At 38.9% G+C, this 55939-nt stretch carries 62 protein-coding genes and 5 pseudogenes (1 of these 67 running past the window's edge); 18 read left to right on the plus strand and 49 right to left on the minus strand.

All coding sequences use genetic code 11. The features are described 5' to 3' along the window. The 5 genes from CYAN7822_RS30760 to CYAN7822_RS30780 all read left to right on the plus strand — a co-directional run. Nucleotides 1-18, plus strand: the 3' portion of a protein-coding gene (locus tag CYAN7822_RS30760; protein WP_013334841.1) for a hypothetical protein. The gene continues 324 nt to the left of window position 1, outside the view; 18 of the gene's 342 nt are visible here — the last part of the coding sequence; the start codon falls outside the window, past its left edge; its stop codon occupies nt 16-18. Beyond that, nucleotides 15-476, plus strand: a complete 462-nt coding sequence (locus CYAN7822_RS30765) for a hypothetical protein (RefSeq protein ID WP_013334842.1) — start codon at nt 15-17, stop codon at nt 474-476. The genes CYAN7822_RS30760 and CYAN7822_RS30765 overlap by 4 nt, the downstream gene beginning before the upstream one ends. Further along, nucleotides 473-1294, plus strand: a complete 822-nt coding sequence (locus CYAN7822_RS30770; protein ID WP_013334843.1) for a hypothetical protein — start codon at nt 473-475, stop codon at nt 1292-1294. The genes CYAN7822_RS30765 and CYAN7822_RS30770 overlap by 4 nt, the downstream gene beginning before the upstream one ends. A 91-nt stretch (nt 1295-1385) precedes the next feature. Then, nucleotides 1386-1955, plus strand: coding sequence for a hypothetical protein (locus tag CYAN7822_RS30775; protein WP_013334844.1), 570 nt, complete (start codon nt 1386-1388; stop codon nt 1953-1955). Beyond that, nucleotides 1945-3468 carry a DEAD/DEAH box helicase gene (locus CYAN7822_RS30780; RefSeq protein WP_013334845.1) on the plus strand — a complete coding sequence of 508 codons (1524 nt, stop codon included), beginning with the start codon at nt 1945-1947 and terminating at the stop codon, nt 3466-3468. The genes CYAN7822_RS30775 and CYAN7822_RS30780 overlap by 11 nt, the downstream gene beginning before the upstream one ends. A gap of 225 nt (nt 3469-3693) precedes the next feature. On the opposite strand, the gene CYAN7822_RS30785 is transcribed toward CYAN7822_RS30780, so the two are convergent. Beyond that, nucleotides 3694-9657, minus strand: a complete 5964-nt coding sequence (locus tag CYAN7822_RS30785; RefSeq protein WP_013334846.1) for a ribonuclease H — start codon at nt 9655-9657, stop codon at nt 3694-3696. A 39-nt stretch (nt 9658-9696) separates the two neighbouring features. Between CYAN7822_RS30785 and CYAN7822_RS30790 the strand changes: the two genes are divergently transcribed. Then, nucleotides 9697-10047 (plus strand): hypothetical protein, encoded by a 351-nt coding sequence (locus CYAN7822_RS30790; RefSeq protein ID WP_013334847.1) that lies wholly within the window; start codon nt 9697-9699, stop codon nt 10045-10047. Nucleotides 10048-10518: 471 nt separating this feature from the next. Here the strand turns inward: CYAN7822_RS30790 and CYAN7822_RS35045 are convergent, their stop codons facing one another. Beyond that, entirely contained in the window at nt 10519-10734 is a 216-nt protein-coding gene (locus CYAN7822_RS35045; protein WP_049802790.1) for a helix-turn-helix domain-containing protein, read from the minus strand. A gap of 332 nt (nt 10735-11066) precedes the next feature. On the opposite strand from CYAN7822_RS35045, the gene CYAN7822_RS30800 reads away from it, so the two are divergent. Continuing rightward, nucleotides 11067-11270 carry a hypothetical protein gene (locus CYAN7822_RS30800; RefSeq protein ID WP_041934246.1) on the plus strand — a complete coding sequence of 68 codons (204 nt, stop codon included), beginning with the start codon at nt 11067-11069 and terminating at the stop codon, nt 11268-11270. A gap of 6 nt (nt 11271-11276) precedes the next feature. On the opposite strand, the gene CYAN7822_RS30805 is transcribed toward CYAN7822_RS30800, so the two are convergent. The 7 genes from CYAN7822_RS30805 to CYAN7822_RS30830 all read right to left on the minus strand — a co-directional run bounded on the left by CYAN7822_RS30805 (nt 11277) and on the right by CYAN7822_RS30830 (nt 15853). Next, on the minus strand, nt 11277-12002 hold the full coding sequence (locus CYAN7822_RS30805; RefSeq protein ID WP_049802791.1) for a DDE-type integrase/transposase/recombinase: 726 nt from the start codon (nt 12000-12002) through the stop codon (nt 11277-11279). Next, nucleotides 11953-12294, minus strand: a complete 342-nt coding sequence (locus tag CYAN7822_RS39250) for a helix-turn-helix domain-containing protein (RefSeq protein ID WP_049802792.1) — start codon at nt 12292-12294, stop codon at nt 11953-11955. Before CYAN7822_RS39250 ends, CYAN7822_RS30805 begins: the two co-directional genes overlap by 50 nt. A gap of 337 nt (nt 12295-12631) precedes the next feature. Next, on the minus strand, nt 12632-13270 hold the full coding sequence (locus CYAN7822_RS30810; RefSeq protein ID WP_013334848.1) for a Uma2 family endonuclease: 639 nt from the start codon (nt 13268-13270) through the stop codon (nt 12632-12634). Nucleotides 13271-13460: 190 nt separating this feature from the next. Beyond that, nucleotides 13461-13922, minus strand: coding sequence for a hypothetical protein (locus CYAN7822_RS30815; RefSeq protein ID WP_013334849.1), 462 nt, complete (start codon nt 13920-13922; stop codon nt 13461-13463). 73 nt (nt 13923-13995) lie between these two features. Next, nucleotides 13996-14373 (minus strand): single-stranded DNA-binding protein, encoded by a 378-nt coding sequence (gene ssb / locus CYAN7822_RS30820; RefSeq protein WP_013334850.1) that lies wholly within the window; start codon nt 14371-14373, stop codon nt 13996-13998. Nucleotides 14374-14443: 70 nt separating this feature from the next. Next, nucleotides 14444-14935 (minus strand): hypothetical protein, encoded by a 492-nt coding sequence (locus tag CYAN7822_RS30825; RefSeq protein ID WP_013334851.1) that lies wholly within the window; start codon nt 14933-14935, stop codon nt 14444-14446. 408 nt (nt 14936-15343) lie between these two features. Then, nucleotides 15344-15853, minus strand: a complete 510-nt coding sequence (locus CYAN7822_RS30830; RefSeq protein ID WP_049802793.1) for an IS200/IS605 family accessory protein TnpB-related protein — start codon at nt 15851-15853, stop codon at nt 15344-15346. Between the two features lie 274 nt (nt 15854-16127). On the opposite strand from CYAN7822_RS30830, the gene CYAN7822_RS30835 reads away from it, so the two are divergent. After that, entirely contained in the window at nt 16128-16967 is an 840-nt protein-coding gene (locus tag CYAN7822_RS30835) for a reverse transcriptase domain-containing protein (protein ID WP_013334852.1), read from the plus strand. Nucleotides 16968-17032: 65 nt separating this feature from the next. Here CYAN7822_RS30835 and CYAN7822_RS30840 read toward each other — a convergent pair whose 3' ends face one another. From CYAN7822_RS30840 to tnpA (CYAN7822_RS40610), 18 genes and pseudogenes are all read right to left on the minus strand, one after another. Continuing rightward, complete coding sequence (locus tag CYAN7822_RS30840) at nt 17033-17398, minus strand: hypothetical protein (RefSeq protein WP_013334853.1); 366 nt, start codon at nt 17396-17398, stop codon at nt 17033-17035. Then, nucleotides 17395-17712 (minus strand): hypothetical protein, encoded by a 318-nt coding sequence (locus tag CYAN7822_RS30845; RefSeq protein ID WP_013334854.1) that lies wholly within the window; start codon nt 17710-17712, stop codon nt 17395-17397. The genes CYAN7822_RS30840 and CYAN7822_RS30845 overlap by 4 nt, the downstream gene beginning before the upstream one ends. Nucleotides 17713-17835: 123 nt before the next feature. Further along, a complete protein-coding gene (gene tnpA / locus CYAN7822_RS39845; RefSeq protein WP_083786954.1) occupies nt 17836-18090 on the minus strand; it encodes an IS200/IS605 family transposase in 255 nt (84 codons plus the stop codon). A gap of 173 nt (nt 18091-18263) precedes the next feature. Then, nucleotides 18264-19148 carry a DNA polymerase III subunit delta' gene (locus CYAN7822_RS30855; RefSeq protein WP_013334855.1) on the minus strand — a complete coding sequence of 295 codons (885 nt, stop codon included), beginning with the start codon at nt 19146-19148 and terminating at the stop codon, nt 18264-18266. Continuing rightward, nucleotides 19124-20083 (minus strand): DNA polymerase III subunit delta, encoded by a 960-nt coding sequence (gene holA / locus CYAN7822_RS30860; RefSeq protein ID WP_157872027.1) that lies wholly within the window; start codon nt 20081-20083, stop codon nt 19124-19126. The genes CYAN7822_RS30855 and holA overlap by 25 nt, the downstream gene beginning before the upstream one ends. A gap of 143 nt (nt 20084-20226) precedes the next feature. Continuing rightward, the gene (gene dnaX / locus CYAN7822_RS30865; RefSeq protein ID WP_013334857.1) at nt 20227-21660 is read right to left on the minus strand and encodes a DNA polymerase III subunit gamma/tau; all 1434 of its coding nucleotides are present in this window, start codon (nt 21658-21660) and stop codon (nt 20227-20229) included. A gap of 59 nt (nt 21661-21719) precedes the next feature. Further along, nucleotides 21720-23087 carry a DNA polymerase III subunit beta gene (gene dnaN, locus CYAN7822_RS30870; RefSeq protein ID WP_013334858.1) on the minus strand — a complete coding sequence of 456 codons (1368 nt, stop codon included), beginning with the start codon at nt 23085-23087 and terminating at the stop codon, nt 21720-21722. Nucleotides 23088-23156: 69 nt separating this feature from the next. Next, on the minus strand, nt 23157-24053 hold the full coding sequence (locus CYAN7822_RS30875) for a DUF5895 domain-containing protein (protein WP_013334859.1): 897 nt from the start codon (nt 24051-24053) through the stop codon (nt 23157-23159). 8 nt (nt 24054-24061) lie between these two features. Then, on the minus strand, nt 24062-24187 hold the full coding sequence (locus CYAN7822_RS40275; RefSeq protein WP_280990464.1) for a hypothetical protein: 126 nt from the start codon (nt 24185-24187) through the stop codon (nt 24062-24064). A gap of 69 nt (nt 24188-24256) precedes the next feature. Then, nucleotides 24257-24448 carry a hypothetical protein gene (locus CYAN7822_RS38470; protein WP_041934307.1) on the minus strand — a complete coding sequence of 64 codons (192 nt, stop codon included), beginning with the start codon at nt 24446-24448 and terminating at the stop codon, nt 24257-24259. 26 nt (nt 24449-24474) lie between these two features. After that, nucleotides 24475-25359 (minus strand): tRNA guanosine transglycosylase family protein, encoded by an 885-nt coding sequence (locus tag CYAN7822_RS30885; protein WP_013334862.1) that lies wholly within the window; start codon nt 25357-25359, stop codon nt 24475-24477. Between the two features lie 157 nt (nt 25360-25516). Beyond that, the gene (locus CYAN7822_RS30890; RefSeq protein WP_013334863.1) at nt 25517-25705 is read right to left on the minus strand and encodes a GIY-YIG nuclease family protein; all 189 of its coding nucleotides are present in this window, start codon (nt 25703-25705) and stop codon (nt 25517-25519) included. After that, nucleotides 25692-26588, minus strand: a complete 897-nt coding sequence (locus tag CYAN7822_RS30895; protein ID WP_013334864.1) for an ArdC family protein — start codon at nt 26586-26588, stop codon at nt 25692-25694. Before CYAN7822_RS30895 ends, CYAN7822_RS30890 begins: the two co-directional genes overlap by 14 nt. 24 nt (nt 26589-26612) lie before the next feature. Further along, entirely contained in the window at nt 26613-27164 is a 552-nt protein-coding gene (locus tag CYAN7822_RS30900) for a siphovirus Gp157 family protein (RefSeq protein WP_013334865.1), read from the minus strand. A gap of 117 nt (nt 27165-27281) precedes the next feature. After that, nucleotides 27282-27755: a hypothetical protein gene (locus CYAN7822_RS30905; RefSeq protein ID WP_013334866.1), complete on the minus strand. Its 474-nt coding sequence runs from the start codon at nt 27753-27755 to the stop codon at nt 27282-27284. Between the two features lie 120 nt (nt 27756-27875). Beyond that, nucleotides 27876-29150, minus strand: coding sequence for an RNA-guided endonuclease IscB (gene iscB / locus CYAN7822_RS30910; protein WP_013334867.1), 1275 nt, complete (start codon nt 29148-29150; stop codon nt 27876-27878). A gap of 288 nt (nt 29151-29438) precedes the next feature. Further along, on the minus strand, nt 29439-29741 hold the full coding sequence (locus CYAN7822_RS30915) for a hypothetical protein (RefSeq protein ID WP_013334868.1): 303 nt from the start codon (nt 29739-29741) through the stop codon (nt 29439-29441). 37 nt (nt 29742-29778) lie between these two features. After that, nucleotides 29779-30044, minus strand: a pseudogene (tnpA, locus tag CYAN7822_RS40610) (IS200/IS605 family transposase); the annotation flags it as partial. A gap of 12 nt (nt 30045-30056) precedes the next feature. On the opposite strand from tnpA (CYAN7822_RS40610), the gene CYAN7822_RS30920 reads away from it, so the two are divergent. Continuing rightward, complete coding sequence (locus CYAN7822_RS30920; RefSeq protein WP_013334869.1) at nt 30057-31565, plus strand: RNA-guided endonuclease InsQ/TnpB family protein; 1509 nt, start codon at nt 30057-30059, stop codon at nt 31563-31565. A gap of 40 nt (nt 31566-31605) precedes the next feature. Here the strand turns inward: CYAN7822_RS30920 and CYAN7822_RS35055 are convergent, their stop codons facing one another. Next, on the minus strand, nt 31606-31923 hold the full coding sequence (locus CYAN7822_RS35055) for a hypothetical protein (RefSeq protein ID WP_049802796.1): 318 nt from the start codon (nt 31921-31923) through the stop codon (nt 31606-31608). Here CYAN7822_RS35055 and CYAN7822_RS30930 point away from each other — a divergent pair. Continuing rightward, a complete protein-coding gene (locus tag CYAN7822_RS30930) occupies nt 31908-33128 on the plus strand; it encodes an ISL3 family transposase (RefSeq protein ID WP_013334870.1) in 1221 nt (406 codons plus the stop codon). The genes CYAN7822_RS35055 and CYAN7822_RS30930 overlap by 16 nt on opposite strands. Here CYAN7822_RS30930 and CYAN7822_RS30935 read toward each other — a convergent pair. The 4 genes from CYAN7822_RS30935 to CYAN7822_RS30950 form a co-directional block, all read right to left on the minus strand. Further along, nucleotides 33125-33331, minus strand: coding sequence for a hypothetical protein (locus CYAN7822_RS30935; protein ID WP_013334871.1), 207 nt, complete (start codon nt 33329-33331; stop codon nt 33125-33127). The genes CYAN7822_RS30930 and CYAN7822_RS30935 overlap by 4 nt on opposite strands. A 249-nt stretch (nt 33332-33580) precedes the next feature. Then, nucleotides 33581-34099 (minus strand): hypothetical protein, encoded by a 519-nt coding sequence (locus CYAN7822_RS30940; RefSeq protein WP_013334872.1) that lies wholly within the window; start codon nt 34097-34099, stop codon nt 33581-33583. A gap of 107 nt (nt 34100-34206) precedes the next feature. Then, complete coding sequence (locus CYAN7822_RS30945) at nt 34207-34401, minus strand: hypothetical protein (protein WP_013334873.1); 195 nt, start codon at nt 34399-34401, stop codon at nt 34207-34209. A 51-nt stretch (nt 34402-34452) separates the two neighbouring features. Continuing rightward, nucleotides 34453-35151 carry a hypothetical protein gene (locus CYAN7822_RS30950; protein WP_013334874.1) on the minus strand — a complete coding sequence of 233 codons (699 nt, stop codon included), beginning with the start codon at nt 35149-35151 and terminating at the stop codon, nt 34453-34455. Nucleotides 35152-35992: 841 nt separating this feature from the next. Between CYAN7822_RS30950 and ltrA the strand changes: the two genes are divergently transcribed. The 4 genes and pseudogenes from ltrA to CYAN7822_RS38215 form a co-directional block, all read left to right on the plus strand. Beyond that, nucleotides 35993-37699, plus strand: coding sequence for a group II intron reverse transcriptase/maturase (gene ltrA / locus CYAN7822_RS30960; RefSeq protein WP_049802798.1), 1707 nt, complete (start codon nt 35993-35995; stop codon nt 37697-37699). Nucleotides 37700-37821: 122 nt separating this feature from the next. Next, a pseudogene (locus tag CYAN7822_RS30965) lies at nt 37822-38514 on the plus strand (ParA family protein); the annotation flags it as partial. Next, complete coding sequence (locus CYAN7822_RS30970) at nt 38511-39416, plus strand: ParB/RepB/Spo0J family partition protein (RefSeq protein WP_013334875.1); 906 nt, start codon at nt 38511-38513, stop codon at nt 39414-39416. The pseudogene CYAN7822_RS30965 and the gene CYAN7822_RS30970, both read left to right, overlap by 4 nt. A gap of 220 nt (nt 39417-39636) precedes the next feature. Continuing rightward, nucleotides 39637-39825: pseudogene (locus CYAN7822_RS38215) on the plus strand (helix-turn-helix domain-containing protein); the annotation flags it as partial. Nucleotides 39826-39996: 171 nt separating this feature from the next. On the opposite strand, the gene CYAN7822_RS30980 reads toward CYAN7822_RS38215, so the two are convergent. The 8 genes from CYAN7822_RS30980 to CYAN7822_RS31015 are packed head-to-tail and all read right to left on the minus strand — an operon-like array spanning nt 39997 to nt 44865. Continuing rightward, nucleotides 39997-41073: an RRXRR domain-containing protein gene (locus CYAN7822_RS30980; RefSeq protein ID WP_049802799.1), complete on the minus strand. Its 1077-nt coding sequence runs from the start codon at nt 41071-41073 to the stop codon at nt 39997-39999. After that, nucleotides 41061-41279, minus strand: coding sequence for a hypothetical protein (locus CYAN7822_RS30985; RefSeq protein WP_013334877.1), 219 nt, complete (start codon nt 41277-41279; stop codon nt 41061-41063). Before CYAN7822_RS30985 ends, CYAN7822_RS30980 begins: the two co-directional genes overlap by 13 nt. A 16-nt stretch (nt 41280-41295) precedes the next feature. Further along, nucleotides 41296-42174, minus strand: coding sequence for a ThiF family adenylyltransferase (locus CYAN7822_RS30990; protein ID WP_013334878.1), 879 nt, complete (start codon nt 42172-42174; stop codon nt 41296-41298). Then, nucleotides 42107-42766, minus strand: a complete 660-nt coding sequence (locus CYAN7822_RS30995; protein ID WP_013334879.1) for a hypothetical protein — start codon at nt 42764-42766, stop codon at nt 42107-42109. The genes CYAN7822_RS30990 and CYAN7822_RS30995 overlap by 68 nt, the downstream gene beginning before the upstream one ends. A gap of 3 nt (nt 42767-42769) precedes the next feature. Then, complete coding sequence (locus CYAN7822_RS31000) at nt 42770-43465, minus strand: hypothetical protein (protein WP_013334880.1); 696 nt, start codon at nt 43463-43465, stop codon at nt 42770-42772. Between the two features lie 2 nt (nt 43466-43467). Continuing rightward, nucleotides 43468-44145, minus strand: coding sequence for a hypothetical protein (locus CYAN7822_RS31005; RefSeq protein WP_013334881.1), 678 nt, complete (start codon nt 44143-44145; stop codon nt 43468-43470). 7 nt (nt 44146-44152) lie between these two features. Then, the gene (locus CYAN7822_RS31010) at nt 44153-44563 is read right to left on the minus strand and encodes a hypothetical protein (protein WP_013334882.1); all 411 of its coding nucleotides are present in this window, start codon (nt 44561-44563) and stop codon (nt 44153-44155) included. An 11-nt stretch (nt 44564-44574) separates the two neighbouring features. Then, entirely contained in the window at nt 44575-44865 is a 291-nt protein-coding gene (locus CYAN7822_RS31015; RefSeq protein ID WP_013334883.1) for a hypothetical protein, read from the minus strand. Nucleotides 44866-45612: 747 nt separating this feature from the next. Between CYAN7822_RS31015 and CYAN7822_RS31025 the strand changes: the two genes are divergently transcribed. Beyond that, nucleotides 45613-47220, plus strand: coding sequence for a tetratricopeptide repeat protein (locus CYAN7822_RS31025; RefSeq protein WP_013334885.1), 1608 nt, complete (start codon nt 45613-45615; stop codon nt 47218-47220). A gap of 252 nt (nt 47221-47472) precedes the next feature. Here the strand turns inward: CYAN7822_RS31025 and CYAN7822_RS38220 are convergent, their stop codons facing one another. From CYAN7822_RS38220 to CYAN7822_RS31040, 5 genes are all read right to left on the minus strand, one after another. Continuing rightward, entirely contained in the window at nt 47473-47631 is a 159-nt protein-coding gene (locus tag CYAN7822_RS38220) for a hypothetical protein (RefSeq protein ID WP_157872028.1), read from the minus strand. 160 nt (nt 47632-47791) lie between these two features. After that, complete coding sequence (locus CYAN7822_RS37080; RefSeq protein ID WP_157872029.1) at nt 47792-48976, minus strand: hypothetical protein; 1185 nt, start codon at nt 48974-48976, stop codon at nt 47792-47794. 282 nt (nt 48977-49258) lie between these two features. Beyond that, a complete protein-coding gene (locus CYAN7822_RS36370) occupies nt 49259-49459 on the minus strand; it encodes a hypothetical protein (protein WP_013334887.1) in 201 nt (66 codons plus the stop codon). 37 nt (nt 49460-49496) lie between these two features. Beyond that, nucleotides 49497-50159 (minus strand): J domain-containing protein, encoded by a 663-nt coding sequence (locus CYAN7822_RS31035; protein ID WP_013334888.1) that lies wholly within the window; start codon nt 50157-50159, stop codon nt 49497-49499. Between the two features lie 70 nt (nt 50160-50229). Continuing rightward, complete coding sequence (locus CYAN7822_RS31040) at nt 50230-50646, minus strand: hypothetical protein (RefSeq protein WP_013334889.1); 417 nt, start codon at nt 50644-50646, stop codon at nt 50230-50232. 413 nt (nt 50647-51059) lie between these two features. On the opposite strand from CYAN7822_RS31040, the gene CYAN7822_RS31045 reads away from it, so the two are divergent. From CYAN7822_RS31045 to CYAN7822_RS31050, 3 genes are all read left to right on the plus strand, one after another. Further along, the gene (locus tag CYAN7822_RS31045) at nt 51060-51590 is read left to right on the plus strand and encodes a hypothetical protein (protein WP_425365351.1); all 531 of its coding nucleotides are present in this window, start codon (nt 51060-51062) and stop codon (nt 51588-51590) included. Next, the gene (locus CYAN7822_RS40615; RefSeq protein ID WP_425365352.1) at nt 51580-51864 is read left to right on the plus strand and encodes a hypothetical protein; all 285 of its coding nucleotides are present in this window, start codon (nt 51580-51582) and stop codon (nt 51862-51864) included. The genes CYAN7822_RS31045 and CYAN7822_RS40615 overlap by 11 nt, the downstream gene beginning before the upstream one ends. A gap of 185 nt (nt 51865-52049) precedes the next feature. Further along, nucleotides 52050-53231 carry an ISAs1 family transposase gene (locus tag CYAN7822_RS31050; RefSeq protein WP_013334890.1) on the plus strand — a complete coding sequence of 394 codons (1182 nt, stop codon included), beginning with the start codon at nt 52050-52052 and terminating at the stop codon, nt 53229-53231. A gap of 431 nt (nt 53232-53662) precedes the next feature. Here CYAN7822_RS31050 and CYAN7822_RS31055 read toward each other — a convergent pair whose 3' ends face one another. From CYAN7822_RS31055 to CYAN7822_RS31070, 4 genes and pseudogenes are all read right to left on the minus strand, one after another. Further along, a complete protein-coding gene (locus tag CYAN7822_RS31055) occupies nt 53663-54019 on the minus strand; it encodes a hypothetical protein (RefSeq protein ID WP_013334891.1) in 357 nt (118 codons plus the stop codon). Beyond that, a pseudogene (locus CYAN7822_RS39850) lies at nt 54019-54285 on the minus strand (DUF5674 family protein). Before CYAN7822_RS39850 ends, CYAN7822_RS31055 begins: the two are co-directional and overlap by 1 nt. 72 nt (nt 54286-54357) lie before the next feature. Next, nucleotides 54358-54900 (minus strand): annotated as a pseudogene (locus tag CYAN7822_RS40405) (hypothetical protein); the annotation flags it as partial. Between the two features lie 367 nt (nt 54901-55267). Continuing rightward, entirely contained in the window at nt 55268-55930 is a 663-nt protein-coding gene (locus tag CYAN7822_RS31070) for a hypothetical protein (protein ID WP_013334893.1), read from the minus strand. Nucleotides 55931-55939 lie beyond the last annotated feature (9 nt).

A 55939-nucleotide genomic window follows, 5' to 3' on the forward strand; every position in this document is an offset into this window, starting at 1 on the left:
TTTCGCCAACCCTTATGAAAAAATTGTTGATTTGCTTATTCTTGCTCACCGGATGTAGCTCGTCTTTGACTCTAAGAGAGTTGAATGAAAAATCGGTTGCTCAAATTGCCCAAGAAAATACAAATTTATCAGCAGATGCTTTATCAAATCTGAAAATAACTTACTTATGGAACGACAACCGAGAAGCCCTCCACTGGGTAGATTTTAATAACGAACAGTTATGCGGCATAAAGTATTGCCTATATGCTCTATATGCCATTAATGAAGGCCAACTCCAATTATTATGGAGAGCCTACTTAGATCCGTTGCTGCCTCCAAAAGTTAATTTGATAGAACCGGACAAACCCTGCCTAAAAATCAATCAATTCAATAAAAAGAATCCTGATGTTTTAGACCAATATTCCCTATGCCCAGATCTGGGCAAATATCAAATCACCGATAAACAAGCTATTCCCTTAAATAGGAGCCAATCATGAGTACAATGTGTTTAGATTTATCCATGCTCAAAGATCTTTCTCTGAACGACCAAGCTGAAGTGATGAGAACGCAAGGAGAGATTTACTACTCAGTTAAAGAATTAAGTGAGAAAATTGACGATAAAATCTTAACTGACTATTTAAAGAATTTGGGAGAAGATACAAGAATTTTTCGTCTATTTTATTTAGATGGATCGGTTCAATCGACGATTCCCAAGTTCTATCTAGATGAGAAGGACGTTTTGCATTTATATGATGCAGGGCCGGCCCCAAAAGCGATCAAACTTCCCCTAAAATTTGTTAACCATCAAACCGATTACCTCAGTGCCGAGACGCAAAATACCGAAACCATTATAGGAAGGCAAACGTTCTATCTGGAGGTAGAAGGCTCAAAAGCCGCCTTCACCGCACCCGTGGGAATAAAGACTGAATACATTAAAGCCGCCAATGAGAAATATAAAAGTGGAGAATTGATCGATTCACTCCTTCCCAAAGGCAATGGAGTAATACCCCTAAAGATCGTTAAGTATTACCCGCGTCCCCTTAAACCTAAGAGTCAATTTGAAAAAGGGGAAGAATATCAAATCCTGGAATTAATCGGACCCGATCCGAGGTACAACGGAACCAAACGCTTTTTGATCCAACAACTGAACAACGGGGAAGCGATCGGGGAACCCGTCGAAACCTTGGGCAACTGGAGCTTGGAAAAACATTGGAACACCTTTAAAGACACGCCCTGCCGCGTCGTCGAAAAGACTATCAAAGACGGCAATACCATCGTTAAATTTGCTCTGAGTAGCATTGCTAGAGCAAGTTAACAGACAGATTTCCGTACCTTTGGAACCATCCGAAATAAGCCTCAAAGTGTAAGAATAGGAAAAATTTTTTCCTATTCTATCCCCAAAAAATATGATTAAAAAAATTTTATTAACTACAACAGTTCTTCTTCTTTCGAGTTGCGTAGATACAAAAGAATTGGCATCATCTCCGGCAAAAAACAATAATCAAGCCAACTTTTATTCCATTCGTTGGAAATACTGCGTTTCAAATGAAGAGATCCAAAAATTAGGATTTTATCCTTTCTTGCGAGAACAACCCGATAATTGTTGGACCGCTCGAGTGGCCTTGATTGTCTGGGGAAATGATTTGCCGGAAGTGGAATTGTGGAAACTGCCAAGCACCGGTGACAGTATGCTCAACCCAGTCAAGTACGATAATTACGTTTTAGTTTTTAGAGGGCGAGGATGTCCGGGTTACTATCCACAGCCAAGCAGGGTGGGATGGTATCAGGGGGATACTATCGTCACATTCAACCGGCAATATACAAACCAGATCCCGCAGATAAAAGTTACCGCTCTTGACGTTCAACAAGTAAATCTTTCAAAAAAAGATTATGAAGATCGAGTTTGGAAGGATATAACCCCCGGAATCGCCAAGTGTGAATTTATCCGAGAGAACCGTAACCCCAATGCAACTTAGACCCTACCAAACAAAAGTCATTGAAGAAACCCATTTTAAAAGAAAAATTTCTCAAAGAATATTAATAATAGCTGGAACCGGGGCGGGTAAAACCGTCATCGGTTCCCGGTTAATCAGTGATTTTGTCAGCCTAGGGCAAAAAGTTATTTTTCTGGTCCATAGGGATATCTTGATCAAACAAACTCTTAAAAAATTAGAAGGAATAAATCTCCCCTATGGCATTATTGCCGGTTCTTACCCCGAAAATTTAAGCCAACAGGTACAGATAGCCTCAATTCAAACCTTATCCAGGCGGGGAAAACAATGGTTGCAAGCTGAATTTCCCTTCACCGTAGCCATATTTGATGAGTCCCATCTGACTAACTGGTTTAACTTTTCCCTCGAACTGTGCCCCAAGCTTCCCAAAAAAAATAATCAAACCATCATCGGGCTAACGGCAACACCGTGGAGACGCTTAAAAAGCCAGAGTATGGGGGACATTTATGAAACCTCAGTTTTAGCTCCCCTACCCATTGAGCTAATCGAACAAGGTTTTTTGGTTCCTTTCTCCTACTACAGCATTGGCAAGATTAACAAAAAAGGGCTAGTTCTCCATAGCTCTGGGGAATATACTGAAGCTTCTTTAAAATTAAAATGCAACACGCACGAAATGCGATCGCATATTGTCTCTGAGTGGATAGCCAAAGCTAAGGGACGCAAGACGATCGCTTTTACCATCGATATCGAACACGCACAAGCATTGGCTGCTGATTTTAATGCTGTTGGGATGAGGGCTGCAAAAGTTGATGGCACGATGGGCATCGATGACCGGGAAAAACTTTATGCTCAACTTGACACCGGTGATTTACAAGTTTTGTGTTCTTGTGAAGCACTCAGTGAGGGGTTTGATGTGCCCATCGTGTCTTGTGTGATCTTGGCGCGATTAACCACCAGTCGCGCGAAATATTTTCAGCAGATAGGCAGAGGAGCGAGGATCGTCACCGATGGTCGCATTAAGCGAGATTGCCTGGTCTTAGACCCTGTAGGGATGGTTGAAGGGTTCGGTTTCCTTGAGTCCTTAACGAAGGATGATTTCAACATTGAGCCATCCGCCAGAAGAAAAGAAGGTGGAGAAGCCCCCGTTAAACAATGTCCGGGGTGCGATCGCTTAATTCTAGCCGCCTTTCCTAACTGTCCTGAATGTAAATTTAATTTTCCCCCGAAACATTTGGCGGCTCCTCCCCAACCTTTACATCTCTGTATTCCCCCTAACCGCCAAGAGCATTATCAATATTACCAATCGCTCTTAAGGCAAGCCTTTAATGAAAGAGCCTCGCCTTCAATAGCTGATGGAAAATTTAAACAGAAATACGGGTATCCTCCTCCTCTTAGTTGGCGCACTGGGGCAATTTTTGGCAATAATCCCACCCTTGAAAATCAGAAAGATTATCAAAAATATCTCCAAGAAATTGCCACTAAAAATAATTTCAATCAAACTTGGATCGAAGAAAATCTGTGGGAACTAAAACATTAAACTTAATCGAAACTCAAAAATGAGAAAATTTATAAATTATCTAAATCGCCGTCCAAATTTATTAACTTGTATTTAGCGAGAACTAGCAAATTATTGTCAGTTTTTCGTGACACATAAACCAACTGAAGCTGATTTAATTATTAATAATCAAGTTCCTTGGTTTAATAGTTATATCCTAAATAAAGACAGGAGCGTGAAAACTCCTGTTTTTGGGTTTCTGATAGATCAATGATGACCGTTTTGATGATATTTCTGAGTAGAATTATTAGCCGCTCTAAGCAAAATTTCTTTGACCAACTGGCGAAACTGGGGATCGGTTAATTTAGCCTCATCCGATTCAGTTAAGCCTTCTCCCCCGTGAGGTAAAGGATAAGAAGACCAATCAACCTTGCCTGTATCCTGATTGCGAACACCGGAGGCAATCATTTTAAGAGAACCGGATTTATCCAAAAGATTAAGAATCTTACCGTCAAAAGTTACGTCGTAATCTTTTCCTTCTAAAGATGTGAGATTCGTTTCGGGATTATAGCTCAACTGAGGAGAACGAGTTAATTTTTTGGCTTCGAGCAAAGCCATTAGAACTGGTGCAACTTTTTGAGTACGTTGTTGTTGTATTTGTAGCCGCTCAGGACTAAACTCTGGATCGATTAAAGTCGAAGAAGGTTCAATTTCAGATTCAACGGTAGTAATTTCTTCAACTGTAGTCTGCTCAGATTTGATTGTTTTACTATTTTTCTCTTTGATTTCTTCTTCTCTAGTGACGATATAAAGGGTAACTTCAGATATTGAAGGTTCTTGCCCCGATATTTCTTGATTAATCAAATGGCTCTTTAAATATCCTTGCTCTGTCTGTTCTAATTGATATCCTTTTTTGTTTAAATATTCTTGAACCAATTTATCGGTTCCCGCCGCATTCCCGACGACAAACTGTGCCCCGGCTGAGATCGCCCTATCTAATAGCGGCTTGTAGTTCTCGTCAAAGGTTTGCTGTACTTGCTCAGGGGTAATCGTGCCCTTGGTGGTAGAACGTGGAAGATTGCCAGATACCATAACAATATCGTCGGCTGTATATTTGCCAGTATTGCCCCTATCAAATAAATTCCAAGCTGCCAGATAATCTTTTGTGGATGTTGGAAGATCAGGGTTAGCAGGTATCCCTATAAATTGAGTAGCGAGGTTGGCCATCGCACGGTCTTTAATTCGGTTTCTCTCAACCGCATCCGAAGAACCGGGGGGAACTAATAGCCCTGGTAACCCAGGTTTTTTCAATTGTCCCTGTTCATCAAAAAAGGTAGCTTTTTGTAAGATCGCCTCTTCATATCCTTTGATTAATGCTCGAATAAAGGCACTATCGCGTCCAATACCTTCCCATTTACTATTATTGGCACTCGTTGTATGGGAACATTGCTCTAAATAGCTCACTCCCCCTCGCTTCTCAATCTCCAAAGTTAACTTGGGATATTGGGTAAGTTTAGCCGCTATAATTTCAGCCATTAAGGCCTCTTTCTGTTCATGGGTATCGAGAGAACGGGCATAATATTTATAGCCGTCTTCAGCACTAACGAACGGAACACCTGCGGCTTTAGCACTGAAATATTTTTCTGCTTTGTAATACCCGTAATCGGGATGATCTTTACCAATGGCTTCACGGGTTGGATTATCTCGAAAAGAGACCGGATAATGAGCTTTAATATTGCCTTTGTAATGAGCGGCTTCAGTGGGGTTAGTCAGTGCAGCCAAAAGAGGGTCTTTTGAATCAGAAGAAATTAGAGGCAACGATGTTCGATTTTCTGCATTGGGAGAATTGGTAATATCCTTTTGAACCGGTAAGGTAGAAGGGGATAAAATTTCCACCGGTGCGTTTTCCGTCAGTGACAATAAAATGGGCAATTGCCGTAAGGGAACTTCGGGCGGATTGAGATTTAGGTAAGCTTGAAGCTCTTGGCGCTCTAAAAATTGTTGTTGCACTGAGCGGCTGAAAGGAGAAATTTCCCCTATCCGTTGTTGGTGTGCTGCTTCCTCTAGAGGAGTACCGAATTTATCCTCTAAATTACTGCGAATAGAACGGGGTAAATCTCCTTCAACTATGGCAAAACTAATCAGCGATCGCTGCTTTTCGGAGGCGGAAGTCTTAAAGGCGAAGGGAATTTTATTATCAGCCAAATATTTCTCTACAGCAGCCGCCTTACGGACATCGGTTGTAATTTTAAATGTTGGTAAAGTAGTCTCTTTCCCATTGGGCAATTGCCATTGCTCGCTTGATACTGACACTAAAGTGGGGTGAGTCGAAACCTGATTGAGGAAGTAAGCCACCTCCGGATTGAGCTTAGGTTTTTGCTCATCAGGAACTAAATGTGCCGCTTTCGTCCATTCTCCAATAGGGGGGTACTGTATCGTATCTGGATTGATTTGTAGTTTTCCTAGAGTGAGTCTTGAAGTAATAGTCGCTTCAAAAGTCACTCCATCTTTTAAGAGTCCAGCCTGGGTAAGAGCTTGCTTACCGGGATTCTGATCCCGATGCGAACCAAATACTCCAATAATTTGAGGAAACCCGTCGATAATCGTTTCTACACCCACCTCTTCAGCCGCTTTTGTCGCCTTGATATTTAATTGTACCGGCTCCGAAATCAGAGATTCTCCCTTAAAGTCGTCGTGTCCTCGGAAAGCTATCTTGTTAATCCTCAGTTTTTCACCATTATTGAGGGTAGCGATCGCATAGCGCCCTCTATCTACCCCGTAAGTCGTTAATGTGGCCTTGAAAGAATTGGCTTGAGCAATTTGAGCGATCAAATTGCGATCGACAACCCCAAGGGTTTTATCACCTACAGAAACTACGTATTCAGTTTCTGGGGTAAACCGACGTAGCGTAAATGTCTCAGTCTGGCCATTAAAAAATTCCCCGGCGGCTGCATATTTATTGATCTGCCCGAAGATAATTTCTCCCCCCCCTTCAAAAAAAGGCTGAAGTTTTTGCTGAATTTCTGGGGTGATGATATCGAGCCGAGCCGTAGCGGGATTCTCCCCAGAAAGTTGGCCCGTAACAGTGGTGTTAAGGGGAAGCTGTGCCCCTTTAACAGAAGATAATCCAAATGAATACCATTGATCGTCTTCGGGATTATGAACTTCCCACAGCCTCCCGATCCGTTCCCCTTCTTTACTCTCTATAGTAATGGGGGACACCCTTAATTGAACCTCTTCATTAAAGAGTTGAGAGGGAACCTCATTGTAGTCTTTTAGTTTATCGACGAGGAATTCCTTGAATTGAAAAGTTTGACTGCGATCGATGAGTTCATCGGCAAAGGCGGCAAACAGAAAATGTTGGGTCGTATTGGCTTGATTTTTTAATTCCCGGCAAGCTAAATGACCCGTAGCCCCGAAATATTGCTGTATCTGTTCGGGAGGTAGCAATTCCTTCCATTCCCTTGCCCCATCAAACGCTTGTTTAAATAGCAGGTCTATCTCAGCGTCCGAGAGGGCTTGGCCCAGTTTAGCCGTCCCCGGAACAGTCATCCCGGCTTGAATATTAAATTTTTCTCGGTCTGATTCTTTAACTGTACCGAGAGTAATAGTTTTCCCCTCTAGAGTGGCTTGAGCCGCTAATTGATGGCTTGCCCTGGTCGATTTATCGTCATTTTCGACAAAGCTTAAGGTAATATCTTGAGATTGGAGAGGAGTAAAGTGACTAATGCTGTTAAAGGCTATTAAGTTGGTTATACGAACTTTATTCCCTTTAGGGGTAGTGAAGTTCAACACGGGACCCGGTTCGTTTTCTTGTTCCTTTCGTAAGGCAGTAGCTCGATTGAAAAGCCCATCAAATTCTCCTTTTTTTTCGGTTACTTCAAGAAACTGCTGTTCCGTATAATCGTTGGGGAAAAAATCCCGAAATTGATTGAGGGGACGGCTCTCAAGAGATTCAGAACGGAACGCCCCGTTGGTGACGTGAGCCATTAATTCCACCGGTGTCACGCCAGTAGCTTTGAGAATGCGATCGCCAGTATAGAGTCCCTGTTCTTTTTTGTCGGTGATGGTTTCCAGTTTGCGGTAGAGTGCCCCTTTATCTTGTTGAATTCGCGCCATACTGGGGGGACGGGCGGATTTAAACATATCTACGGCTATCTGATTATTGTACTGCGCCTCGATCAATAACTCATCATAGATTTGTTCGGTTAAATTAAAGATTTGTCCAGCACTCCCTGAATCGAGGGGTTGGGTAGCAATCTGGGCAATTTGGTAAACTTGCTCTCGATAGTCAGGTGGGATGGGACGGGGATTTTTCTCTCTATTTTCAGTGGCAATAAGTCTGTTGGCGGTATTAGCTAATTTTTGTGCGTATTCCCGTTTTTGTGCCGGTTTAGCGTAATCTCTATAAATATCAAGTTCATTTTTAAAAGATTGAACAGTCGTCACCTGATTGTTAATCACCCCGACCGGCGAGTTGGCCATAAATAGTGCAACCCGTTCGAATGACCATGAAGGGTCAAATGATAATTTATCTTCCTTCTTGATTGGGGTATCGGGATTGAGTGCGTGAAGTCTTGCTGCTTGAGCTAGATGGGGATAATTATGTATTAGCTCGAAACCGTATGTATCGCCATCAAAATCCATCCCGTCAGCTTCATTGTCAGTTTCATAGGGTAAGGGAGTTAAAGGTATGCCGGACTCGATTAGCGTCTCAAGAGATAAATTAATCGAGTCAATTAATTGAACCCGTTCCTTCCCGGAAGAATCCTTAAGCTGTTTGGCAGTAGGTAACTGTTCTAGAATCTGCTGAAGTTGAGGTTGCTTGTCGGGATGAGTGGTAAGTGCCACACTCAGTTGTCCAGTCAATTGTTGATGTAACCTGGGCCATGAAAAGTCATTCATGACTAGAACACCCTCTAAGGGCGAACCGTCAGGAGCTAGACCTTCTTCAACAGGTTTGTTGGTGGAGACTCTTAAGCCGTTTTTACCGATCATAGGAGATCGAAAGCCTAAAACTGACTCACCAGGCTTGTAGTCGTTCCAGTAAAGTTCTCCGAGTTCTAAATCTTTGGAAGGAATTACAACAGCCCGGTTAAATTTGACGAATTTGCCTATAGCCGATTCCTTCCATTGTTTAGCCTGAAATTGTTCTAATTTTTTTTTGTAAAATTCCGTTTCCCGTAACTGTCCGTATTTATCATTTTCAATTAATTTAGAAATTAAATCCTGAAATTGATTCTCCTCAACTTCGGATTCTTCCGCCTCGCCGCTCAGTGTGGCTTTTTGATATAGCTGTTCAAGCTTTCGGGGATCTTCGATAGACTCTTGAAGCTTTTCAAGGTGTTGCTCAAGTAAAGGTGTCGTGTCTTTTAAGGCTTCAGTGTAATATTGTACAGGTTGAGAGGCCGAAATTAAAGAACCTCTTTCTTTTTGGGCCTTAGAACGGTCTTTCTCAGTAATGACAATTTCTGTAGTAATTAACCCAGGCTTGATATTACCTTTAGCTGTTCCCTTAAACGATGATAAAGGAAGTACAAGGTCTATATTGGGAATGTTAGCGGGATTAGAAAATTTGAGAGGACGAAAGAGTTCATGCTCATCCCCGTCAAGCCATCGGGGAGTGAGCGTACCTTTACCGATATATTTATCTTCGAGTAGCCCTATTCTAAACTGAATTGCTCTATTATTCGTTTTAAAAACTTCAGAGGCAAATTGAGGAGACATTTTCCCGTGACAGTCACCCGTCAATTTCCAGGCATCTCGTTTATCAAGAATACCTCCGTTTTCCCCAGTTTCATCGTCAACTATTAGAATGGTAGCAGTTCGTTTTTGGTTTGATTTTTGATCTGATGTTAACAGTGAAGAGTAAGCCCCACGATTTTTAAGATCGGGTTTTTTTACATCCAATCCCGCCAGAATCTCGTTAATAATAGGTTCGTATTCGGCTGGCGCGTAAAAAAAGCGATCGCCATTCGCTAGAATAAGTTTGTGTCCTTCGGGGTGATTCTTTAAGATTTTTTCGGCTTGGGCTATTCGCTCTGGGTCACTTGATTGAACGTAGAACTCATCCAAGTGTCCTACACTGACGGAAATATCTGGACAAAATGATTCTAGCAAGCTATTAGAGAGCTTCTCGATCCAGTAAGGTTGCTCTTGACGTTGGTTAGCAAAAGGATTGGGAAGATATTCGCCAGATATCAAATCGATGTGCTTAATGTGTAAAACCATAATTTAATTAAAAAAATTTATATTTTGAGGAGAAAAAAAATGGGAAAAAACCCAAATATGAGATTAGATGATTACGATAAACAGTTCTACGACGAGCAAGGGAATCTTCTGCCGGAATGGGAGTTTCCTTTTACTTTATGGGATGATAGTTACTCTTATTATCCCGACGGAACACCCCGTCCGGAATTCAAAGAAAGAGTCTGGAAGTCCGATATGAGTAGTGCCGGCGTTGCCTACGCTTTATCCTACAGAGAAGAAGAAGTTCAAGAATGGCGTGAAAAAGAAGAACTTTGGCAGCAACAATTCGGAATTAGCCGTAGAGAGCGAATACGAGAAAACTATCTCAAACAGCAAGAAGAAATCCGTAACTCGTTTAAACGGAGGAAATAAAGCTAATTTTTGCTTAAACCAAGTCCTAATGTCGGGGCGGGGGAAGAAGCGGCTTGGTTAAAGGAAAGGTGCATTTTTGAAAATTATAGCACTCGCTCGAAAAAAAGGCTTAAATAATCAAAACCTGATCAAGTGATCAACGCTTTACAGCATCAAAGGTTAAAGCACAGGATGATAAAGGTAAAACTAAGTCTATTTTAGGAAGTGATCAACGCTTTACAGCATCAAAGGTTAAAGCACTCTCATAATCGTCCATTTCTTCTAATTTTTTTGTCCGGTGATCAACGCCTTGCGGCATCAAAGGTTAAAGCACTTAATCAAGATTTAAAAGTCTAGAAACTAAAACTGTAATTAATTTTTTTTAAGGTTTGACGCACGGTTTCATGGCTTACCTGCTCAACATAATTTAGTTCTATCATTTTTTCGGCTAATAATCGTAGAGTCCAACGTCCTTGCCCCTGTGGGGGTTCGCTACAGGCGTTCGGCGATTAAATGAGCTTCTTGCTCCCCATTGAAACGCGGCGCTTTGCGATTAACCTGTTCTTTGCGGGCTAATGCGGCTTCAATGCCGTCTTCAACAAAGCGTTTACGTACTCTCTCTAGTGTTGAGATACTCAGATCCAGAGCTTGACTGATAGCTTGGTCACTTAAACTCTCGGTCTGGGAGTTAATATCCGCTTTTAACAAAAAAATTTTTTTCTATAATAATCCATTAGGATAATTGTTCGAGATTAAAAAACCTAAGATATACTACATGGGTTAAAAATGAATAATTATACTACAACGAATTTATAAGGTTTTGGATACCGAAAACAAGAGGATATATTGTCAGGTGTTGTAGTATAGTCAGGAAATTATACCTTTTTACCAAGAAAAAACGGAGAGTATGATAATTCGTCGGCTGAATTTGGGTATTCTAAACGGAGAACAAGTATAATCACAAAGAAGATAAATCAAACGAGTTTTTGCATAATTTGCCTAAACGTTGTGAGATTTGAGCCTAGTATAGGAGAGTTTTTGTGTCTAATTCAATTGAGGGTGCAATTGTTGGGGGTAAGTATGATATCCAAGTCAAACTTGGGCAAGGAGGAAGTAGTGTTGTTTATTTAGCTAAAAAGTTAGGTAGTAATGAACGTTATGCAATTAAAACTCTTTCTACTGATGAAGATAATGCTATTAAGCTTTTAATCAGAGAGACTGAAAATTTAAAACGACATGTTTAATCATACCTAAAATTTAAAGTCTAACTGGGTGGCCACGAGTTTCTTGTGGTCACTTTTAAATTCTCTAGCTCTATCGGTTACAAGATATTCGGGAATCCCATGTTCAACCCATTCATTAATTAATCCATACTTTTCTTTTACCTGCTTAGGTAAAATGGCATTACGCAGAGCTAATGCCACTCGATGAGAATCGGCTGCCACAAAGCCTAAATAATAACCGACAATACAGCCAAAATAACTGTCCATGATAATTGTTAAATAAGGACGGATGGGTTCTCCTTTTCTATCTCGGATAATTTCGGGTTTGAGTAATGAATCTTTATTTTTAATATTTTCAACAATAAATACATCCAGTTGAGTATGGTCAGCTTGCCAAATTTGATTACTATGGGTGATATGTAGGTTTTCGTCAATCGTTTGCACTATTTGATGGTCAATATCCGCGCCCGGATGACGTGCTTTAAACTTATAGACAGTGACATGAGAAGGATATTTGAGCGCGATTAAATCTTCTAAGACTTCAGGATAAGGTTTTAAATATTTGGCAATACCATCTTTTTTCTGTACCTCTGTTCTGAGTTTTTCTCCTTGTGACGCTAAAGACGTTATTGCTACATAGAGTTGACTGATATTGCTTTTTGAACCTTCTTTTTGTCCCCATTCGTAGAGTTTGATGATGAAATCACGCCACTGCGTAAGATATGCGGTACTGTCCTTTATCTTGACGACCAACCGCTAAAGTAGCCACCCCTTCATGAACTATTTTTGCCAACAACCGTCTAATGGTGCGAGTGCTTTTTCCAAGGGTTTTAGCGGCTTGCTTGATAGCTTCTGCACGTTCGTTTTTATTGGATGCTTGCCCAATCGCACTCAGGACATCAAGTTTTTGTTCAACTTCGGGAGTAAGTTCGGTATTAATCAGCTTTAAGGGATTTTGAAGAATTTTTGAGCTTTTTACGGACTTTAGTTCCTCTTCATCAGCGCATAGTTCAATTTCATTAGGGTTGATGCCTGATAGCGTCATGATAGTTTAAGACAAAGGTTGGCTTGAGAAAACAATAAATGACATCATTTACTTTAAAAAGTTTAGCAGGGTTTTTCAATAAATGACATCATTTACTTTAAAATGTGGGTTGAGGTTATTTTGGGTTCTTAAGTGGCTCAAAGCAAGATGCAGAGAGAGCTTAAGACTATAAGGAGGGGATTAAAAATTGTGACAATAATTCTTTAAACAGTGACAATAATTATTTAAAGTACACTAGCCGTAATCCTTGTACAGCAAAGGTTTCAGGATTTTGCAAGCACCTCGAGACAAAGGAAAGTTGTCTTTAATCCATACACAATAAGGGTTATAGATATTTTTAAGGCTGAAATTGTGTCATTAACCATTTGCCAACCGCAGATTGATCGGATTGACGACTTTGACGTAAAGCGTCTTCTAAAATACCTATATCTAAGCTTGAGAGAACATTAGATCTAACTATCTGGTAAGACCCCTTATTTTGCATTTGATAAGCGATGATTTTAGTATTTTCGACATCAACAATCCAATATTCTTTTATCCCTAATGCTTCATAGAGAGAGCGCTTTGTGCCTAAATCATCAAGTAAACTGGTTTTAGCCACTTCAACAACTAAATCTGGGGAGGGATATTGATTGAGATTAACGATATTTGTTCCTTGAGGAATAATTTTAGCTTTATCGCCTACATAGCCAGAAATATCGGGTTGGCATTCTTTTATCCCTGCCTTACGATAAGAACAGTTATCCAATAAAGTGAGGGGAATCCCTGCGTAAACGCTAAATAAATTAATGGCAAAGACAATAACGCTATGGTCTTTACTATGATCAAAACCAACGGGTAGCATTTCTAATCTCATGTGATGGTGATAATAATAAGCTTTAGCTTTTTTATAGGCAGGGTCTTCAATAATTTGCAGAAAATCCTCCCATTTGGCAGGAATCCAAATATCTGTTGCTATTAAGGTTGGATTGATCATCGGCTTTTATTAAGAATTTACCTTTATTTTAGAGTGAGTTAATCGCCTAGCGGCATTAGATAAGAGCAAAATCAATTAGGATTTCTGGGTATCCAAGTCTAGGCATACTTAGCAAGACTTAAGCAATTTTTATGGATAAAAAGGCAGCACCAAATGGCTACCTTCTCCCCAAAAACTCGAATTAAAACAATTAAAAAGGAATATCGTCGCAATTATCATCAATTGGCTTTTTACCATTCTGATGTGCCCCCGCTCCAACTCCAGCACCTACAAGCTCTAGCTTAGGTTTGGAGACAGGAACGATAACTTCAGGTATAGCGACGGGAGCCGCGTCAATTGAAGCAGGAGCCGCATTAACCAAAAAGGCTTGCTGAATATGAAGCAACAAGGAATGATTAGGTGAGGTCTGAGATGGCTTGAAAATATCCAAGCGACCTACAGCTATCCAAACAGCATTTTCACCAGCATTTAAAATTGCTCCGCCTGTGCCGTTATACGCATCAAACTCGATAGAAGATTGAAGAGTTTGTTTAGAATTGGTGTCGTAAAACTGGAACCAGCAACTACCACTAACTTTTTTGACTCCGCCATCTTCACTATATTCAACGGGTGTAACTGATTCGATTTTAATTTTTAAGGTAGTTTGATTCATAATTCTCCCTAAAATACTGTTATTTTCCAAAAAAAAAGCCCGAAAGGGCAAAAATATCGAAAAAATTGCAGAATTAAAAATTAGGTTTACTTACAACACCAGTAGCCAGTGCTGGCTGAGAAGTCGAGTTTTTGGTTACTAAAAGCTCTAAGGATTTAACTTTGATAACAGGCTTAGTGCGAACCTCCCCCGTGCTGTTGTCAGTCCAAGATTCGATCGTTAGTTCGCCTTTAACTCCCACGAGGGAGCCTTTGGAGCAATAATCACCCGCGACTTCAGCCGCCTTGCCCCAAACTTCGCAGGGAAACCAGTTAGCCTCAGCATTTTTGCCCTCGCCACGATCGTCGGCTAGATTGAACTTAGCCAGAACGCTACCTGACTGAAAATAGCGAATTTCTGGATCTTGCCCTAAACGACCAGTAACGCTGATTTGATTGATGTTATTGTTCATAATTTCTTGTGAAGTAATTTATTTTTCAAAAAAAAAGCCCGAAAGGGCAAACAACGCGAGGAAACTACAGTTATTTATATGTTCTTAATAATCGATATTTTTGCTTTTTGTCACCGCGAATTTCTAAATAATAATAGCTCCCTGAGAAATTAATAGTTTGTAGCAGAGGAAGACAAGACCAATTAAAGATAGGAAGAGAGGGAAATTTTTCTACTATTTCACCGTTCGGAAGAGTTACTGATTCTCCAATATGAATATATATCGGTTGTTGAGGTAACAAAGTAAAATTTTGAGAATCAACTAAATAACATTCCCCTTTTTTCGTTTGAATAATATCGCCTACGTCAGTTGAACGAGAACGAGTTAAAAGAATAACAGGAATATTATCCTCTAAATCGACATTTTGAGTATATGTCCAGCCATCGCTTAATTCATTACTTTCGATGATCGCCACTAAACTTAATTGTTCTTCATCGATTATTTCGGGCTGATAGTTTCTTTGATCGACCATAGCCCAAAGCCTTTCAAATATTTCTAATTGATTATGAATTACTAACAACATAGTTTTGGTTAAAGATGAATTTTTCAAGCAATTTTGCCAACGGCAGAAAAAAAACTCCTCAAAGAGGAGGAAAAATTAAACTAAATAGCTAACAGAAAGAGCAATAAAGCTAATAGTAAAATACGAGTTTTTTCTCGGCATAAACCAGGAAGACGAAAATGAGTAATTGTCTTCATAAAAGTAAGCTATTTGTAAAAAATCGTAATTTATATCCGAAGGATAAAAAATAGAGTTATCAGCGATTTGCTGAAAATTAATAACTGATAACTCTACAAATTAAGCTCCTAAAATATTCAGCAATTCATCCTTTTTGCACTTAGAAAGTGATTTACCAAGTTTTTGCCTGATCACTGTTTGTAGATTATGTTTCTCTACTTGATGACTCTGCGCCTTAACAGAGCGCAGATTCTAAGCCGAAAAACTTAAATTTTTCTTCTTAGCTGGCATGAAGAGTTTAATCTTCATGAGACACATCAAACTGCCCCTAGATACTTTCTCCAATGAGATTGTATTTACTTTTAATTGAAACCGCCTTAACAAATTGGCGGCTGCCTGAATATCCGCATTAACTAAAATGGCATTTTTCGATTTATATAAACCTCGTTTGATTCGTTTTCCAGAGAATTGATATCCGTCGGGTTTCTCACCATATAAGGGAATCAAATCTCCATCGAGGTACGAACTTTTTGAGGTATAAGCCTCGTTAATTTCTTCAAAAATTAGCGCATACTGTTCACATAATTGAGCGATTCTATTTTTTAATCGTGCAATTGGTATTTGTACAAAAGCTTGCGTATTGTTACCCAATTGACAATTCTGTTTTTGCTCTTTATTCCAGCCAAAAATGATTGTTCCAATGCCTTTGTCAAGACAATAATTGATAACCAGTCTTGCCGCTTTATTGATGCCGTCTCTCATCTGGCGATTCCGCTTTTCGGTGATGGTGGCTAACCGTTTTGACCAAAATGCTTGAGGTTTACCTTTTTTAAGCGTGGAGACTTTTTTATTGTACCATCGGTTTAAACTTTTGGTTCTACCGACTGAAGTATGCTAACTAACACAACCTAATCAATATAGAATAAAGATTTCGGCTAGTTACTAATAGTTTCTAACTAAAATCATTCGTTTACATGGCTTACAGAGATGAATTAGCATACTTGAGTCTGAAGAACCAATTTACTTAAAAACTAATATGACAAATATTATTGATGAATTTCTCAACTTGCCTAATTTTAATCAAGCGTGGTTTAAGGTAGCCGATAATAAAGGTTGTGCAGGGATTGATGGAGAAACCATAGAAAAATTTGCTCTAAATTTAGATAATAATCTAACTTTCTTACTCAATTCTGTAGCTAATAGTAATTATATTCCTCAGCCGCTTCAACAAATCTTAATTCCTAAAACTCAAGAAAAATGGCGAGAGTTAAGAATTCCCACTGTGCGGGATAGAATTGTTCAACAAGCATTATTAAATGTTCTCTATCCCGTAATGGAAAAACGTTTTTCTGATGCGAGTTTTGCTTATCGTCCTAATCGTTCTTATCTTGATGCCGTCAAAAGAGCCGCTTATTGGCGAGATTTGGGTTATCAGTGGGTATTGGATGCGGATATTGTTGAGTATTTTGATAATATTTCTCATCCTATCTTGTTAAAAGAAGTCAGAAAAACTATTGACAATTCAGGAATATTGTGCTTAATAAAAGCTTGGATTTCGGCAGTAATTTCAACCGATAAAGGAATTATTTTTCCAGAGAAAGGAATCCCTCAAGGTGCGGTTATTTCTCCGATGTTAGCTAATATTTATCTCGATGAGTTTGACCATCATTTTACTGAATCTGATTTAAAATTAGTGCGCTATGCCGATGATTTTTTATTGTTATCTAAGACTGAAGATGCAATAATGAGCGGCTATGCTCAAGTTGTCCAGTTACTTCATTTATTAGGACTAGAGTTACATCAAGAAAAGACCCAAAGGGAGCGTGTCACTTTCGCCAAAGTGACACGCTCCCATAACACCTTCCTTTATAAGTGAAAGCTTGTTAGATAAGTTGACTGGCTGAACTGAGAACCCCTCACGTCCCGTGAGGGAGCGTCAAATCAATTTCCCAACGTCAATACTGAGGACGACATATCCACCACCAAACGGTGTGTTTTTAACCACTGACGACCCAGTAAAACTTCAGATAAACCTTGCCCTACATGAACAGGAACCTCAAATTCGTTGCCATTAATTCGCATTTTTCCTAAAAAAACATCAAATTGTGAATCTCCCTGCGCTGTTCTCATAGTTTGTTGATCAACATAAATCCAACCAAGAGCATCTAAATCTTGTTCGTTAATTGCCAACCAACCAGAAAAACCCGTATCAAACATGGCATCAACTGCTAGTTCTAAACCATCAGCAGCAAGCAACTCTATTTCAAAAAATAACCCATCTTCATCCCCAAAATAACCGGAAATCATAGGGTTCCGCATACTCCGGTTTCATTGATGCGGAAAACATGGAGTTTGGCATTTGGGTATTTCTGATGCGCTATTTGAGCAACAACTAAATCATCCTGAGCGAGAAAATATTCTCCACTATCTGGTTCAATTGCTACATACCAGTTGTAGTGAGTTTTAATTAATTCAGGCTGAATTCTTGCAAAAATTGGCTGGCAGCGTTGGTAAAATTCCTCGCGTTCGGCTCTCTTTTGAGCTTTTTGTGGTTCTGTCCACTGGATTTCGGGGAAAATTCGTCCTCTGCGGACTGTGGGAGTGGATTTATCTCTTGTCATAGTTGGTTCTCACTTTTGAACAAAGATGTTTCGCGCAGTCCCCTTCTATAATGAAAATTTAGGTGGGGTTAGCGAAACCAATAAATAAACCGCACAGCACGAACGCGCAGCGCCACTTCGTGTTCATTCCGGTTTTTCTTGATTCTGCACATATTCAATTAATTTATCTAAGGGAGCTTGTGCCCCAACACTAATAATAGCATAACTACTTGACCAAAATTGAGGTTTATCTCCCCAATAAAACTGAGATAAATGTTGAGAATATTCTGCCCTTAAACGGCGAGATGTTACGGTTTTAATATTATTAACCAATTTCGACAGTTCAACGGATGGGTGACTTTCAAAAAGCGCGTGTATATGGTCGGCTTCCCCCCCCAAACGATAGGGAGGTCACATTCCCATTTTCCTAACAATTCTCTTAAGATAAATTCCATTTTTTCAAGAATATCACTGTTAAGAGATGGACGACAGAACTTAGTCACCAATACTAAATGGTAAATCAGGCGAAAAGCACTGTTAATACGAGTTTTGGGGTTATTTTCCCCGCACTTTCAATTGCGTCTAACTCGGTTTAAACAACATTGCCAAGCCAACAAGGCATTAGCTTTAGACAATTGAGATTTAACTAATTCTAAATATTGAACCAATTTTTCTTCTCGATTTTCCCAAGCTTTATGTTGCCAATAATCGGCAAGCAACAATTGATTTATTGTTTCTAATTCACAAATCAATTGAGATTTGCTAAAGGTTTCTGAAAAGGTTGAACAAAAAGGAGACGCTAATTCGGAGGGCAGTTCGTCCAATAATTGTTGATAAGCGATCGCTTTAGATACAGAACCGCCGGCTAAATTCAAAACAACAGGATCTACTTTTATTCCCAAGCCACTCAACACACTTTGGAGTTTAGATGTAGACAGGGGACAAAAGGGAATAATATGGGCGCGGCTAATGATCGTTGGCGGCACAGATTCAATATTATCTGTGGTAAGGATTAACAATGCTTGCCCAGGTTCTTCTAGTGACTTTAATAAAGCCTGAGCCGCATTAGGGGTTAGGGATTCCACGTTTAAGATAATGGCAACTAACCTTTGAGATTTTAAGGGAGCTTGAGCCAAAAACCGAGTTAATTCTCTGATTTGCTCGATCCGAATCTGAGCGACTTGATTATTAAAAGATAGCTGTTGTTCTCTTGCAACAGAAAGGGGAATTAAATCGTCCTGTTGGCAATAAGTCGGTTCAATTATTGTCAAGTCAGGATTATGCCGTTCCTCATCTGCTATAAGTGCCCTAGCCAAAGCGAGCGCAGTAGTTCTTTTGCCTACCCCAGATACACCAGTGAATAGATAGGCATTGGGGATGCGACCAGAAGTTAACGCGGCAGTGAGTAGTTTTATTGCTCCCTGTTGCCCGTTTATACTGGAAAATATTGCTGACATAGTTGAATGATGTAAAGTTTAAGGTTTTTGTTGCCGGAATTGAAGGCAATCTGAGCCTTTAAAAGAACTTCTTGGCAGAAGATAAATCTTTCTAGGGAAATAGTTTCAACTTCCAACATCAGGTAGTAACATCTGCCCTTATAGATGCCAGTACAAGCTTCTAAATGATGGGTATCAGTGACCCCCTCAGAAACTAAAGCCTTGGTCCAAGTCCATTGTCGAAACAAAGTAATTAGGGAGGCAAGGATTTTAGGGGCTGCTTCCCCACTATTGTTCAAGTTCTCAAGGGTAGCGATCGCGGTTTTGACATCTTGCTTCAAACAGGCTTTAGCTAAATCAATAGATGTAGCCGCACGATTATCCACCAATTGATTGACACTTTCAACTGTGACGGCTTCGTCGCCGACGAAAGTTTTGAGTTTCTCTAACTCCCCAGATAATAGACGGGTGTCATTACCAACAGCGATAATTAACTGTTTGGCTGCGGCTTGAGTGAGGTCAACACCAATCGAGGTAGCCATTTGGTAAAGCTGAGTGATGAGAGTGCCTTCATCCCAAGGGGAAATCAAGTTAAATTCTTTAAAGAGTGCGGCTTTGTCGATAAGCATCTTAACCACTTTTAGCCGCCGATCAATTTTAGACGCTGTTAAGATCAAGACGGTGGTGCTAGGAAGAAGATCGATCTCCTTTTCAACCTGTGCAATACTATCGTCGTTAATCGTACCAAACCAAGGGCATTGAATAAGATGAACAACCCTGAAACCGTTACCAATAGGGGGCTGGTTCATGGTAATGATTGCCTCATTGAGGGAATCTGGAGGATATTCATTGTAATTGAACAAAGACCACTCAGGGGCTAGATATTGAGCTAGTAGTGCCTGAATTTCTTGGGAGATTAAAAAATCGTTGTCACCGGTCATTAAGTAAAGTGGCATAGTGCTTTGTTGAATTTAACTGAAAAAACTTTCATTCTCACCTGTTTTTTCTTGATATACTACAACGCCTCCGAGTATTTCCCCGAGTTGGGGACATTCAAATGACGCAAAATCCTTGTAGTACAAAACGGGGAGAAATTGACTTATACTACAAGTTCAATATTGACCTTGTGCCCCAAGATCTTCTCAAACGAATCACTTAAAGTAGAACTCGATTGAGAAATTCTGGGTTTAAATACCTCTGGGACTTGGATTGTAGCGACATTTTCTTGCAGGGCGACCAATTTCGCCTGCTGATTGAGTAAGGCACTCAGTGCCTTTTGGGTTTGAGCCGCTATAATTTGTTTCCACAGACTATCTAGATTGATAGGCTCGCAAGGAAGCGTGGCTATAGATGCAGGAAGCGGGGTCAGGAACTTGTTAACACTGGGGTGCGGAACTCGTTCCGCACTCCCACTCAACTCTTTAGAAGAATTGGGAGGAGAGGGCACATAGACATCATTGGGCGCAAATAACCCTATTAAAGTTACCTCTAAAATAATACGGGGAACTCTGGATAATTTAATCTGAGTTAAGCCGCTTTTGAGTTTGCTGATCTGTGCAATCAATCGGTGGTCTGGGATATTTAAGCCCTGTAAGATTTCCCAGGTGCTTGCGGTTACTTTCCCTAATTCTGCATTATCGGCAGTTTGAGCCAATAATGCCGTAATGTGGAATTCTAAAAGGTTTTGAGCAATCACTAGAGGATCTAAACCGACTTCATACAATTCCCTGGTTCGCTTAATAACTTGCTCGGTATCTTCCTCTTGGATCGCATTGAACAACAACAGTAGATCCTGTTCGGGGACGGACCCAGTTAACTCATAAACTTGCTCAGGGGTAAGGGTATTGGACAACAAACTAAGTTGCTCTAATAAACATTGAGCATCCCTGAGTCCCCCCTGGCAATGTTGGGCAATCAGCCGCAGGACATGAGGGTCGATGGTAATATTTTCCCGTTGGGCGATGGCGGCTAAATGCTCTATGATCACCGAATCGCTCTCGCGGCGGAAATTAAACCGTTGACAGCGAGAGATAATCGTGTCCCCCAAACGCTCAGGTTCGGTGGTGCAAAGGATAAATACGACCCTTTCTGGCGGATTTTCCAGAGTCTTTAAGAGCGCTTGAATGGCGAAATGGGATAGGGCGTGGCATTCATCCAGAATCCAGACTTTATAGAGATTATGGGGAACGAACTGGGATTTTTCAATTAAATCTCTAATTTGCTCTACGGAATTGTTGCTGGCTGCGTCAATTTCAATGACATCGAGGGAGTTAGACGAGGCGATCGCACCACAGGAATCGCACTGACCGCAGGGGGTAACGGTGGGGTTGTCCTCTGATAGGCAGTTAAGGGATTTGGCCAAGATACGGGCGGTGGAGGTTTTGCCCGTGCCCCTCGGTCCGCTAAAGAGATAGGCCGGGGCGATGCGTCCTGTGGTTATAGCATTGGTTAGGGTGGTGGCGATTGGCTGTTGTCCCACCAAATCGGCGAGGGTTTGGGGACGATATTTGAGATGGAAAGGTAAGTGTCTCATTGAGCAAATCAAAATAAATGAAGGGTAATCTCTTGAAAAACTAGAGAATTGATAGATGCTTAATTAACTTTCGCAAGTTCTTTATCTTTTGTTTGATTAGGGGGCAGGGAGGGTTCTTTATTAACTGTAGGAACCTGCGGAAATTGGTCGACCTTGACCGGCATCAGAAGGACAAATGCGGAACAGTCCGGTTCAAGAGAAACTAGGCGGGATGCTTGATCGGGATCGATCGCCTCAAACTTGAGTTCGTTTCCTGGAAGTGCCAATACAGCGTCGTGGAAATATTTAGAATTAAACGCGATCGTTAAATCTCGTTCAACGACTGCCGGGATATTTTCTATGCCTTGATGGTGGTCGCTAGAGAGCCAATATAATTTAATTTGCTGGCGCTGGGCCGAACACTCCAATACTAATACGTTTTTCTTGGGATTGAGGATGTTCAGACGATTAATCGCCCGTTTCATTTCTAAGACTTGAAAATTAATTGAGTTTGGATACTCAGAAGGCAACAATTGATGAGCATTTGGATATGTGCCCTGCAATAAGCGACTAATCATCATTTGATGAGCGCCTAACTCAAATTGGACTTGTTTGTTATCCCACGAAATTTTTACTGTGGAACAAACGGGTTCAGAAAAATTATTGTCTATTGTCGGTGATGGTTCGTCTTCTCCTTGAACCGATTCGGATTGGGGTGCGGAACGAGTTCCGCACTCATCTTCTTGTGGAGATTGTGATGGTTGTTCGACATCTTCCTTAAAACCTCTCAATAACTTCACTAGCTGTTGACAAGTATCTCCAGGGATAGTGATTCCCTCACTTTCAATCTCATCAATTCCAGCAAGATCATCAAGAGACAATTTACTCATAGACAGACGGTGGCCATCCGTCGAAATTAACTCAAGTTTTGAGCTTGAAAAGAGAAAATGAACTCCACGAAGAATCTGTTTTGTCTCGTCGGTTGCATAAGAGCGCAAAACGGGAATTAAAGCTGATAATAAAGAGTGAGACGGTAGAGTTACGGATAAAAGCGTTTCGAGGATAGGGAGTTCCGGATATTGATTCGATTCGATCCCTTGCAATCGATAGATACTATTTTCGGCTTGAACAATTAAAATTAAAGGATTTTCGTCCTCCTCAAAATCTTCTGTAGTTTCAAGTTTAAAAGTTAATTCGGTTGCATTTAATTTATTAATCAAGCCCACTAAAAGTTTACCATTTACGCAAATGCTACCTTCTTCTTCAATGGAAACCGGAAAGCTCGTCGTTAAGCCTAAAGAACTATCAAAAGTGGTTAGGATAAGTTGTTGATCTTTTGCCTTCATTAAAACGTTGCTTAAAATCGGATAAGAAGGCTTAGGTGGAAGAATAGTTTTAATTTGGGCTAAATGCTCAGAAATTGTGGTTTGAGAAACGGTAAATTCCATAATTTTTCAGATAAATGCTCAAAATGAAGTTTATCCCGTTATAATCCTCCGATTATAACGGGAATAGTTTTATTCTTCTTCAGGTTTAGCGGCTGGCAAAGCCATAACACTATTCGATTGCCCTGGAATCATCAATGGCTGAGATGGCTGCAAACCATCCCAAGCCATCTTTTTCGCTTCGGGGGAGTAACCGAGGAAAAAGGTATGCCAATTTTCTAGAGTGGGAATGGTATGGGACGTTACCCGACAGGTAAAAGATTTTTGTTTATCACCGACAAGCTCTCTAGCTACAGAGAACTCAAATGCACATAAACAGTTAAATTTGTTGTTTTTGGGACGAGCCGCAATTCCTCGACTAATAGCATGGCAGTTGGTCATCTCAGTGAGGAACTGATTATGATGCTCACTGAAGGTTGCGCCGTTGGCCCCTTTAGCGATATAGGCTAGGGGTACTTGATGCAGGGGTTTATTGTCGGGGGTAAGCAAAAATACTTCACACAACCGCAGGTTAGAGACATTTTTCTCCTGTTTGTACTCAGCTTTCCAGGGGCCTAGGATCACTAACTGCTGAGATTCTTGTGAGGCTTCCCGGTCATAGCCTAACAGGGGAGTACGGGGGATGACCAGCATTCTTGGAGTCTTTAGCAGAACTCCCGATTCCAGTTCTCCATTAGATTCAAAGGTATAATCGACAATATAGGGATCAACGTACTCAAAATCGAGCCAACCCGCCTTAGCCATCTGATCCATAGAGACGAAATAGCCGCATAGATCGGGGGTAGCCCCTCTGAGCGCTTGGATGCGGGGGAGACGCGCGAAAGGATCGATATATTCCGGAGAACAGAACTCGTCAAGTTCAGGTGGGGGAATGATAATATTAGAAGAAGTTTCGTTGTCAATCTCGGTTTCTTTGATGTCGTTGTTCGATTGAGTTTCTTTGATTTCTTGGGTTTTTGTTGTAGACATAGTATCCTCTAATAATGTAAATCGATATCACTGTATGCAAGATACTGAGCTTCCCAAATTTCATAAGCTGTTTGATAATAGATTTCTTCGCTCTGGAAAGCTTCTTTTTGTGTTTTTTTTTCTAACGTTTCCATATTTTTCAGCTTGAAATAACCACATTGAAAGCGCAAAGCGCTTATAGTTAAGTTTGATTAAAGCCAAAATTATCTCCGAGATAGTCTCATGAAAAAGTTAACTACTGGAGTGGCATTAGAAACTTTCCAACCCGCTTTATAACAGGCTTGAATGGCTTTGTCTAGTTCCTCTTTAGTTGAAAAGAATTTGTATTTTATCGGTTCGCAATTGGGAGTAAAAAGATAAGTTTGATAACCCCCTAAAATTTCCAAATAGGACATTCTTTTTACAAGAGGATGATGGCGATTTATAAAAGGCTTAATGGTTTTTCTCTGCATTGATATTCCCCATAAGCTAAAAGGTTTTGAATTAAATTATGTGCCGCTAGTTTTAACTTATATTCCCTCCTTGAAAGAAGTTGAACGCCCAAAAATGAGCAAGCTGTACAAGAGCAAGAGGGAAGGTTAATACTCGATAATTTAAGCTTGTTAAGCTTGTTATTTTTCCAATGATAATAATAGCCAAGAAAAGCTTCCTTGATCCAAGTTGAGCTATCATGACTATTAATTGCCAGTTGTCCAAACTTTCCCGCCAATTGGTAATTAGAAACACCTAAGATATGCAAATAGCAATTATCAGAAAGATGATTTTTAATTATCTCAACAATGCCCAGAAGTTGATGTTGATTGTGGGAATTGGATAGTAAGCCGCCTACTGCAAAATAGCGATATCCCAAATGGTAAAGCCGTTTAAGCTCTTGAAGTTTTTGAGATATACCGATTCCATGAATAACGGCCATTGGATAACATTGAGGCAAATACAGTTTTGAGAGTTTCAAGAATTGTTGGGATGATTGACGGTTAAATTCCCTTCTTTCTTCATTATTAATCCCCATTAATAAATGGTCGATGGCGATAACAATATCTCCTGGTTTTGCCCGTTTTTGATATTGTTTTATCGCCCACAACGGTGTCACTAAATTATTGCCGATTCGGGGAATTTTTAAGTTTTTATAGGACCATACGCCGCAATCGGGAATAATCCTAAACGGGGGAATTAAGCCAGGATTGATATTTAGCGAAAGTAGCCAACTTAGAGGAAGAACCGGAGGGGGAATGAGTTGCCAAAGAGGGAGACGAGGATTGCTATTAAAATAATCAGTTTTCCCGATAAAAGGGACAAATTGAGTCAAATATTCTCCTTGTTTAAGAGTTGATTAGGAAGCGGATCTCTCCCTTTTTTATTGCCTAGTCGATGAGCATTTTAATTACAAATAGGACAGAGGGATTTGTTATTATGCTTCCGTTTAAGATAGAATTCTACTGATTTACCCCCGTCCCAAATTCTCACTAAATTAAACGAGATTTTTTTTGAAAGAATGCCGCCGTTATTTTCGCTCCATTTCCCTTTCTATGTTCTAATAACCTAGATGCTAAATTATCAGTAGAGCCGAGATAATGTTGTGCCGATTCTAGAGGATTATTTTTATTACCGATTGGTTGCTCATAATGCAACAGATAGACTTTATTCTGACTCATTTACTGCCGTTTCTCCTATTAAATAATTAAAAGCTTCATTAGCCTTCTGCGCGGCTTTTAAAAATGCGGTTTTATCTGAGGATAATACTTGTAACCAGGAATTTAAGTAAGAAGTATGATTTTCTAAGCTATAGTTAATTCCAAAATGATTGCAAAGAAAAGCAGAACCTAGATCGGCGATTAATTCTTCAAAAGCATAACCTGTTGAACCTTTAGGATTATCTAACGGGCGATCGCAACGACTTGAATGTCCTGTCCGATGAACAATTTCGTGAAGATAAGTTGAATAGAAGCCTTCAACTGAATTAAAGTCGGAAGGTTTTGGCATTCTGATAGTATCTGATGAGGGGATATAACAAGCGATCGGTCCGCCAAAGTGCCTAGCCAGTTGAAGCGAGTTAATAAAGGCTTCAACTTCGGGGATGGCGTTAAAATCTTCTGATTTTTTCGGGCTAAAAGTTTCAAGGCGTTCCGCTATCTTGCGATCGCTCTTTGTATCATCCAAGCAAGCAATATTAAAAACTGAAAACCAGCGACAACCGTTTCTGTATTCTTTTTTGGTTTCCTTGGTTTGAGGATCTTCTACTTCAGCCGCGTAAACCCCTCCCCATCGAATCCAGGTTGCTTTACTTCCTTTCTTGACAAACCACCCTTGTGCTTTTGCTTGTTGATAGCTGAGAAAAAAGGGATGTTCCCAATTATTGAGGATCAAATCGATCTGGCATAGCAAGGGATTAATGCCACGATAGATATGCGAAGTTAAAAAGTTTTGATACTGGGCTGTATGCCAAGGCTTTGCCCAGGGTTTAACTCCTGTCTCGATTAAAGTAATCAATTTATTGGTAATCAACTCATTTTTATCAATAGTTTTGGCAGCAACCATCTCTATTCTCCTCCTCGAAAATAATTAAGAAATTCTGAGATGTTGTCCTCGTGGCATCACCTTAGCCACCAGTCTCCCAGTTTGATCGCGTATCTCTCCGGCCTCGATCGCCGCATCAACCAATGCAGCTTTATTGAGAGTTGGCATATACTCTAAATATTCTTCGGGGAAGTCTTGTTCACTCAGTTCAGGGTTTACCCACACAGGTACTTTCCCGCCGTTGATGCACAGGGAAATGCGGGATAATTTTCCTTCTAACTTTTTCCCTTTATCCCCCAGTTCGGCTACACGGTTCTCCATAAACGCCTGTAATTTGGATTTGAGCCAAGTTACAGTGTTTTTAGAGGATTGAGCTAGTTTATTTAGCCGCTCGGCTTCTGATTGTCGATAATTAGCTATGGCTTCCTGAGCTTTAATCGCTTTTACATAGTTATCTATTTTGTTCTCTAAGCGTGGCAGAAAATCTTTGTTGAAGATCTCTTCGGCGATCGCTCTAGATTCTGGATCATCTGAATTCAGATGTTCTAAGAGCAGTTCTAATTCTTGATCAAGTTCTGCTAAAGTTTCTGTCGGCATAATATGGCGGTGAAATTGTTCAATAAAACGCGCTAACAGCGCGACAGAAAAGCCAAAAAAAAGCCGATATCCCGAATAATTTGAGAATAATCGACTTTTGATCGGCGCTCGGCGAGCTTAGTTGAGAATTTTCTTGATAATCGCTGACTTAGTTTGGGATTTTTTACAAGTAATTCCCAAGTTTTGCCCGATAATCAACAATTCTTCCTTGGTTTTTTCTTGAAGTTGTTGCTCGGTGAATTTAGGCTTTCCTTGTAAATTACTTTCAACTTCAACGAGTTCTTCCATTTGAACTTGTTCATCGAGGGCAAGGGAAGGGATATCGAGAAGTTCCGCCACTTCGGGTGCAACCTGTGGAATTTTTTCTACAACTATTCCTTGTTCTACATATTCGGGAATGACGGGGATTCGATATTCTTGAAGTAGCTTTTCCGCCAGGGGAGTGATCTTTCTAAAGCTGATGATTCTGTTGCCGTCTTCGGTAGAAGTAACAGACAACTTTGCTCCCGCCGCACGTAATTGTCTTGTTAGCTGATTAATTACGTCGAAGGGAACAATTACAGGTTCGATATTTTGAGAAATAGTAGTCATGGTGGCTAATTAAAAATTCATAAATTAATCACCGTAAGCAATACGAAAGCGCAGAAGCTCTGCATTTTTAAATCAGAAGGGAAGCGCGACACGACGATTTTAATCGTCGTCAATATAGCCTTAAAACTCATAGTTATATCCATCTTTTTTTTGAATAGCTGTGCAAAATTTATAGGTAATTCCTGTTGTTCTGCCTTGATGGGATGCTATGTCGAAGCGGCCCGAAGCTCGACATAAAACTCGACCTAAATAAACACCAACTTTTTTTCCTTTTGTAACTACTGCTTTTACTTGAGCTCCAGTTTGAAATCCTTTGTAAAATTTGTTTCTAGACCGATGTCGAATAGGAAAACCGTATTTATTGATTCCGCACATCTGTCTATTTCCGTGTCCTGTCGCTTTAATTAACAATGGTTGCCTTGTTAATAGTTTTAAGCTTTCAAGATTTCCGACACATCCCGCATCTATAAAATGTCTTTTTTCTAGATTTAATCTACATCTGTTATATTTAGTTCTACCTCCTGTTCCTGTTTCAATTGATAATCCTGTTTCTTTCAGCTTGTTAAATAATGCCCAACGAGTTGTGTTAACAGCAGCGACATTCTTAAGGGATTGCTTAGATTGTTTTAGAATCTTTTCTAGTAAACTAGGTTGGTTAGATAAGAAATCTTTAATATCTTGATTCCCTTTCAATTGATTACAAATTCTACAAGAAATAGTTAAATTTGAACATCTGTCTGATCCTCCTTTTGATTTTGCTAGAATATGTTCAACTTCTAACGGTACATCTTTAATACCACAGTAAACGCATCGTCTCCCCCATTTTTCAAGTAAATATTCTCGAATCTCATATCCAAAAAGTTCTCCTTGTTGGTATTCTTTACCTGATATTTCGGGGTTATCTAAAGCTTGAGTATCAAATTTAACAAGTTCTACCGAAATATTAGTAACATGAACAAATTTGCAAATACGTTTTACCCAGGTCATGGTCGTTTCTACACGATGTCGGAGACTGGGAGGAAGCCAACCTTTAAGTCGAGTACGATTTAGAAATCGCGCTTGCCGATATCGGGTTTTTCGGTTTCTACGGCTACGACGAATTTGTCTTCGAGTTAACAAATTATCTTTAATCTGTTGTCCTCTGTGAATTAATTCTGCTCCCCAAATAAGCTTGTCTTGTTGAACTAATGCAATCCCAGTCGTCTTGCTTCCAGGGTCTAGCTTTAGTTTGATAGTTTCTGTGGGTTTTTGGCATTCTTTTTTCAAAATTATAGTAAAAGGATAACGCCTTAAAACCGCAGCTTTGCCCTGCTTGAGAAGTTTTCTAGCTACTGATGGATGACAGGGACTAAGAGGGTTTTTCTTCGCATCTAGAACAAATACAAAATTTGACATTTCTGTCTCTCCTTTCGGGTAAAGTTCGCTTCGCCAATGTTTTTAAGGCTTGTTGGGTTAACAACACTGTCTTACCCCTCGTAAAACTGTTTAATTGTTAACAATAGAGCTACAAACTAGCAACGTATTTGTAGGTATTATGACCTGAAAAACGTAGTCATTTAAGACTTAGGCTGGTCAACTAACTGAAACTGGGGGCATGGACGCGCAGCGAGGCGTAGCCTAGCCCCGCAATTTCAATGCGGGGTGCTGACAACATAACTGCGAAAGCAGGAAAAAAGAGGAATTTTAAGCCAAACAACGCTTTACTAAATTATCAAGAAGGTTTTGAGAACATCCCCAGACTTTAACTTCCCAATTAAATAAAGTAAGTCGCTCAGAGTGTCTTACTTTAGCTGAAAAACATAGCTTTTTATTCATGATTGATTGTTTAAATTGTTCCGCTTTCTCTTTATCTTCAAAGCCAAAATAAGTTGTCTTTATTTCGCCGTGAGGCGCAGTGATTGTAGCGATTCTCTGAGTTATAATATTTAAGTACCAACCCTCACTTAATTGAATGAAAGGAATTTGAGAACTTGATAATGTTAACATGGTTTTAATTTTAAGCTATTGGTCAAAAAAAAAGCGCAATCCTTGAACTTCTTCCCTTAATTGCGCGATTCTACATCATGAGGTGCAATAATTGGGGAAACATTAATGAAAAGATGTACATGGTCGGCATAATTTCTAGGGCTATAATATTCCAATCTTTTTCAAGACAAATATTCCAAATAATCTTCCTTAACCTTTTTATACATCTCCCACTAAAACTTTTTTTCGACGTTTGGAAATCCAAACTAAGTGGTAATTAACCAAAAATACTGTGTGACTTTTTGTTCGATATTGTTGAGTCATTTGTCACAAATTATGCTAGACTTAATTGTAGTTAATAGTATAACAACTAAAATAAAGGGGTTAAAATTGCTGCTAGGCTACGTCTATAAGTTACGTCCCAATCTAGAACAATCAGCCAAAATAGATAGCTGGTTAGATAAGCTTCGCGCAACTTATAACTGGAGTCTAGCTGACAGAATCAATACTTACCAACAAAGGTTTATACAGGGGGAATATTGCGATTTACGAACTCGCTCTGTAGCTTGTCCTTTAACCTGTTGTGTACTTAACAACAGCGCAACCGGAGAACCCTGGAGGAAAAACGGTGAGAAGAGAACGGCCAAAGAAATCCAAATCACTGCCTTGCCTCAACTGAAAAAAGCTAGACCCTGGTACAGGGAAATTGATTCAACAGTTTTACAACAAAACTTAGAACGTTTAAATAAAGCTTATGAGAACTTCTTTGCTGGCCGAGGCTTTCCTAAGTTTAAAAACCGTAGTAATTTTAAATCCTTCACTTATGCTACTGGAGTCCAACTCAAAGGTAATAAAATCTATCTTCCCAAATTAGGATGGATGCGATATTACAATTCTCGTCCAATCCCTGACGGATTTAAAGTTAAATCGGTAACTGTTAGAAAAAAAGCCGATGGGTATTATGTGAGTATTAGGATTGAAAATAGTTCTATACCGTCTTTTCCTATCTTACCAATAGATGAGGTTAAAACTGTAATAGGAGTTGATGCCGGAGTGACCAAGCTACTGCATTGTTCCGATAAATCAGTGATAGAAAATCCTCGATTTGGTACTAACCCAAAAACTAAAAGGCAATTAAAAATCCGCCAAAGAAGATTAAGTCGTTGTAAGAAAGGCTCTAAAAATAGTAAAAAAAAGGCCACTCAACTAGCTAAATTACATCATAAAATTAAACAGAAAAGAGAGGCATACGCATGGAAAGTAGCTCATAAGATAGTTAAAAAAGCCGACTGTATTGTAGTAGAAGACCTGAACATACAGGGTTTATTAAAAAGATGCAAACCAATTAAATGTGAACAAACCGGACGATTTCTGCCCAATGATCAAAGTGCTAAAAAAGCACTCCATCGTTCTATCATAGATGCGTCCTGGCATTCTTTGTTTCAAAAGAGTGAGTATCTAGCTGCGAAGTTAGGAAAAGTTTTCTTAAAAGTTGACCCTAAAAAGACAAGTCAAACTTGTCCAAAATGCGGTTATGCTGACAAAGAAAATCGAAATAAAGAAAAATTTGTTTGCCTTGACTGCGGTCATTTTAGTGACTCAGATTGGAACGCATCTATTAATCTAAAAAACCGAGCTATATCTCAGTTTAATCTAAAAATAAAACAGCCCAGAAAGGTACGACAGGACTTGTCGGAACCCAAGCAACTTAGTTTGTTTGAAACGCCCTCCCCTGAATTAACAGAGGTTCAAAGGAGACAACATTCTGCTAGAAATAGCAAACGGGATGTGCCGGGGAACCCGCCTACTCAATTGAGTTTATGGGATATTCAGGACTTGGCTTAGTTCTGAAGAATCACCCCAATTCAATTGGGGTGAGTGTCAATTAAAACTCATCTTGACAAAAGATTTCTTTCTCGCTAATCAATTCCTCTTCTTGAAACCAACAGATATCTCTAGTACCGTTAATCCATTTTAATCCATAAAGCCAGTAGGGGGCTTCAGATAAATATTTTTGACTTTTTGACTTTTCCTCAACTAATATTAATCCATAAACTTGATAAAAATCGAGTTCTTCCTCTAATTCTTGGGAAGATTTTCCCTCGAATTCCTGATATTTTTGGTTCTTTAGATTTAAGTATGCTAAAATAATAAAAACAATAGCAAAAATAACAAGCCTAAACTTTAATGCCCTCTCCAGCACAACTAAAATTGATTCAAAATTTTCTCAACCTCCCCAATATTAAAGTTATAGATTATACAAGACAAGAAAATGTAGGAATGATTATTCAAGTTTTAGCTAATCATAAAGCTGCTATTTGCCCGCGATGTAAGACAAAAAGTGAAAAATTACATCAAAATCATTCATTTTTAGTCAGAGATTTACCTTTTAGTAATCAGGAAGTTTATTTAAAAGTTACTCGAAGACAATTTAAATGCCAAAAATGCCAAAAACCTTTTAGTGAAGAGATTGATTTTATTAAAACAAGAAGAAGTTATACTAAACGTTTAGCCGCTCAAATTGTTGAGCAAGTATTAAATAGTAATATAAAAACGGTGGCAGAGCAAAATAATTTGAGTCAAGATATTGTAGAAAGAATGCTAAAAGATATAGCCAGCGAAAAGCTTAAAGAAAAACCGAAAAATCTCAAAAAACTAGGAATAGATGAAATAGCTCTAGTAAAAGGGCATGGCAATTACTGTGCTGTTTTAATAGATTTGGAACAAGGTAAATTAATAGGGATGCTGCCTTCAAGAAAACAAGAAGATTTAAAACAATATTTAAAAAAATGGGGAAAAGAAATTCTTGAAGAGATAGAAGCAGTCAGTATAGATTTATGGAAATCTTATAAAACTTTAATTCAAGAATTGATGCCACAAGCTGAAATTATTGCTGACCGTTTTCATGTTATGAAAGCTATTAATACAGAATTAGATATGAAAAGAAAAACAATAAAGAAAAAAGCTTATACTCAAAAAAACAAATCTGAAAAAATTTTAGATGCCTTAAGTAAAAGTAAATATGCTTTGTTGAAAAATGAAAAAGACTTAACAGAAATTCAAAAAGAAAAACTTAAAAAAGTAAAGCAAGAAATTCCTATTTTAGGAAAAATGCACGAAATCAAAGAAGAATTTCGAGAAATTTTGGACAAGAATTATGATTGGTTAACAGGATTAGATAACTTAAGCGAGTGGCTATTAGCGGCTTCAACTTTATTTCCTAATAGTTCTAGGACAATTATTAGATGGTTTTCCGAAATCATGGGGTATTTTGAAAGTCGTATTACACAAGGTGTTGTAGAGGGAATTAATAATAAGCTTAAGTTGATTAAGCGGTCTGGCTATGGGTTCAAAAATTTTGAAAATTTTAAATTAAGATGTTTATTAAATTGGGCTATTACTTGTTAACTTAGCATACTTAAATCTGAAGAACCGAAACAGTTAATTATCTTTTCTTTGAAAAATCGTTCACGGTTTATCTGTTCAACGATTTCCTGCATTTTTATATCGAGGATGATTTCGGTAAACAAATCTGGTTTGAAAGTTTTAATCTCTTCTATGATAGATGAATCAAACTCCGATTCCGAGCCATCTATAAAATCATAAAACATCTTGGCGTTTTCCTAATCGATTGAAACTCCCTTACTTAAAAGATAAAGGCTTTCAACGTTACCGATTATTTTTCGGTAATAAATAGCCACATATCTTCGAGGGCTATTGATCAATGCCGCTTTATAGAATATTTCTGGAAGAGTAATTGGAAGTTGGCAGAGCATAAAATTATATTAAAATATAAAAATGAGCATGGCAACTCCTTATTTTTAATAAAAAGCTGCCAGATCCTATCAGTTTTTGGGAAGTTATTGGCAATGCCGCAGGTAATAACAAAAAGAGGCAAAGAAAGCCAAATGATTAACCGGAGAAAATTTAATTCTAGCTGACTTATCTAGCAAAATTCTGTCTCCAGCTAATCTTTCAAGATTAGGATAGTTTTCTTTTAAGCCAATAAAACGCGAGTAAATCCACCCAATTTGTTCAACATCTTTGAGAGTAAATACAAGATAAATTGAAGTTATTCGACTTTGAAGATCAGTGTAGAGAGTCGTGAATTGAGTCGGTTCAATTTCTCCTAAAATATGAAGGAAGAAAAAAGGATCACAATCAAATTCTAGATCTAGAAAAGAAGTTGCATAATAACGTCTTTTATCTTTTCCGCTAAATGCTTCCCCTAAATACTCTCGAAAAGATTTTTCGTATCTAACTAAAGAAATGTGATTGTAAGTTTTAATTTTTATGAAGAATTTAATTCGAGGTTGAAATAACGTGATAGCAAAAGAAGATGACATTTCTTGAACCGGGGGGAAAGTTGCTATATCCATAGGAAAATCAAGCTGGATTACGCATAAAGCCGCCAACGGCGATTGGAAGGGTTTATTATTGTCCTATTTTTAAAAAAAGATAGGGCTATTATAGAACAATTTAAGGATTAGTTAGAGATGATTTCATTATACAAATAATCAGCTAAGTTTTGGATTTCTTGAGGAAGATCGTCAATTTTCACAGGCTCACCCAATATATTAGTTAATCGATTATCTATATTTAGAGCAATTTTACCTTGATATTCATCGATAAAATAGAGAATTAATCCAATTTGTTCCTTTGTTAATTCCAAATTTATCATGACTAAAACTCCGGTATTTTCGATTATTTTTGCAGGAAATAGAAAATGGCATTATATTAATTTTTGTTGTGCTATCTCATTTAAAACTTCGAGAATTTTTTTCTCCGTTTTATACTTAAATTTCTCCACTTGGTAATGATATTTATGAGGAGTGGGTTTTTCGGTTTCTGGGAGTTCAACCAAATGGCTCAATCTTCCTAATTTACTTTTTAGTTCTGGCAACCAAGTTTTAGCGGCTTTTTGCGACTTAAAGCCGATAAAAACTCGGAAGAATTTTTTACTCTCACTCATTTGATAAACCACTTGAGCGGATAGATCAACTTGCGCCCAACGGCTAATGCCTTGAGAAATTAAGTCGTAAAGGTTATAATGTACAACAGTTGAATCTTGCCATTGAACCACCAAAGGCTTACTGGCTTCTGCGGCTAAGTCAAAGTCAATAATTTTGCCCTTCCGCAGTTGAGTATCCTCCAAAGTTTGAACAAGCCTATCGTCAATTTTAAACCCTTGAAAAGAGTTAAATCTTTTGGCATCTTTAATGTTGGCTTGCCAAACTTCTTCCCATAAACGCTCAAATTCTTCGTCGGAATAATCTTGATTTTCTAAGCTCTTACTTTGCTTGACCGAGCTTTTGAACTTTTGTTGATAATTTGGGTTTTGAAATTGAGCTTTAAGTTGCTCTAAAAAGTTATCGGGAGTTAGAAGCCTTAGCTCCCAAGCGATTCTCGCTTTTAAATCGGGTTCTACCATTGTGAGCGTACCGTCAAATGCTGCGCTATCAATGCCGCGAAAGCGGTTTGAAAAAAAGAAGGAGCGCACCCGGAACTTTATCTAATTTTTTTTTCGTCCTCAATTAACAAATATGCTCTTTAAGAGCCTAGTTTTTATGGCTAAAGTCGTTTCGATTTTTAATCAAAGTGGCGGGGTAGCCAGTGCGATTCGTTCTCTCTAAACCTTGGAAAACAAAAGTTTCAGCCGTCTGAGGCTCCAAATCCAAGGGGGACGAGAGGCAAGGTAAAACGGAACAACTAACCGAACCTTGACAACTTAATTCTCGATGTAGGGCGAGAAAGGTCAAACCACTAGCAGGAACGACCATTCAATTCCCTACCCTCTAGGTGATAGAGGACAGCAATATCCCCAGAAGGTGACATGACAAACCACAATCTGACGCGGGATGTAAAGCGGGTCAAGCCTGAAAATCGGTAAGGTACTCCCGCAAGCTAGATGGGTATGACTAGCGCAAGCAAACCTATGTTTGAATCTTCGTAACCGCCAACTTGCCTACCCGATTTCACGGGCAAGAGTCAAAAGACACAGCCGTTAGTAGAGGTTATTTGGCTATAACCTCTAATCACCCAACAAAGGCTCGGAGAATAGTAGGAGTCTAACCCCATCGCCAAACGAGAATTAGGAACGAAGTAACCCGTTAAGTATCTCTTAGAAAGGTCGATTTTCTAAGTAGTCAGTCAGGCGCATGGACTTAACGGGAAGGATTGTTTCAAAAGCCAACGCCTAGAGTAACGTCTAGGATAAGCTGACAGAAACACTGTTATGTGGAAGATAGAAACTCTAGTAAGAGACTAATGTCATGGACTCAGCTAACAAACTGAAGTATGAATGGGAAACGATCCCTTGGCGCAAGCTAGAGGTACAAGTTTTCAAACTCCAAAAACGTATCTATCGAGCCGGTCAAAGTGGAAATGTCGTACTTGTCCGCAAGTTACAAAGGCTTCTGATGAAATCACTAGCAGCCAAACTCTTAGCAGTTCGTCGGGTAACACAAGATAACAGAGGAAAACGTACTGCGGGGATAGACGGAGTTAAATCCCTCACCCCGAAACAACGGCTAGTTCTAGCCGAAAACCTCAACCTTTCCGACAAATCGACTCCAATCAGAAGGGTTTATATTCCTAAACCCAACAAAAAGGAGTTACGCCCACTCGGAATCCCGACTATGACAGAAAGAGCCAAACAAGCCCTAGTAAAACTAGCTCTAGAACCAGAATGGGAGGCTCGATTCGAGCCACACTCATATGGTTTTAGACCCAGTAGGTCAGCCCATGACGCTATTGCTTACATAAAAATTGACATCCAAAGACTAGACAAATACGTTCTAGACGCGGATATCAGCAAATGCTTCGATAAAATCAACCACTCGGCACTTTTAACCAAGCTCAACACTTTCCCTAAAATGAGAAGACAAATAAAAGCTTGGCTAAAAGCAGGAATTATGGATGGGAATAAACTCTTCCCAAGCGAAGAGGGTACACCACAAGGAGGGGTGATCTCACCGCTACTAGCTAACATAGCTTTACACGGATTAGAAGAATACCTCACCAGTCACGTACCAAAAACCGCGTATATCAACAAAAAAGTAACCAATTGGAAACTAACGGTTGTTAGATATGCAGACGACTTCCTCATCCTCCATAGAGACCTAAATGAATTACTAAGAATCAAGGCTCTAGCCGAAAAATGGCTTTCAAATATGGGATTGGAACTCAACCCCAACAAAACCCAAATTGTACACACCTTTAACTCACATGAAGGAAAACAAGCGGGGTTTAACTTCCTCGGCTTCCACATTAGACACTACCCTGCGGGGATAAGAGACCGCAGATATAAATCTGGTGGATGTAACCAAGGAGGACACCGTTGGACACAAATAGTTCCCTATGTAGTCCTAATAAAGCCAAGTGCCGAAGCAATCAAGCAACATAAGCGAAAACTAAGTCAAGTCATAGATGGATTGAAGACAGCCCCACAATCTCGACTAATCAGGGAACTAAACCCAATTATTAGAGGATGGGCAAATTACTACAGTTCAGTCAACTCAAAAGAAACTTTCTCCGATATTGACCACTGGCTATGGATAAAACTTAGAAGATGGTGTTTACGAAGACACCCCATGAAACCTGACAAATGGGTCTACAACAAATACTGGCACGTTGATGAACGACATAAAGGTAAGAAATGGGACTTTAACGATGGGGAACTATCCCTAACAGAACATCGCCAAACTCCCATTAACAGACACATCAACGTGAAAGGAGACAGAAGCCCCTATGACGGAGATTGGATATATTGGAGTACCCGACTAGGGAAATACCCCAATATAAGAAGCCCAATAACAAAACTACTGAAGACCCAAAAAGGGAAATGTAGTAAATGCCAACTGTACTTCAGTCTCGAAGATATCCTAGAAATTCATCATATAGATGAGAACAGGAATAACAACAGACTAACCAATCTCACCGTTTTACATGGACACTGCCACGATAATATACACCGATGACGAGGTACTCATATCAAGAGCCACCTAGCAGAGGAGCCGTGTGAAAAGAAATTTTCATGCACGGTTCTGAAGCCGAGTCAAAGAGGCGACTTTTTGGCTTAGGTTAACAAACAACCCTAGCACACAATCTCGGTTGGCATTTAGGGCAGAGACAGCGCGTGCTGTTAGTGGATTTAGACCCTCAGTCGTCCCTAACCTCATTTATGGGGTTAGTTCCTTCAAATCTAGAAAAAACGGTTTATCATTCTCTAGTGGAACAGGAACCGTTAACCATCCAAAAAAACATTCACGATACTGTTGATCTGGCCCCGGCCAATGTTGGGTTAAGCGCAGCCGAGATGCAATTAGTCCCTTTAGTAGCGCGGGAAATGCGCTTAAAGAACGCGATCTTAGCTGTTGCCGACGATTATGATTTTATCTTAATTGATTGTCCGCCCAGCTTGGGATTGCTATCTATTTTAGGTCTTGTCGCTTCAACTCATGTGCTTGTGCCAGTCCAAACTCAAGTAAAATCTTTTGAGGGGACAGACCTCTTATTAAAAACCGTCGCGGATATCAAAAGCTTAGTGAACCGTTCTTTATCTTTTGCAGGGTTCATACCGACTTTGTATGATAAGCGCACTATCCATCAATATGAAGTTTATAAGGCAATCTCGACTCAATTAAGTCAACTTGCACCGGTTTATGAACCCATACCTCATACGATTGCTTTCCCGGATTCATCTCTAAAGCGGCTTCCCCTCGCTCTATATAAACCCAATCACCCCGCAGTTCATATTATTGAATCCATTGCTCAACAACTAGAACAGCTATGAATTTACAACTAAACAACGTTGCCCTATTTCTCAATCATTCTCCAGAAGTTGAGGAAACCTCCGTTCAGCCAGTTTCTTTGCCTATCGACGCGATCCAAACTCGACCGTCTCAACCTCGACGATATTTTTCCCCCCAGGCGCATCAAGAGTTGGTCGACTCTATTCGTCAGCACGGAATACTCCAACCTATTCTTGTTCGTCCACTAGATGGGGGGACTTACGAGTTGGTTGCCGGTGAGCGGCGTTACCGAGCGGCTATTGATGCCGGGTTAACCAATATCCCTGTTTTGATCAAACAATTGAGTGACGGGGAAGCATCTGAATTAACTTTAATTGAAAATCTGCAAAGAGAAAATCTTAACCCGTTAGAAGAGGCTGAGGGAATTCTTGAACTTTTATCTATTGCATTAGAAAAACCGATTTCTGATGTCCCTAAAATTCTATATCGAATGCAAAATGAAGCGGTTGGTAAAGTTACTCAAAACGTTTTAAGTAGTGAGGAAGCTAATAAGATAAAAGAAGTTTTTCGGAGGGTGGGAACGATTTCTTGGGAGTCGTTTATTCCCTCCCGACTCTCTTTATTATCATTACCTAATGATATTTTGGCGGCTTTACGTGAAGGGAAGATTGAATATACAAAAGCTGTGGCCTTGGCGAAAATTAAAGATGATAACTCCAGAAGAGACTTTCTCTTAAGAGCAATAGAAGAGAAGTGGACGCTTTCTCAAATTAAGGAAAAAATTAAGTCGCTTTCAACTAAAGAAGAAGAAACAATCAACCCACAGCAACGAATTAAATCCTTTGCCGCCAAGCTGAAAAAATCTAAATCTTTAGCCGATCAAAAAGTTTGGAAAAAAATCGAAGGGTATCTGTCAAAAATTGAAAGTTTGATTGAAGATTGAACCCCCCCAATGCCTTGCGTTGGGGATTCTTTTTTCTTTTCGCTTGTTTTTCTTATTTGGATAAAATTCATAGCGTTCCTTGGTGAGCGCTCTCTACAATTTGGGAGCAAGGAATCAAACGACGTTGGTTCTTTAAAAAAGGAGCGCTTTCACCAGTTATAGCAACCGCTCCTGCGGTTAAGACATACAATAGAGAAAACATGAGCATTTGACCACTCACATGGCTAAACCCTACAGTTATGACCTCCGCAAGCAGGTTATTGAAGCGATAAAGCTTGATGGACTTAAAAAGAGTGAAGCGAGCCAACTATTTAACATCAGTCGCAATACCATAAATTTATGGTGTAAGCGGCTTGAAGAAACAGGGGACTATCAAGCCAAGCTAAATAAACCACCTGGAAATGGTCATGCCAATTGGTTTAGTTTATTTCGAGTATTATCATCCATGATTTCCCAACATTCATCTATCTCTTCAGCTAAAAATAAGGCAGGAGCCTCACACTATATTTTTAAATTAATGTGAGACAGTCGCTCAGATGATTGACCGTGTGACGGTCAATCCGCGACTTCAGGAATACCGTCAAATTATTTCACAAATTCCTTCTCGTTTATAGATAGGAATAACTTGGTTAACTGGAGCCGTTAAATATTTGGTTGGACAACCAGCATAAGGTTTTAAACTAAGGCGAGTTCCCTTATTTTGCATTCCGACTACTGGTATTATGCGTCCCTGATATTTAACTAGATCATGCTGTTTATAAGGATAACGAAGCTTTTTGATGGCTCGTCTCCCCTTGCTAACTTTCTGCCCTCGATATTTTCTCAAGTTTTCTCCATTGTGGTTTTTGTTACGGGTTCTTCTACCGGAGAAAAGAATGCTTCCCGACTTGACTTGTCCGTCTCTCGTATCGATATACTTAGCATCATAGAACTGTTCTAATGACCGTTTATGATGCCGTATCTGTTCTAAGTTAAGGGGATTACATCGAGTTTGAGTTGTCCCTCCGGCTATGACAAAAGCATCATTTTGATGAGACTTTTCTAGATTAAGTTCTCGTCTTTTAGCTTTAGTTATATAACCATAAGTATGAGAGTAATCTTTGACTAATGCGGCTAAAATCCGACCCGTTTTGTATAAACCTTGTAGGTAGAGCCAAGAACAAACGGCATAGATTATACTTTTAGTTAATGTGGGAAACTCTGTTAATCTCCACCTAACAGTTGACATAAAAGTTTCTCCTCTAAATGATTTTAAACGAGGTTGCCATCTGTAAAGAAACTTTCCTTTTTTATGATTAGCCGGAGTATGGCATTTACTACAGAGTGTGATTAAGTTACTCGGTCTATCGGTTCGGTCATCTTTCCAAAACCCTAAATGATGCACTTGTAAAATGGGCTGCTTAGATTTATTTTTACAGTTAGGATTCTGGCATCTGTGATTGTCCCTATGCAGGATATATTTTCTCAAGTTGTCAAATCCATACTGTTCTCCCTGTTGATAATCTTCGCCCTCAATCGAAGGATTTTTTATCTTTTTGATGTCGAAGTTAGCAACTTCAATGATGACCTCCTCAATGGGCAAAACTGATTTAATGAGGTTGATTAATCGATGGTGGCTATCCAGTTTATGACCAATTGAAGGGGCTAACCAACCCAAGCTTCTCCTCCCGTGCTTCCATTTAAAATTATTAAGGCGGGTTTATCATTGACTATCTCACATATCCAATAAATTTTTTCTAGCGTTTCCTGTTGCGTTTTGCAATTAATTTTTATACCTTCTATATAAGCATAAAGATGTTTTTGAAGAAAACAATAGTTTAAATCTTCGGGTTGGGTCGTTAAAAAGCGGTTAAAGTCAAACATGGTACTTTACGGATTATTAATTACTTTTAAGTTGTAGGTCGCTAAAAGCCGAAAATTTTTTGAGATTGGCAACCGTAATGTATTCAGAACGCGCACTTCCCCACTCACAGTTAAAATAAGTGGCGAAGCGATTGAGCGATCGCTGATTGATTAACCGATTAATCATTTCAACCGCCTCCACCGCTACACGCTGGTTAATAAATAATGCTTGTTTATTACGCTCTGCTATTTGGGTACAAGATAAATGCTCGTCCATTCCATCTTCGGGATGATTTTCTAAAAGCTCAGGATGCTGAAGCCCCGGGGCCGGCAAAGAAACACAAAAGCTAGGATTCTCCAAATCATTAAAAGCGGCTTGAAGGTCAAAATTATTAGTTGACCCAAGAAGGACTTGCCCTGCCGCTATTCCCTCACCATGATTGCCACAATCAAGATACCAAATTTGGCGATTGTATTGCGCCAAACTGGACAAAACAGTGGACAATTCGCTCCTAGCCGGACTATTATCCACACAACCAATAAGTATTGTTTGAGAATGCCATCGGGGGCGGTCAACCAATTGATAGTTAAACGGCTCGACGATAGCGGCTATTTCAACGCCAAAAGCAATACCATAACGAGAAGCTAGGAGCGCGGCTTTGTATCCCCCAAGATCTCCAGGGCAGAAATTTTGTCGGGGAATATTGCGATCGCTAACGTGATCATGGTCAACAAAAGTTAGCCGTACATCACAACCGCCTTGCTGTAATTCCAGAACAAGGCGAACAAGGGAAGGAGCCAAAAAACTACCTGTTCCGCCGCAACCCACAAGATAAATATCAAGAAAATTAAAGCTCCCGATGAGGATAGGAATAGGCCGAATTATTAGATCGGATAAAATAGCTTGTTGTATCATAAAATTTATCCTTAATTCCCTCTTCTAGCTCGAAAACGGGATCAGCAGGAATATAAGCGAAATGTTGCCCATAAATTCCCACGCGCACTGAGATTTGCGGCATTTCTTCGAGTTGGCCAATAACCGCATAAATAGCCAATCCAGTTTCATCTTTATTATCAGTTGCGCTAAAATATGCGATCAAGTGCCCATGACTGTGAAGTTCTATATCAAAATCAAATTCATCAAAATCGGCACTTTTCCACTTTATTGAAGTGGGACTCTGCTGTTGTAATGGTTCTGTTAAATTCCAGGTATTCTTGTTGTAATTTAAGTGGAGCAAAAGTTCATCGGGTAGAGATAGCTTGGCTTTTTGAAAAATCGTATTGGAAATCGCCATTGGAACAGGAGGCAACTTGAATTTAAACGATTCTTGAATCTCTACCAATCCTACAACATCACAGGTTTTAAGGAGGGAAACTATCGAGAAAGCACGATTTTCGGCTCGAATGAATAAACCATTGTTTGCTAGAATATAGTCATACAAATGATTGGTATTAAACGGGTAAATCGAGCCTTTAGCCATATGATGATCTATGAGTTTAATATCCATATTTTAAACAAATTGTTCGATAATTTGAGCAACGGTTAAAGATTTTGCCATCGGAACCAGATCATTATTTGGATATTTTTTGGTTGTCTTCCCGGCTACCATTTTAAGTTGCTCGATTACATTATCTGGATATTTTTTGGATTTATTGGTTGAAAAGTCTTGATTAAAAACACTACCCAGAAAACGTGACCAGACTTCATCCATAACCTGTAGAGAAGCCCTCAAAACAGATACATTCCCAAAACAGATTGCTCCATTGTCATAAATATTAGGAAGGGGGGCATGAAAGACAATCGCCGTCGGGAGAACCGTTTTTTCTTTGACAGCCCAAAGATAATAGGTTGTTCCTTTGCCAAGAAATACAAAAGCCGGAAGAGGTACACTCAAAGATAATTCTTTACCTTCAACTAAACCAAAATTAAGTGTGTATTTTTGCGGTGGAATAAATTTCACCGCCCATTGATCACCATTAAACATTCCCCAACGCACAATTCCGGGGGGAATAAAACCAGTATCAATAGGGATTTTTTCGAGGGCTTGGCGTACAGAAAGTGGACTGATAAATTTTCGGATGGTTCGCTTATCTTCTTGGTAAGTAACGGCAAATTGTCCTTCAAAAATGTGTACCGAACAAAGCCAGTCTTTAGCTTGAAAGGGGAAAGAGTGAGCTATAGATTCAGGATCAAAATCTGGAAGCATAATTAAATACGGGCTTGGTTCCAAAAAGTAATAATTTCAGTTTGGTGAGAGGGGTTTTCTTCTAGCCAATTAATGAGAGAATTGAATTTAAAGATAAACTGTTGAGCCTCCTTCCACTGATCTCTGAGTAAGATTATAGCTTCTGAGGTCCAGGGGAAAATTTCAATCCACTCTCTATGGCAATCAAGCCAATAAGTCCCGGTCGAATGGTCAATGACGGACATGGCATCATAAAGGTAACTCAAAGGATCAGGAGTGGCTTCACAGAGCGCCTGTAGTTTATCCCAATCAATTTGAGAAGAGTTTTCAAAATTCCTGGTGTATAATTCAAGTAAAAAGCGGCTTCCTCCAACAAAATCCTCAATGTCATCAAAATAATCAAAATCTTGAGGAAAAAACGGAATAGCATCTACTACTTCTTCACGCTCATAGTCAAATCGATTGTAGTTTATAGGAAATAATTCTCGCTCAACTAACTCAAGAAATTTTTCTGCCAGTTCCCAACATTGCTCATGACCAAAATTAATTTTGTTGAAAGAGGCGGTAGCGGCTTGCCAATCAATGGGGAAAAATTCTCGAAATAAAGCTAACAGTTGAATTGTGCCCGCAAAGTTTTCAAGATATATGGTCGCTTCCTTGACTGAGCGTGGAAGGACGTAGCGGCTGAGTGTTACGTCCATTTTTTTCTCAAATAAAATTAGAAAAATTGTCTGAAATGGGACGACTGCTAATTAAATTATTTTTCATTCTTCTCATCATTTCTTCTGCTTCACGGCTATCAGAGATTGCTAAATTAATCTCATCCTGTAAAGCTAAAAGAGTTTCAAGGCTAAGAAGCCCCGCCATTTCCGCATTCCGTATTTTTAAACTTAGGAGAAGTGCGGGATTGATGTAGGGTGAAGCTGTAAATAAAGCTTTCGCTACGCTTAAATTAGAACCTTTCGTTCCTGCTCGTTTTATTACTTTAACCGTCTGACCGTCTCGCTTAAGCTCGGCGGTGGCGATTTCCGGGTAATAAGGAGCAAACGCGGCTCGTATCTGTTCATCCGTTAACTCGTCGGGTAAGTTAATCGTTTGGCCATGTATATCTATTTGCATTTTATTTTTCTCTAAAACAAATTTAATTGAGTGCTATTAGTTACGTCTTGAGTTAAGTTTGCCTTAGAATTCTTTTGGGTTTTATCCTCAGATTTTTGACTAGCTTTTTGAGTTTTAGCGACTTCAAAATGCTCTTTTTTCTGGATGACTTTGGCAATCATTTCTTTTAATGTTAAACCAAGCTCAAGCTCAGACGTGAGAATGTATTTAACTTCAATAGCACTTCCGTCTGAGAATCCAACCGTTGCTAAGATTTGCTCTGCCGATTCTTCCATAATAAGTAGAGTAACAATAATAGTCATTTTTCTCCGTAATTTTTTATTAATTAATTCCAGTTGCCAAAAAAACTACATAAAAAACGCTCGAATGAGCGCTATGCTGGATTTTATAATAATCTTAACTGCTCAATCTCAAGAAAAATTTTTTAACTAATTTATCCCAACATAAAAACATCCGCCTTTCGGCGAAAAAAAATGAAAATTAGCTCGCCAAAAATGATGAACTTTACTTTACTGATTTTGAAAATAGAAATGCAGGAATTATCCTTCAACCAAGTTGTTGATTATGTTTTTGACAATCGTTTTAAATATAAATCAACGATTAAAGAAATCTTGGAGCTAGAAGAAGGCTCCTATCTTAGGTTTTCAAATATTAAACAGCAAATAAAGTTCTTGTTGCAACAATATTTGAATTGGATCTCCTATACTTGTTGTGATCAGAAAAGCTTATAATCTGTAGGGTGGGGGTGCAGGGATAATTTTATTAATAAAAACATAAATTTTGAGAGGCGCTCCCGTTTTCCTTTTGCTGAACTACCCACAGTCCTCTGTAAAAAGGACTGTGGGTAGTCCACTCTCACTAATTATAGATGATGACGCAAGTGATGGCAGAAGGAAACCAAGAAATCAAAATATTAGTACCAGAATCCTAAACTGGTCATCTTTAGTAGCTTTATCATTGTAATTAAGAGCAATCAGCTTATAGCTGGCACTATTGGTCACTTTATAATAGTTGTCCTATGTTGTAAAATCAACTAACCAACACAGCGAATGACCAATCAAATTTGTATGACTACAATCGAGGTTTTATTTGAGCAAGCGGTAAATAAAGCAAACCGAGGCGATTTAACCGGTGCTATAGAAGATCTGCCAAAAGTAATAAGTTTTAATCCTAGCTATTCAGAAGCTTCCCAAACCAAAAATACTTTAGACAAAGACAAAGATTTAAAAAAATATAAAAACACGTTATCTAATTTGGCTATTCAAATTAATGCCAAGTTAGCGGAAACTTATAGCAAACGAGGTATGATTCATTATTTTTTCAAGGAATACGAGCAAGCACTGTCGGATTTTAATAAAGCTATTGATATTTATCCCCAGGACGAAAATGCTTTTTACAACCGTGCCTTTGTCTACTGGGAATTAGAACAGTACGACCAATCACTGTCGGATTTGGCTAAAACTATTGAAATTAACCCTCAGTCAGTAAATGCCTACAACCAGCGAGGGCTTCTTTACTGGGAATTAGAACAGTACGACCAAGCACTGTCGGATTTGAATAAAGCCATTGACATCAACCCTCTGTTTGCATATCCCTACGGCAATCGAGCTCTTGTTTACTGGAAATTAAAAAAGTATGATCAAGCTTTATTTAATTACAACAAACTCATTGAACTTGACTCCCAGTGTACAAATGCTTATCACTACCGAGACGACCTCTACTCAAAATTAGAAGAGTACGATAAAGCTATATCTGATTATAGCAAAGTCATTGACCTTGATCCTCAGTGTACAGAGGCTTATGAAAAGCGAGGCTTACTCTACTATAAATTACAACAGTACGACAAAGTTCTGTCTGATTACAGCAAAGCTATTGAACTTAATCCCCAAGATGATGCAGAATATATAGCAAGAGGCTCATTCTACTTTGAATTAAAAGAGTATGATAAAGCACTGCTGGATTATTATAAAGCTATTGAATTTAAGCCCGAGTCGGAGGTGGGCTACTACATCCGAGGTGATCTCTACCTTGAATTAAAAGAGTACGAAAAAGCACTGTTTGATTACAACAGAGCAATTGAAATTAACCCTCTTTTTATCGACCCTTATTGCCAACGAGGTCATATCTATAAAGCTTTAAAAAAATACACTCAAGCGTTATCTGATTACAATAAGGCGATTGAACTGTATCCCGCATCCGCAGAATTTTACTACAACCGAGGGGATCTCTACTTTCAATTAAAAGATTACTCCAAAGCACTGTCTGATTACAACAAAGCTATTGAAAATGATGCCGATTTTAACGACGCTTACAGCAAACGAGGGAATCTCTATAAAGATTTAAAAAAGTACGCTCAAGCACTCTCTGATTACAACAAGGCGATTGAATTAAACCCTCAAGATGCAGATTTGTACTACAACCGAGGTAGTATTTACTTAGAATTAAAAGAATACGAAAAAGCCGTAATTGATTTGAGCCAAGCCATTAAATTTAATTCAGAATCGCCAGAAGCCTATTCCAAGCGAGGCTTACTTTGCCAAAAAGCAGGAAATAAACAACAGGCTAGATCTGACCTACAAACGGCTGCGTCATTATTCCGACTACGAGGGGATTTAAAAAATTACAAGCAAATAATGGATGTTTTACGAAAATTGTAAACGTGCTTTAAATAAAACATTTCCCCAGTGCCCCAAATCCGACTGGAGAAAATGATTTTTAATGCTTATATTTTCTTAATGAATTATTTTTGACCTGGAATATTAGCAAAAAAGATACGGTGTAAATAGTGGAAACCGCTAAACAAACCAAGCCATTGCTTCATTAACAACCGATGAAGGAACCGAGTGAAAGCCATTAAACTCTCGATAAAATACGTCATAATTTGCTCGTTGTAGTTAAGATACTATTCGTCAGCTACACCGAGAAATAGGGAGAATTATATCCCAAGTCCGAAAACGAGAGTCTATGGCTAAAATGATAGCATCTGATGTTAGTTGTGATCTTTTTAAAATATTTAAAGCTCCTTGAGCATTTGCATCCGCACCATGCAACATTAAGAGCAAAGGCATTTTTCTGGATGGGGAGTAGTTTTGAGGGGGAACCTATACTTCTTTTCGCCTTTGACTAATGAGCGAGGTTAAACCTATACGAAAAAGTCTTTCAGCCCTTTTTAAGCTCTGGAGTTGCCTAAGTCCCGTTAATTGCAATAATTACGGTACGACAAGCGAGTTAAACTTGAGCTTGGGGGGCTGATCCATCACTTTCCTCTTCTTTATTCTTCATTTTTCTTTCAAAAACATTAATTCCCGCCCCTTCTAGCTCAATTGTTCCATCGGGGCCAATCTTGACTATCTTTCCAGACATGGCGGCTATCCAGTCCTCGTAGGAGTCCATCTTTTCGACGTTTTTTTGAAGCGTTTTCCTATTCATATCCGCTCTGACAACGATTCCGTTATCGCCAGTTACTTGTAGGGTGACTTTTTTCCCTGTCTCGGGTACATCAGGCCGTTCACTAAATTTAATGGTTACTTCTGGTGTTTTGCCATTGATCATAATTACTCCTGTCTCTGAATTTGTCTCGGCTGTAGTGGTTGATGTAATGACTGATGTAGAATCTGTGGCTGTAACTTGTGTTGATGCCTGAGTTGTCTCTGTAGCTGTTGTTGATGTAACTGCTGAACTTGCCACCGTACTTGAGTTAATTTCGATTTCTTGAGCTTCTTCGGCAATAAATTCGGTACTTTGATTTATTTCAGGATTAAATTCCATTTTACTCCCTTTTTCGGGATTAGATTGGCTTTTTTTCCTTTTTTTATCCGTTTTGGACTCCACAACAGTTTCATCAATAGGATTAGCCTCGACTAGGTGAAGCTGCATCCCGAATCGTCGTGCTGTTATTTCTATTGCTTCTCCCTTGTTTACTCTTGGTTCTAGCTTTCCCAGTACAGTAATGTAAAACGGTTTCCATTGGGGTAAGTATTCCTTCCCAGGGGGTACGTTGTTGCGTTCTAAGCGTAAGCTAATCTGGCCTTTCCAAACATTATGAATACGGGCACGTATGCGAAAATGATCCAGTGCGGCATAAGATGGCAGCAATTTCTCTAGCTTGCTAGAGTCTTTGACTTCAATAGCTTCTACGAGTTTTAAGCCGCTTAAATTTTGTTCACGATCTGTCCGAAAATAAATTCGCCAAGCATAAAGTTTCTCTAATGATATTTGCTCGAGCTTCGACTGATGAAAAAGGTAAACAGGTAAAATCGTCCCATCAGTCAGTAACAGTTTTCCTATCTTGGTATTTTCAGCATTTAATTCTAAATGCCCCAAGACATACCCAAATGCTGAATATTGGATTGATGTGGCTTGGCTAGAATCGGTAGTTGGTTCAGTAGCTAGTGAAGATACAGCAGACATCATCTATTATTAATTGAATCAGTTTTATTGTAGTTTATTTTCGAGTGGTTGGAGCCAAATTTTTTTACTTGCTCCGTTGATTTGATGGAAAAAATGAGAGAGTAAAATTAATTAACTTTTAAATTTTACTCTCTCATGAGTTTTGGCTTCATGAATTTCCCTGTCTCGCTCAAAGAAAAAGTCAGTTAGCTTTTTGTGACTTGAGTAAAAAATCTTCACTTTTCAAATGAGGGATAATTTAATGATTAGCACATCGGTTAAAATTCCTGCTCCACTCAAAAAAATTTAACTTTTATTTTCACATCTTTTACATTTAGCCGCTACTCCATTACACTGATTTCCATATTTCGGGCAAGAATTCGCGTAGGTTTCTCGCTTAACTGCGTCATGGCAGTGACTACAGATTAGATGAAAAACACGAGTGTGAATAGTGCGATAATGGGCGCGGATAGTGTATTCTTTGACAAAAACTTTCTTGCTCGGCATCGGTGTGGGTTAGGTAAAATTTAGATCTTCCTTAATTCTAAGCCCAAAAACTTTCAGGCGTAAAAGAAAACTTTTTACTTTTTGCCCTTTTAAGGTTTTCGGGACCGATAGCGCAAGCCGCTATTAGTGGAGAATACTTTTTGAACCAATTGGCCTTTAACTCTTGAAAAATAGCCGTTACTAACTGAAAACGATCTTTAGCTTCAGGATGATTACACAAATCTGGATGCCATTTTTGCGCTAGGATTTTATAATTCCTCACAAGCTCATCAAAATAAATGGGTTGACCTAAAATCGAGTACGGCGCAGTTTTTTCTAAGCCATTGGTTGGGGGAACGGGGGGTAAGTAAGCGATTGCCGTAGCTAAAACTTTAACGACTTGAGTTTCTTTTAATGAATGCTCAACAAGCGACGATGATTGTTGTAATTGTTGCGAGTTAGAAAGCGGCGCAGAGGGTTCAGGTTGTGCCGGGGGAAGGCATTTGACATACTCGATCGCCATTAACCAGCCCAGTCTGGCCCGATCTCCCTGTCTTCGTAAATTTAAATTATGTTCGGTAGTGAATTCCTTGAGGGCACTCGCCGTCCACTGTTGTTTTGCCCACTTATAGAAATCAATCAAATTCTCAATGTGACATCTGTAGCGAAAACAGGTTTCGGGAAGTTGCGCGATTTCTAGGATTTGTTCAGTGGTGTACATTTTTTTTTCCTTTCCTTATTTGAAGAGACACCGGGAGCAATTGCCCCCGATGAGACGGGTGAAATTGCATTTAGAAGCCGATGAAGCTATCTGGGTTGACATCGATGGTCAAGGTTCCTGCTTCATCCGCAATCCTGGCCACTTCTGCGTCTAAATCAACATCGAAACTTTCTAATTGTGATAACGACATTGATTCGGGGATCGACACTATAGGATGATGATGCTGACTATCAACCAAATGCCCTGCTAATTTAGTCTTTGTCTGCATTAAGAAATGTTGGGCAAATTGTTGGGATGTTTCTGCGTGTTCTACCAAGACGGCAGATACCGCCTCGGTAAGCCTGGCTTCTAGAACCGTATTAAAATCGCTCTTGAGAGCGTTTTTCAGCATTGACGCGCTTTTGGCGACTGTAAGCTCGGCGAGCGCCTGATTAATGTTATCGCCCGTCTGTAAACCTTTTGCTATTTGATATTCTGAATTGCTCATGATTGTTTCCTTGCACGTTGCGGTTGCGATGTTTAATTGGCTCGGAATTAAGCCGCATTTAAGCTCTCTTAAAGGAAGAGAAACTTTTATTGAGATGGGTAAAAACTTTGTTGAACTCTTGTCAAGTCTTTAATAATCTTCTAACTTCATTGACGATTAAATTTTTTTTGACTTACTCGTTAAATTTTTCGTCAATTATTTTGTTAAGTTAAATCGATTTTCAGATGTTGTCAAGTCTTGGAAGATATTTGTCATAAAACTTAATAAATTTCCTCTCTAACCCCTGGATGTACCCGCTATTTCAACAATGCTTCAAAGGGTTGAAGCGAATTGAGTTTAAATAAATCATAATCAAAAAATAAAGTTTTTTTAATAGATACGAAATTTGTTAGTTGAACTCGCTCCCAATAAAAATGAGTAAAGATCATTCCCCCTCTTCATCTGACCCAAAAATTGATCGCTCTCTCAATTCCTCAATAGGGAATTCTCGGCATAAAACAGCATTTTTAACTTCCTTTATCGGTAATGCTGGCGCAGAAGTTGTTAAGAGGACTCACTCGGTCGGCCAAAAAGCGGCTTCTCTTACCTATCAGTTGATCGAGCAAGCTACCTCAGAGGCGGGACGGGCGATGACGGCTATAGGTAATCTTCCCCTGGTGAAAAATCCCTTCGTGCAAAAACTGGCAGGGGTATTTAAGCTAGATTGGCTGGTAGGGATGAGCAGTTCTGTGGATTTAATGAAAGCCCAAAAAGAGGTTCAACGGCTCAAAGCTAAATACAATCAAGAATCGTCCTTTGAGATCGCTCATCGAATCATACTCTCAAAGGCTACACAAGCAAGTGGGATAGGATTTGTTAGCAGTATTTTGCCGGGTTCTGCGGCGGCACTGTTGGCGGTAGACTTTGCCGCAAAAAGGCGCATTACAGACGGAAATGATCTATGAGATAGCTGCGGCTTATGACCAGGATTTACAAGATCAGGCCAGACAGGGAGAGGTTTTAGCCATTTTTGGTCTTGCCCTGGGGGGAAGGAACGCTCTCAAAGCGGGTTTGGGTTTCATGAGGAATATCCCCTTAGCCGGAGCGATGATCGGGGCCAGTACCAATGCCACCATGCTCTACACTTTAGGTTATACAGCCTGTCGCTTTTATGAGGCTAAAGAGAAAGAATTAACGGAAGAACCGACTACCAGGGCAAACGCATCTAAATTTTATTGACAAAATGGAATTAATGTGTATTGATTTTGAGTGCGGCTTAGGATTAACCTCAAAAAAATTCACTTTTCTTAATTATTCTTAATAAAAAAGGACGAAAATATTTCACGAAGATTAAAAAAAAACTATTTTTTTGGGCAGAAGGGAAAGAAAAAAGTATTTTTTTTAAAGAACTTTTATATTCTTTTATGAAACTTAAACCGAAAACAACTATAGAAGACTTTTTTGGAAAGATAGAAGATCCGAGAATTGAACGAACAAAAAAACATAAATTAATTGATATTATTACCATAACTATTTGTGCTGTTATTTGTGGTGCTGATAGTTGGATTGATATAGAGCTTTTTGGAAAATGTAAATATAAATGGCTAAAAAAGTTCTTAGAACTGCCTAATGGTATCCCCTCACATGACACATTTGCGAGAGTTTTTTCTCTTTTAGAGCCAGAAAAATTACAGCAAAGTTTTTTAAAATGGATTGAATCAATTAGCTCCTTGACACAGGGAGAAATAGTAGCAATTGATGGAAAAACCATTAGGCATTCTTATGATAAAAGTAAAGATAAGTCAGCAGTTCAAATGGTGAGTGCGTGGGCAACAACTAACGGGTTAGTTTTAGGACAGTCGATAGTTGATGAAAAATCGAATGAAATTACAGCAATACCTGACGGACAACTCACGGTGCGCCGTGCGACGGCGCACCCGTGTCCTCAACTTCTAAAAGTCCTTTCACTTTCAGGATGTATAGTTACTATAGATGCGATTGGATGTCAAAAAGAAATAGTTAAACAAATTACCGAGCAAGATGCTGACTACGTTATTACTTTAAAGAAGAATCAAGTAAATCTTTATGAAAAAGTAGAAGCTTTATTTAAAAAAGCACTTATCAATAATTTTGAAGGCTTTATAAAAAGTGAATATAAAGTTAAAGATGAGGGTCATGGGCGGCAAGAAGTCAGGTATTATCAAATGTTAAGTAATGTTGCTGAAGAAATCGATCCGGATTGGCAGTGGTTAAATCTAAACTCTATCGGCTATGTTGATTATTTAAGAGTGGAAAACGGAACTGATAAAACTTCATTAGATAGAAGATATTTTATTAGTAGTTTAAACAATAATATTAAATTATTTTCTAAGGCTATAAGAGAGCATTGGTGTATAGAAAACCAGTGCCATTGGGTTTTAGACGTTCAATTTTGTGAGGATGATTCAAGAATAAGAAAAGATAATGCACCAGCGAACATAGCAATTCTCAGACACTTGGGTTTAAATCTTTTAAAACAAGAAAAAACTCAAAAAGTTGGAGTTAAAGCTAAAAGGAAAAAAGCCGGTTGGGATGAAAATTATTTACTTAAAGTTTTAAGCGGTTGACTAAATTGTTTATAGGTTTAGTTTTTAGTTAAATAACTTCAATATTTTTCATTTAACATCAGTTTTTTAATTGATGTCGATAATTGTTTAATTATTTTGATAAGAAGAGTGTTTTTGATTAAGTAATTTTACTCAAAAGAAGGAAAAAGAGTTTTTAACAATGACCGCAGACTATGAGAGGAAAGTTAAAAGCGGCTTCTGGCAATAATTTTGTCAATTAGATGCGTTTGCCCTGCCCCTTGAGCGGTTAAAATTGGCAATCACATTTAAACGTAAATCTAGAAAATTTATGAATCTGTTTGAAGCGTAGAGATTTTTTGTGTCTAGCGTTAGTCCAAACTCCAGTTATAAGTGAACCTATTACCCTGTTATCAATGGTAGGGGACGATCTCGTGCCCTAGGAGCAACCTACATTAATCTATTTTCCCCTCTTAAGCAATAGAAATCATTTCAAATTCATCTAATAAGTTTGTCATCATTAAAACGGTTTCTGAATGGTGGCTCCTATTAAACGATAATATTTCCCGTGCTTCTTCTATCGGAAAATTTCTTTGCCATTTTAAACATTCTTTTTGAATGGCAGCTAATGAATAGTGATATTGAGAAGGAACATTAGGCGCTGACCATTCAATCATTAATGCAGCTTCTCTTAATAGCATACTGGTTAATTTATCCTGACGAGAAATAAGACACTGTTTTGATATATTAGATAATGTTAAAGCTAAATTACCTAACTGTTGTTCCCAATTTAAGGTTTTATATTTTTCATATAATGCTTGACGTTCCATTAGTTTATCTCCAATAAATGTCGAACAAGTTTTTCTATTTTTTCTCTTAATATAAGGTTTTTAATTTCCATGCTGCGGTTATTTTGACGGGGACGAATATTAATTAGTGATTCAAAACCAACTTTTTTTAATTCAGGATACCAGTCAGCGCCCCATATATTTTCCTGTTCGCTGCTATTTTATAGTAATATTTGTTCAAAATCTGCATGAAGTTCACCCCCTCCTGCTAAAATTTCTAATTTAACATCTACAGCAAGTTTAATCATTAATCCATAATAAACTTCTGCATTTGGTTTATTTGTTCGTCTGTAGCAGGTTGGGTGATGATTAGTAGCATTTTAAAATAAACTTTGTTGTCCTTCTATTACGTTTATTTTACCTTTTTTCTTTCCTCCTGTTTTAGCTTTTTGGGGTTCCTTATCATGCAATCCGATGGCGACTTCTTCGGCGTATCTCTGATGATTTAATTATAATAATCGGTCTAAAATTTCTCGTCTAGCGGCTTCAGATATTGTATATCTTAATCCTTGTTTGGTTTGGTGGAAGCCGTGATCTAAGTTGAGGTCTTTCCATCTATAAGCGGCTGCTACACCATAATCTATTTTAACATGAAGTTGACGTAATTGTTTAATATCTTTGCTCGTTTCTTCGGGGTTGTGAAAACGGTTATAGGTTTTGCTTAGTCCTTCTTGTCGCGTTAACATGATTTGTTGGCGGTGGTTGTAGTATTTTTCCCCGATTTCTTCGAGTTGGTTTACTAAGTCATTATTAGGGTTCGTAGTCGGCGCTTTATTGCTTTTTTGAGAACTTAAGTCCTCACAACAAACTAGGGGAAAGGGGAAGGTTTGAAAACAGTCTGTCGGAGAGTAATTTAAGGTTGTTACTCCAACTGTTGATGTATAATGTCTAGAAAATAGAAAATTCCCAATTAATACTACTTTGCATAACTGCAAAAAAACAATCTAAATCCTACAAAAATATAATTAAACAGCGTTCCCGTGGCATAATCAAATCCAGAACATAAAGCAGAAATTGATCGAGAACTAGACTGGGCTATAAAAAGATCTGAAAATATTTGATCGCTCTTAAGCGCTTGTCTTGTTCCAGACAGGAGCGAGAACCCCGAAAGAATTAATGCGGAAACGGTAAACAAGTTAGTTGGCAAAATCTTCATAGTAGGTTAATAGTTAAGGTGAGTTCGGAATAAAACTAGAAGGAAAAAGCGAGAGCTAGTCAGTGTAAATGTATCTAATTTTTGAAAAATTTATTAGCTTTTCCTTTATTACGATCTATGCGATTAGGGAATAGCTCTGTAATCAAAAATTTGTTTAGCAGTAATAAAGTCCCCACTAAAAAAATAGCTAATATAGGGGAAGATTCAGTAATTGGTTGAGAATGATTGATCATAATTGTTTGTGCAAATTGATTTTGGTTAGGAGATTGATTGGCAAATGTACCATCAGCAAAACCGGTTTGGGATAAATCAATATTAAGGGTGAGGATAGAATTGTTCATCTCTATGACTTGAAAATGGAATAAACTAAAAGTATCTAATTGATTAATTCCCATGGGTGAACCAATGCCAAAACTAGGAATAGAACCGGCACCTAAATTAGTAATTAATCCAATATTATTATCTAAATTTCCTGTTCTTCCTAAAAGAAAAGTAGAAGGTAATAAGGGACTACTTAAAGAAACTGTATCAAAGGGACTATTAATATTTTGTAATTGGTTGGGAGCAAAAGATAGATTAATGTTGCTGCTAGTAATTCCCACAGCATTGCTCCGAATATCTCCCATTAAAACCTCAACAAAAAAGGTATCTCCCGTATTTAAAGGACTGTTGAGAATTACACCGGCTAAGCCGTTATTATCGGTTCTGAGGTTAAATTGAGAAGTAAGAATAGTCATGATTAAATT

This window comes from Gloeothece verrucosa PCC 7822, from assembly GCF_000147335.1.
In the GTDB taxonomy this organism is placed as follows: domain Bacteria; phylum Cyanobacteriota; class Cyanobacteriia; order Cyanobacteriales; family Microcystaceae; genus Gloeothece; species Gloeothece verrucosa.

Excerpts from the sequence above, each read along its gene's own strand:
- CYAN7822_RS30995 (WP_013334879.1), bottom strand. The coding sequence starts at position 42,766 with ATGGATATTAAACTCATAGATCATCATATGGCTAAAGGCTCGATTTAC.
- CYAN7822_RS31000 (WP_013334880.1), bottom strand. The coding sequence starts at position 43,465 with ATGCTTCCAGATTTTGATCCTGAATCTATAGCTCACTCTTTCCCCTTT.
- CYAN7822_RS30935 (WP_013334871.1), bottom strand. The coding sequence starts at position 33,331 with ATGTTTTATGATTTTATAGATGGCTCGGAATCGGAGTTTGATTCATCT.
- CYAN7822_RS30985 (WP_013334877.1), bottom strand. The coding sequence starts at position 41,279 with ATGTTTGACTTTAACCGCTTTTTAACGACCCAACCCGAAGATTTAAAC.
- CYAN7822_RS31070 (WP_013334893.1), bottom strand. The coding sequence starts at position 55,930 with ATGACTATTCTTACTTCTCAATTTAACCTCAGAACCGATAATAACGGC.
- CYAN7822_RS30770 (WP_013334843.1), top strand. The coding sequence starts at position 473 with ATGAGTACAATGTGTTTAGATTTATCCATGCTCAAAGATCTTTCTCTG.
- CYAN7822_RS31045 (WP_425365351.1), top strand. The coding sequence starts at position 51,060 with ATGAGTAAAGATCATTCCCCCTCTTCATCTGACCCAAAAATTGATCGC.
- CYAN7822_RS36370 (WP_013334887.1), bottom strand. The coding sequence starts at position 49,459 with ATGCCGAGCAAGAAAGTTTTTGTCAAAGAATACACTATCCGCGCCCAT.
- CYAN7822_RS30765 (WP_013334842.1), top strand. The coding sequence starts at position 15 with ATGAAAAAATTGTTGATTTGCTTATTCTTGCTCACCGGATGTAGCTCG.
- CYAN7822_RS38220 (WP_157872028.1), bottom strand. The coding sequence starts at position 47,631 with ATGCCTTTGCTCTTAATGTTGCATGGTGCGGATGCAAATGCTCAAGGA.
- CYAN7822_RS30845 (WP_013334854.1), bottom strand. The coding sequence starts at position 17,712 with ATGACAAGAGATAAATCCACTCCCACAGTCCGCAGAGGACGAATTTTC.
- CYAN7822_RS30905 (WP_013334866.1), bottom strand. The coding sequence starts at position 27,755 with ATGACTACTATTTCTCAAAATATCGAACCTGTAATTGTTCCCTTCGAC.
- CYAN7822_RS30780 (WP_013334845.1), top strand. The coding sequence starts at position 1,945 with ATGCAACTTAGACCCTACCAAACAAAAGTCATTGAAGAAACCCATTTT.
- CYAN7822_RS39250 (WP_049802792.1), bottom strand. The coding sequence starts at position 12,294 with ATGACGCTATCAGGCATCAACCCTAATGAAATTGAACTATGCGCTGAT.
- CYAN7822_RS31035 (WP_013334888.1), bottom strand. The coding sequence starts at position 50,159 with ATGTACACCACTGAACAAATCCTAGAAATCGCGCAACTTCCCGAAACC.
- CYAN7822_RS31040 (WP_013334889.1), bottom strand. The coding sequence starts at position 50,646 with ATGAGCAATTCAGAATATCAAATAGCAAAAGGTTTACAGACGGGCGAT.
- dnaN (WP_013334858.1), bottom strand. The coding sequence starts at position 23,087 with ATGGAATTTACCGTTTCTCAAACCACAATTTCTGAGCATTTAGCCCAA.
- CYAN7822_RS30950 (WP_013334874.1), bottom strand. The coding sequence starts at position 35,151 with ATGGTAGAACCCGATTTAAAAGCGAGAATCGCTTGGGAGCTAAGGCTT.
- CYAN7822_RS30895 (WP_013334864.1), bottom strand. The coding sequence starts at position 26,588 with ATGGTTGCTGCCAAAACTATTGATAAAAATGAGTTGATTACCAATAAA.
- CYAN7822_RS31015 (WP_013334883.1), bottom strand. The coding sequence starts at position 44,865 with ATGACTATTATTGTTACTCTACTTATTATGGAAGAATCGGCAGAGCAA.
- CYAN7822_RS40615 (WP_425365352.1), top strand. The coding sequence starts at position 51,580 with ATGATCTATGAGATAGCTGCGGCTTATGACCAGGATTTACAAGATCAG.
- CYAN7822_RS40275 (WP_280990464.1), bottom strand. The coding sequence starts at position 24,187 with ATGGAAACGTTAGAAAAAAAAACACAAAAAGAAGCTTTCCAGAGCGAA.
- CYAN7822_RS30830 (WP_049802793.1), bottom strand. The coding sequence starts at position 15,853 with ATGAGAGACGGCATCAATAAAGCGGCAAGACTGGTTATCAATTATTGT.
- CYAN7822_RS30920 (WP_013334869.1), top strand. The coding sequence starts at position 30,057 with ATGCTAGACTTAATTGTAGTTAATAGTATAACAACTAAAATAAAGGGG.
- CYAN7822_RS31055 (WP_013334891.1), bottom strand. The coding sequence starts at position 54,019 with ATGGAACGTCAAGCATTATATGAAAAATATAAAACCTTAAATTGGGAA.
- CYAN7822_RS31005 (WP_013334881.1), bottom strand. The coding sequence starts at position 44,145 with ATGGACGTAACACTCAGCCGCTACGTCCTTCCACGCTCAGTCAAGGAA.
- CYAN7822_RS30855 (WP_013334855.1), bottom strand. The coding sequence starts at position 19,148 with ATGTCAGCAATATTTTCCAGTATAAACGGGCAACAGGGAGCAATAAAA.
- CYAN7822_RS30990 (WP_013334878.1), bottom strand. The coding sequence starts at position 42,174 with ATGATACAACAAGCTATTTTATCCGATCTAATAATTCGGCCTATTCCT.
- CYAN7822_RS30890 (WP_013334863.1), bottom strand. The coding sequence starts at position 25,705 with ATGAGTCAGAATAAAGTCTATCTGTTGCATTATGAGCAACCAATCGGT.
- holA (WP_157872027.1), bottom strand. The coding sequence starts at position 20,083 with ATGCCACTTTACTTAATGACCGGTGACAACGATTTTTTAATCTCCCAA.
- CYAN7822_RS38470 (WP_041934307.1), bottom strand. The coding sequence starts at position 24,448 with ATGTCCTATTTGGAAATTTTAGGGGGTTATCAAACTTATCTTTTTACT.
- CYAN7822_RS30930 (WP_013334870.1), top strand. The coding sequence starts at position 31,908 with ATGCCCTCTCCAGCACAACTAAAATTGATTCAAAATTTTCTCAACCTC.
- CYAN7822_RS30785 (WP_013334846.1), bottom strand. The coding sequence starts at position 9,657 with ATGGTTTTACACATTAAGCACATCGATTTGATATCTGGCGAATATCTT.
- dnaX (WP_013334857.1), bottom strand. The coding sequence starts at position 21,660 with ATGAGACACTTACCTTTCCATCTCAAATATCGTCCCCAAACCCTCGCC.
- CYAN7822_RS37080 (WP_157872029.1), bottom strand. The coding sequence starts at position 48,976 with ATGATGTCTGCTGTATCTTCACTAGCTACTGAACCAACTACCGATTCT.
- CYAN7822_RS30790 (WP_013334847.1), top strand. The coding sequence starts at position 9,697 with ATGGGAAAAAACCCAAATATGAGATTAGATGATTACGATAAACAGTTC.
- CYAN7822_RS30945 (WP_013334873.1), bottom strand. The coding sequence starts at position 34,401 with ATGATAAATTTGGAATTAACAAAGGAACAAATTGGATTAATTCTCTAT.
- CYAN7822_RS30775 (WP_013334844.1), top strand. The coding sequence starts at position 1,386 with ATGATTAAAAAAATTTTATTAACTACAACAGTTCTTCTTCTTTCGAGT.
- CYAN7822_RS31010 (WP_013334882.1), bottom strand. The coding sequence starts at position 44,563 with ATGCAAATAGATATACATGGCCAAACGATTAACTTACCCGACGAGTTA.
- iscB (WP_013334867.1), bottom strand. The coding sequence starts at position 29,150 with ATGTCAAATTTTGTATTTGTTCTAGATGCGAAGAAAAACCCTCTTAGT.
- CYAN7822_RS31050 (WP_013334890.1), top strand. The coding sequence starts at position 52,050 with ATGAAACTTAAACCGAAAACAACTATAGAAGACTTTTTTGGAAAGATA.
- CYAN7822_RS30940 (WP_013334872.1), bottom strand. The coding sequence starts at position 34,099 with ATGGATATAGCAACTTTCCCCCCGGTTCAAGAAATGTCATCTTCTTTT.
- CYAN7822_RS31025 (WP_013334885.1), top strand. The coding sequence starts at position 45,613 with ATGACCAATCAAATTTGTATGACTACAATCGAGGTTTTATTTGAGCAA.
- CYAN7822_RS30915 (WP_013334868.1), bottom strand. The coding sequence starts at position 29,741 with ATGTTAACATTATCAAGTTCTCAAATTCCTTTCATTCAATTAAGTGAG.
- CYAN7822_RS30840 (WP_013334853.1), bottom strand. The coding sequence starts at position 17,398 with ATGATTTCCGGTTATTTTGGGGATGAAGATGGGTTATTTTTTGAAATA.
- CYAN7822_RS30815 (WP_013334849.1), bottom strand. The coding sequence starts at position 13,922 with ATGAATCAAACTACCTTAAAAATTAAAATCGAATCAGTTACACCCGTT.
- ssb (WP_013334850.1), bottom strand. The coding sequence starts at position 14,373 with ATGAACAATAACATCAATCAAATCAGCGTTACTGGTCGTTTAGGGCAA.
- CYAN7822_RS30825 (WP_013334851.1), bottom strand. The coding sequence starts at position 14,935 with ATGTTGTTAGTAATTCATAATCAATTAGAAATATTTGAAAGGCTTTGG.
- CYAN7822_RS30810 (WP_013334848.1), bottom strand. The coding sequence starts at position 13,270 with ATGATCAATCCAACCTTAATAGCAACAGATATTTGGATTCCTGCCAAA.
- CYAN7822_RS30970 (WP_013334875.1), top strand. The coding sequence starts at position 38,511 with ATGAATTTACAACTAAACAACGTTGCCCTATTTCTCAATCATTCTCCA.
- CYAN7822_RS30835 (WP_013334852.1), top strand. The coding sequence starts at position 16,128 with ATGACAAATATTATTGATGAATTTCTCAACTTGCCTAATTTTAATCAA.
- CYAN7822_RS30900 (WP_013334865.1), bottom strand. The coding sequence starts at position 27,164 with ATGCCGACAGAAACTTTAGCAGAACTTGATCAAGAATTAGAACTGCTC.
- CYAN7822_RS30875 (WP_013334859.1), bottom strand. The coding sequence starts at position 24,053 with ATGTCTACAACAAAAACCCAAGAAATCAAAGAAACTCAATCGAACAAC.
- ltrA (WP_049802798.1), top strand. The coding sequence starts at position 35,993 with ATGGACTCAGCTAACAAACTGAAGTATGAATGGGAAACGATCCCTTGG.